Below are 57,671 nucleotides of genomic sequence, written 5' to 3'. Positions count from 1 at the left end.
GCCGAGAATTTAACGTTGTCGCTATTACGGATGAAATTTACGATCGCATTACCTTCGACGAACACCAACACATTCCTCTAGCAACCCTTGATGGAATGTTTGAGCAAACTATAACTATTAGTGGTATGAGTAAAACTTTCTCCGTAACCGGATGGCGGCTTGGCTATGTTTGTGCTCCTTCTAATTTAAGTGCAGCCATTCGGACACTACATGACTTTACAACAATTTGTGCGCCAGCTCCCTTCCAGTACGCTGCAGTAGCTGCATTGGGATTGCCAGAGTCGTTCTTCAAGACTCAAAAAGAAGCATACACTATCCGACGAGATCGGATACTCAAAATTCTCGAAAAATATCAATTTATCATACAGCCACCTCAAGGCGCTTATTACTTAATAACTGATTTTAGCCAATTGGACTTTCATGGAGATGATGAGAAATTTGCCAAATACCTAGTTGAGGAAGTCGGAATAGCCGTTGTACCAGGTTCTAGTTTTTACTCCACACCGGAAGTTGGGCGAAATACAGTCCGCTGGTCCTTCGCAAAAAAAATGGAGACCTTTGATGCAGTCGAACAAAGGTTGCAAACTCTCAAGAAATACTCGTTAAAATGACCAAATAATTAGTAATTGGTCATTTGATTTGTGTGAAGTGCCTGGGCTTCGCGCATAAATCTATTGGCTCAGATTCCCGACTTCTTAAAGTCGGGAATCTTGTTGTTCTTGCTATATTACGTTCAAAAGGTGGTTATTTCTGAACATGAGACGCTTCTTCATCAAATACCACTAAGTCAAACCAAAAAGTTGTGCCAACGCCAACTTCACTCACCAGATGGACTTTACTGTGATGCTTATCTATGATACTCCTGACAATAGATAGCCCTAAACCAGTGCCTTCTAGAGTATGAACTCGGTTTTCTACTCGGAAAAAGCGGTCAAAAATGGCTTCTTGGTCTTCTAGGGCAATGCCTATACCAGTGTCGGAAATTTCTATCCGGACTTTAGGTGCTTGAGTATGAGAGTTGGGCTTTGGTTCGAGTTGATAGGCACGTAGGGCAACTTTCCCACCCGCCTTGGTGAACTTAAGCCCATTACCAACCAAATTAGCCAATACTTGCAGTAACAAATCATAGTGACCAACAACAAGGGGCAAATTCGGGCTAACTTCTTGAATGAGTTCAATGCCTTTGTCCCTAGCATTGAGTTGATAAGTACGCAGTGTCTGCTCGATCGCTTGCGCCAAATCCACCCCGTGTAAGTGATAGCTGCGACCAGATTCCAGCTTTGACAAATCTAAAACATCGTTGACTAAACGGGCTAGTCTATCGGTTTCATGATTGACAGTGACCAAAAACTCCTTTCTTTGTTCAACACCTAAGTCTTCGCCGTAGTCGTGCAAAGTCTCAATGAAGGACTTGATATTAAATAGGGGCGTTCGCAGTTCGTGGGAGACATTACTGATAAATTGACTTTTTGCGTCGTTTAGTTCTACCTCACGGGTGATATCTTGGACAGTGATAGCAATACCTTTGACATTGTCCCTTTGCTGGTCAAGAACTGTTGTTAGGAGAATGCGGATAGTGCGCTTAATAGGTTGGGTGAGCGCTATACGGAATTCAGCACTTTCGCACTCCCCCGCTGCCATTTCATACAAGGGACGAGCGATTTCCATTTGCACTGGTGAAGGCAAATTATGCAAAACGTTTTCGCCTACCACCTCAGCCCCTTCCCAGCCAAAAATTCTCTTTGCCGTGGGGTTGACTAAAATGACCTGCATATGGTTATCAATAAGGACAGCTCCGTCAGCAATAGTAGAAACTAACGTTTCTAGCTTGGCTTTTTCCGCCGTCAGTTCCTCAATATTCTGTTCTTCATAACGCTCTAAGCGCTCTGCCATCTCATTAAAATTGAGAATTAACTCCCCAAGTTCGCCTCCTAGTGGTAAGCCAATTCGCTGCTTGAAATTCCCCGCAGCAATTTCTTTTACCCCCACCAGCAATTCTTTAATTGGCTTGGTAATTGTCAAAGCGTTAATCACCCCTCCCAAAATCACCATGACCCAAATTGAGATAAAAACGGCAATGGTGACATCGCGGGTAAAATTTGTCGAGATTACAGCAGCCGGGTTGGGGTTAATGCCAATTGCCAACACACCTAAGTGTTTACCATCTGCAGTGATTGGAACAAATACATCGGTGACTTCCCCATCTGGCGATCGATGCTGTCGCACCATTGGCTTTTCTGTATCAGCAGCGTAATTATCTGGCAGTTCTATCCGCCGTTCAATGGTCAGGGAAGTTTCCACCTCTGGTTCCCAAAAGGGAATCCCAAAATAGATTTTCCCTGTTTCATCAGCATAAAGCATATAACGCACGCTAGAGGTGCTGCTGTAGAAGCGTTGGGAAAACTGTGCTACCTCGGTGAGATTCTGGTCAGCAATCAGCGGAGCAACGTTAGCTGCAAGCAGCAGCCCGAGGTCACGTCCAAAGCGAGTATCATTCAGACGTGCATCCTGCTGAATTGTATTCACCGCCCAGAAGGTCAAACCACTCATCACCAGAGATACTACCAAAGTGGCGGCTGCTAGAAGTTTGGTCTGGAGAGTAAACTCCGACCACCAATTTACAATTGCTTCTCTGATTGTTTTTAAAAGAGCTAGCATCTTAAAAAGTTATTATGGTGCTGACAATGAGGGTAAGAGGAAAATGTATACTTTACCTATATCTAATATCTATCAGGGGTTGAGTTATTAGAGCGGGGATAGTTCTGTATTCCTCTCAATTAAGGATTGAAACCACCCCAACAACTAAAAATTAACAGCTTCTTTGACAAACAAGTCAGGAGAAGCGGGGAACAAGAGCACACGGGGAGGGGAGGAAAGAACCAAAACCTCCACACCTCCACACCTCTACACCTCCACTCCCCCTCTTACCTGACTCGATAACCAATGTCTCGTCGGTAATACATCCCTTCAAAGTCAATAGATTTGATCCCAGCGTACGCTTGGGCAAACGCTTGGTCAAAATTTTCTCCTACTGCGGTAACATTTAACACGCGACCACCATCTGTGACCAGTTGTTCTTGGCTCAACTTGGTACCAGCGTGAAATACAGTTGTTCCTAGTGCCTCTGCCTGCTCAATACCAGTAATCACCTTGCCTTTCTCGTAAACTTCAGGATAACCACCAGAAGCAGCAACGACTGTAACAGCTGCCCCTTGTTTCCAAGCAATGGGTGGCATTTGAGCCAAACGCTGCTCAACACAAGCCAGAATTAGCTCTTCTAAAGGTGTTTCCAACAGTGGTAACACCACTTGTGTTTCCGGATCGCCAAAGCGACAGTTAAATTCCAAAACTTTAAAGTCACCTTTAGGGGTAATCATCAACCCAGCGTAAAGCACACCTCGGTAGTCAATGCCTTTAGCCCTCAGTGCGGCGATCGCTTTTTCCAAAACTTCTTTTTGAATTTCTGCCATCAACTCTGGCGTAGCAATGGGCGCTGGGGCATAGGCTCCCATACCACCCGTATTTTCTCCCGTATCGCCCTCACCAATCCGCTTATGGTCTTGAGCGCTCAGCAACGGGCGAATTGTTAACCCATCAGTCAACGCTAAAACAGAAACCTCTTGCCCAATCAAACATTCTTCAATAACAACAAATTTCCCAGCACTGCCAAATTGCCCACCAAACATGGCATCAATCGCCGAAAGTGCCTGTTCCACCGTTTCAGCGACGATAACACCTTTACCAGCCGCCAAACCATCGGCTTTGACAACAATAGGTACACCCTGTGCTTTCACATAATATTTGGCTGCTGCTGCCTCCGTAAATACCGCAGCCCGTGCCGTGGGAATTCCTGCTTCCTGCATTAAAGCTTTTGCCCAAGCCTTACTTGCCTCAATCTGCGCGCCTGCTCTGGTTGGACCAAAAACCATCAGACCTTTTGAATTCAGATAGTCTGTTATACCTTTTGCCAATGGTACTTCTGGTCCCACAACTATCAGAGAAATGCCCTGATGCAGGGCAAATTGGCTAATCCCCTCAAAGTCATCTACTGTTAAAGACAGGTTTTGGCAGCGTTCTAGACTTGCTGTACCTCCATTCCCCGGCGCACAGAAAACTTGCTCAATTTGCTTTGATTGCAACAGTTTCCAAGCTAGGGCGTGTTCGCGCCCTCCATTGCCTACAACTAAAACTTTCACTGATATCCTCTTGGCTTTCTTGCAAGCGAGAATGCCTCATGGCTACTCGCCGTACAATTTTTCACCAATTCTGATGATTGTGCAAGTCCCTTACACCCATATACCCCTTTCTTCCCCCTGACACCCCTAATTGTTGACTCTTGAGAATGCAAGTATTCTTTGCAAAATTCATACAGCACTTTGCATTTAAATGGAGTACACCCCTCTCTAACCCTCCCCTTCGCAAGGGGAGGGTGCGCGACAGGGCGGGTGGGGTATCTCTGTACTTCACAAAAAGTGCAATCTGCTGTAAAGGATATTTAATTTAAAACCACAGATGCACACAGATGGACACAGATGAATTATCTGTGTCCATCTGTGTAGCCTACGGCACGGCTTACGCCTACATCTGTGGTTTCATTTTCCTTCTTTATTGACAAACTCTAGTTATTGGCTAACTAGTAGAGCCACGGGGAAGTGTTTTAGGGCTTCACCAATGTGCAAAGTGTCATGAGCATGAACTATTTGCTCAGTCATCGCATTTTTCCATGTTGAAGGCGCTTGTGTGAGTAAGTTCAGGCAAGTGTCATTCCAAATTTCTTGTCCTAGGGGATGTTGTCCTGGCTGAATTAAGCTGGTGAAGAAGCGGGGAGCAATAGTAACAATCGTTTTATTCTCATTGCTTCTTGCAAAAGCAACAATATGTTCTTTAAACTTGCCAGTCACCTCTAAAGGCAAGTAGTTGCCTTCGCGGAAAATTTCTAAATTCTCTGTTCTTGCTTTTAAAGCTTGAACAATTAAAAACAGCTTGATTCTGGCATCTTCTTTGGTTGCTAGTAATTCATCTATCAGCTTGAGAATATCTGTCTTGGCTTGCTCCTTAATTGTTTTGAGATAGGACTGCCGAGTTTCAAAGTCAACCGGACGCCGATTATCGGGATCAACTAGACTGAAATCCCATAGTTCAGTTCCTTGGTAAAAGTCTGGAATTCCAGGAGAGGTAATTTTCAGCAAAGCTTGAGAGAGAGAGTTGAAAATACCGTAGTAAGCAACCCTTTGTTGAAAAGGAATAAATTCTTTGAGGAAAGGATTGTTCTCTGAAAGTTCTAAAACTACTTTGACAAAATCAACGAAGGCATCTTCATAAGTGCTATTTTGTCGTAGCCAAGCCGTGTAAACTTTTGCTTCTCTGATGGCTTTGAGCACATACTCTTTCACGCGCTCAACACAGTCAGCATACTCATGTTCAAAAAATGGAAAAGCCCCTACAAGCGTCTGGTAAAAAAGATATTCATCATTCCTGTCTGGCATGGTAAAACGCTTGACGGTCTTTTTCTTAGAATGATTGATTTCGCTCCAAATACGGACTTGTTTTTGCCATTCCTCAGGAATTTCTGAGAGGACATTTAGCCTTGCTCTGATATCTTCACCTCGCTTGGTATCATGAGTTGAGGTAGCACTCATTGCATGGGGCCAACTAGTTTGCCGTTTTTGATTGAATTCATTGAACTCTGAAACACTAATGCCAAATCGACCAGGTTCGCCTCCAACTTCGTTTAAGGCAATGAAGCGGTTATAAACGTATAAAGCAGTATCTTCAACCCCTTTCGCCATCAATGGTCCGGTGTACTGTTGCACTCTCATGACAAAGTAGAGCCACTGGTCTTTCTCTACTTGAGTGAGAAAATCATCGTATTCCAGCAACATTAATTTTTCAATAAAGTTCAATTCATTGTTCAATAGTGGCGTGTGAGTCTTGGCTGCTTCAATGACTTCTTGAACATAGGAGCGGTCAGTTTCAGATATACCCTCTTGATTGATATAAGTTCGGTAAACAGGAAAGCGGGTGAGAACTTCTGCCAATGCTCGCTTCAAACCGTTTATTGTAAAATCACTACCATACCGATAATTACCTGCTATTGTCTTTAACAGGAAAGCCAAGTTATCAATATCGCCAGCTAAATTTCTATCTATAATTAGGTGCTTTTTCTCAGGGATGAGTTGCTCGTAAGGCATTCTCATTCCTGTAAAATCAGAGTAAATTTGAGTAAATTTATCTTCGTTTTCAGTTTGACAAAAAATTCCATTGAGATAATTTAAGTAATCATAGCCAGAGGTTCCTTGCATTGACCAGTTACTTGGTAATTCTTCTCCTGGCTGCAAAATCTTTTCAACAGTGATGTATGTATCTCCTGTTTTTTCTCTCAGTCTCTCTAAATATTGCGCTGGGTCATACAGCCCATCAATATGGTCAATTCGCAAGCCAGTAAACTTACCTTCGCTGACTAGCTTGCAAATCAAATCGTGAGTATTTTTAAATACCTTGAAATCTTCTACCTTGACTGATATCAATTCGTTAACCGTGAAAAATCTTCTATAATTCATCTCTTCAGCCCCAACTTTCCAGTAACAGAGGCGGAAGAACTGCTCGGAAAGTAAACTCTCTAAAAGATTAAAACTTTCTGGCTTTCCTGGCTCACCATTAAAAAGTTGCAGATTTTCATCAATAAATGTTCTTACATCATCATTATCTGTATAAAGTTCCCAAAGAAGTCCTTTAACAAAAGCCGCTTGGTCTTGCCTTTGTTGAGCCGTTCCCTCTGAAGGAATATTTTTAACCATGTAAAGGATACCAAGCAACCTAACAAAAGTTGGATGCTTTCTCCCTAAACTTTTGGCTAATTTTCCTAAGTTTTGAGTTAAAAACTTAGCATACGATTCTAGTTTGAGAGGTAACTTTAAACTGTAATAGTTAACATTCAGCCCGCTCTCCTCATACTTCAATTGAATTTCCCCGTTTTCTAAGCTAGTTGCAAAGAAATTGCCTAGTAATGGAGCCAAAATAGGTTCATTGCTACTAGCAAAAGCAGAATTCCAGCCAATATCAAAATAATCAATATAGGTTGAATCAGGACCATTTTCCAGGATATTCATTAGATACTGATTTTGGCTATCATAAGCCATATGGTTAGGAACAATATCCTGCACCCAACCCATATTTTGCTGCTGGAACTCCTGGACTAAGGCTTCAAAAGCTTCTTGAGTTCCTAATTCTGGATTTAGTTGAGTAGGGTCAACGACATCATATCCATGGGTACTTCCTGCTCTTGCTTTGAAGATGGGAGAAGCATACAGGTCAGAAATTCCCAAATCCGCTATATAGTTTGTAATTGCTCTGGCTGAGTCAAAACCAAATGCAGAATTGAACTGAATTCGATAAGTTGCTGTTGGAATTCGCATTTTATTTACCAATTATCAATTATCGATTATCAGAGAATAGTGATCACTATTCGCTGATAGGCTGTTCATAAATTACTGTCCACTGCTTTCGTAAAGTGCGAAACTTTGAGAGCGCAGCGTTAGTTCTTGCCCTGAAGTAAGTGTTTCTGGCAAAAGAGAGCCAGAACCTAGCCACTTTTTATCAGCAGAATCTAAAATCTTGTGACCATCGCTCACTGGAAAGACAGGACCGAAATTGACATCACTTTGGTTGAAATTCATTAGGCAAAGTATCTGGTTCCCTTCACTCCACCTGCGCCAAAAGACAATCTTGTTAGCTTCGTCGCTAGCAACTTCTAAACTTTGGCGTTCGCGCTTCATTAAAGCTGGAATTGTGTTTCGCAATTGGATGAGGTGTTGATACAACGACCAGAGAACTTGGTGTTTCCCTTCTTTGCGTTTTTCCCAATTTAACTTGCACCTGAGAAACGTTTCAGAAGATTCTGGATCGGGCGGTTCTCCTTGAGCGTGAAAGGCAGCAAACTCTTGTTTTCGTCCTTGTCTGACTGCTCTAATTAAGTCGGGATCGCTGTGACTGACAAAGTAAATAAAAGGTGCTTCTTCAGCATACTCTTCACCCATAAATAACAGGGGAATGTAAGGGGAGAGTAACAGAGCGCCTGCGGCTAGCTTTAGGGCTTCAAAGGATACAAGATGCGATATCCGCTCACCCAACATTCTATTGCCAACTTGGTCATGATTTTGAATGCAGACAACAAACTGATCCCAGGGGCGATCGCTTGTCGAATTGCCATGAAAGCGTTGGCGATGAGGTGAATACTTCCAGTCATACACAAATGTATCTTGGTAAGCTTTTGCCAGGTGTTCGCACTTGCCAAAATCCCCGTAATACCCGGTCTGTTCCCCTGTGAGCAAGGAATGCAGGGCATGGTGGAAGTCATCGCTCCACTGAGCGTCTATTCCGTATCCCCCTGACTTCACAGGACGAATGACTCGGGGATCATTTAAGTCACTCTCTGCAATCAGATAAAGTTTTCGCCCTTGTTGCTCCCCAAGAGTTGCAACATTTTCTGCCAGTTCTTCTAAAAAGTGTTTAGCACCTAAATCATAGATAGCGTGAACCGCATCTAAGCGTAGTGCATCAATGTGATAGTCCCGCAGCCAATACAGAGCATTTTGAATAAAAAAGTTACGCACATTATGACTGTGGGCATCATCAAAATTCATGGCACTGCCCCAAGGAGTGCGATAAGTCTCTGTAAAATAGGGACCAAAGTGGCTCATGTAATTGCCTTCCGGACCAAAGTGGTTATAAACCACATCCATAACCACAGCAATTCCATGTTGATGACAAGCATCAACCAGTCGCTTCAACCCTTGAGGACCACCATAGGAGTTTTGCACTGCAAAGGGATAAACGCCATCGTAACCCCAGTTGCGATCGCCAGGAAATTGAGCCACTGGCATGATTTCAATTGCGTTTACCCCTAGCTCTTGTAAATCCTTGAGTCGGGGAATCATTGCTTCAAAAGTGCCTTCTGGGGTAAAAGTCCCAACGTGTAGCTCGTAAATGATCATGCTTTCTAAAGGAATGCTAGACCAATTGCTGTCATTCCAGGTGAAGCTGTGATCAATTACCTGCGAAGCACCATGTACATCCAAAGCCTGGAAATGAGAGGCGGGATCAGGTCTGGATTCACCATTATTTAATTGGTAGAAGTAGAGCGTTTCTGCTTGAATGTCATCAGCGCTAAGGTGCCAGTAGCCTCCTTCCTGCTGCTGCATAGGGAGTATGCGCTCCTGTGGCGAGACTATTTTTACTGCCACTGCTTCTGCATTCGGTGCCCAAACCCTAAATTCACAACGACCATCGCCTAAATAATGAGCGCCAATTCTCATACTAAATCCTGAGTGCTGAGTGAGGGAGATGAGGGAGATGAGAGAGTGGAGGGAGTTGAGGGAGTTAAGGGAGTTGAGGTAATTAATTTGTCTTCCCTTGCTTCCCCTACTTTCCCTACTTCCACTGCTACTTAACCAAGACGGCGTAGTACTACCATTGAGCGTGCTACAACTGGCACAGCTTGAGTGCCCGTATAACTTGTGTCCTCTTGTACGAAGCGAGGTTCTTTAGTGTCAATGACAACACACCACTCCCTATGCTGCATTCCCTCTGGTAGGGAAAACTCTATCGTGTCATAGTGAGCGTTAAAGAACAGGAGAAAACTATCATCGCTGATGCGTTCGCCCTTGGAACCAACGCTAGGAAGTTGGCTTCCATCTAAGAACATCGCAACGGACTTAGCATAACCAACGTCCCACTGTTCCTGAGTCATTTCAGTGCCATCAGGGTTGAACCAAGCGATGTCACTAATGCTCTTTCCGTAAATGGGTCTGCCTTGAAACCACTTGCGCCGCCGAAAGACTGGATGCTGTTTGCGGAAGTAGACTAGCTCGCGGCTAAAATTCACTAGGTCTTCATTTGACTTTTCCAACTCCCAATTTAACCAGGAGATTTCATTGTCTTGGCAGTAGGCATTATTGTTGCCTTTTTGAGTCCGCCCAAGTTCATCTCCTCCCACCAACATCGGGATGCCTTGGGACAGAATGAGAGTTGCTAAGAAGTTGCGCCGCTGTCGGTTCCGCAATTCCAGCACTTGGGCGTCGTCTGTTTCACCTTCAGCCCCACAATTCCAAGAGCGGTTGTGGCTTTCCCCATCCCGGCTGTCTTCCCCGTTAGCTTCGTTGTGTTTATCGTTGTAGCTGACAAGGTCGTTCAGGGTGAAGCCATCGTGTGCCGTGATGAAGTTAACACTTGCATTAGGTCGCCTTCCATTCAGAGCATACAAGTCAGGGCTACCAGTCAAACAGTAAGCAAATTGCCCCAAACTTTCATCAATACCACGCCAGAAGTCTCGCACGGTATCGCGATACCTACCATTCCACTCAGACCAGAGAACTGGGAATTGACCCACTTGATAACCACCAGTTCCTAGATCCCAAGGTTCGGCAATCAGCTTCACACCAGCCAGTACTGGGTCTTGGTGAATAATATCAAAGAAAGCTGCCAGACTATTTACCTCATATAGTTCTCGCGCTAAAGCTGAGGCTAAATCAAAGCGGAAACCATCTACGTGCATCTCCAAGACCCAATACCGCAGGCTATCCATAATTAACTTTAGGACTTGCGGTTGGCGCACGTATAGAGAATTCCCGCAACCTGTATAGTCCATGTAGTAACGTTGGTCGTTCTCTACTAGACGGTAGTAAATGGCATTGTCGATGCCTCGCAACGTCAGTGTCGGACCTAAATGATTGCCTTCTCCCGTGTGGTTGTAAACCACATCCAAAATCACCTCAATTCCGGCACGATGCAGCGCCTTGACCATCTCCTTAAACTCATTGACTTGCTCTCCCAAAGTTCCGCTGGAACTGTAGCCAGAGTAGGGAGCAAAATAGTTGACGGAGTCATAGCCCCAATAATTCTTTAACCCCTTGCCAACAAGATGTCCTGGATGGGACAGAAAGTGATGCACGGGCATGAGCTCAACTGCTGTGATCCCAAGCCTTTGGAGATGCTCAATTGCCGCTGAATGCCCCAACCCAGCATAAGTACCGCGCATTTCTTCCGGGATATCTGGATGCAGCTTGGTAAAGCCTTTGACATGGGTTTCATAAATCACGGTTTCATGCCACGGAGTTCGCAGCAGTTCGTCCCCCTCCCAATCAAAAGACTGATCCACCACAACAGACTTTGGCATCAGATGGACGCTATCTAGCTCCGAGAAAGATAAATCTTCTTCTGGAGAGTCCCAAGAGTAGCCAAAAAGTTCTGGACCATTGCCAATGTCGCCATCAATTGCCTTTGTGTATGGGTCAATTAGCAGTTTGTTGGGGTTGAAGCGATGCCCCTCGCTAGGTGCGTAGGGACCATGTACTCTATACCCATACCGTTGCCCTGGTCCCACTCCTGGCAAATATCCGTGCCAAACGAAGTTGCTCACTTCAGTCAAAGTCAGGCGTGTTTCATTATCTTCTTTATCAAATAAACATAGCTCGACACCTGTGGCGTTTTCCGAAAACAAAGCGAAGTTTGTACCTTTACCATCCCAGGTTGCCCCTAAGGGATAAACGTTACCCGGCCAGAGCGCTACGAACATAATAGATGAATCTCGAATAATACTTTAGTTGTACAAAAAACTTTGAAGCGTGACTTCTGCTAATTATTTGCTACAAATGGTTCTTTTTTAGCCTACCTCTAGAAGGATGTTAAGAGATGAAATAGGTAGAAATCTCCAATCTTTAGATATACGTCTTTAGGAATAGCTTTGTTGTAGCATCTTATTATAACTCAAGACGGTGATTGTTAAGTTGCTCCAACTTGAGAGTGTAGTAAATTTCTAGTGAAGGAAGCAGAAATAGACCTTAGGGAGCAATACAGTTCAGATAAGACCAAAACCATGATCAGGATGGGAATGTAGAGACGTTGCCCTTCGGGTATCTCCTCCCCAAAGGCTACGCCAACGCCAGTCGCCTGCGGAGGACTCAGTACTGCAGGAGGGTTTCCCTCCGCAGGTATCTGGCGTTGGAAACCCTCCTGGTAACTTCTCTGCGTAGCGCTGGACTCACATGCAACGTCTCTACATATGTGGAATCTATGGCACATTCGTGCCACGCTTCGCTATCATCAACAATCCTTAACTGAACCATATTGCCTTAGGAGCGCCTCAGAACGCTGATAAAATGAGAGCAAGACTTTTACCAGTCCTGCTTTTTTTATCAATTCAGCGCAAAGACATCTGCTAGTACGCCAGCATCTTCTACCAGCCTCTTGTTTGCTGGAGAATCATAAACTGTTAGTAGTGAAGGTATCCCAGCTATATTTTGAAACAGGGTGATTCCCTCAGTGTGGTCGTCCTTGTTTCCATATGGGATATCAAGTACAAGTTCTGGGTGATTGAGGACATTTTCTTGCAAATTAACGCCATTTTTCAAGCGATAAACTTGCACCGGACCATCTAAATCCATTGTCGGTCCTGCTAACATCAACAAGTCTTCACCATCTAAACACAAATCTCGAATACCCAAACCATTTAAGAAGATAAAATGCTTTTTGTATCGCTTCCCCTCCTCTCCAATTTTCCCCAGTCCTAGCAATCCTGGATTAGAATCTTCTAACTCTATTTCCAGCATCACAGTCCAACCTCGCAACACAGGTCCGCGTAAACCTAGAAAAATTTTGTGTTGATAAACGGCTATTCCTTCCATGTCAAAGCCATTATCTTTACCTGGAATTGCAGCTTTAACAAAAAAGCCTAAATGTGGATCATCTGCCAAAGCTTCCATAAGCAAGTTTCCCTGTTGCGTTACCTCAAGTTTGGCAGCACTCAATTCTATATTAGGATTGTTTGGATGTGGGCAGGATGGAAATAATTCCCCATCAACTAGGGGAATACGCCCTATGATATAACGATTTGGCTCTGATGCAATTTTTGCCAGTCTTTTAATATTTTTCTCGTCAGAATGTTTGGGTTTAGGTCTTTTACGTTTGTAGCTGTGGGAACCCATTAACCACAGGTAATAATCAGTGTATGCCAACCCTTCAATATCAATTTCTTGTTCTTCTGGTGCTGGTAAACTTATAAATTCTGCTACGTGAAATTGTTTATGTTGTGCAAAATTTTTGGCATCTAAAAAAGATAGACGTTCAATAGTTGAGGTCTCATCTGACCCTAACCACAAATGTTTCTCGGGGGTTAGCATCACTGCTGAAAGGTCTTTACGATGTTCTTTAAAGCTATCAGCAAAAGTAAGTAAAACTTGATTGATGAGAGATGAATTATGCATTGTAAATAACACCTTTGAAGATTATATAGCGAGCCTAAAGGAGTTGTGAACTTACTCGTTGAGGCAGGGAACAGCAAAGAGGGATGTACAGGTATACTTCGTTTTTTCACAAATCAAATAGGACTGCTATATTATTTTAATGTTATTAATTTAACTTAAGTGACCGTATTTACCACGGCAATCGAGTTGATGCTACTGAGAGGTTATAATCTACCATTTTAAATAGTAAAAGATGTATCTTTAAACAGAATATAGTTCTTAACAATTAAATAAAATAAAAAATAATACTATAGATGATTTTTTTAACTAATGCTACCATTCAATAACTCAATTCAATTAAGTACTGCTATCTAAGGTGTGTATCAATTAGTATGACATCAACGATCAAACCCAAAGTCAAAACTCTCGGAAATTACGCTTACTCTGCGATTGAAAAACACTTTAAGAAAACCTTAAAGTGGGAAACATCTGTGAAGAAAGATAAAGACCCAGAAGCACTGCATCAAATGCGAGTGGGAATGCGTCGCCTACGCACAGCTATAACTAGGTTTTCCCCAGCTGTAGATGTGCCCAAGCCTGCTAATGATAAAAATATCGGTAAAATTGCGCGTCGTCTTGGTCATCTCCGAGATTTAGATGTGCTGAAAGAAACTTTAGAAAAGCTCAATGAATCACATTTACCTCGCAAAGAACAGGAATCTGTACAAACAGCTTTGGATGCTTTGGGTAAACAACGTGAAGAAGCACTGATAGATGTAAAGTCAACATTTAAAGATGAACGTTACAAGTCTCTCAAACAGACATTAAAAGAGTGGTTGGAGGAACCAACCTATCTACCACTAGCATCTTTGCCAATTCAACAAGTGCTACCAGATTTACTTTTACCTGAGGTTAGTGAATTTTTGATGCATCCGGCTTGGCTTATTGGAACCCAAGTAGAGGGAGCAGAGATTGTTATTTCTAGTAACTGCAAAGCACACAAGGTAGAGCAAGAATTAGCAACCAATGGAGACATTCTTCATAGTTTACGAAAACAAGCTAAACGCTTGCGTTACCAGATGGAGTTATTTACTGATTTATACGGCGAGTCTTATACGGCTTGTCTTGCAGAAGTCAAAAGTATCCAAGAAATTTTGGGAGCAATACAAGATAGCGTAGTTTTAGCCCAGTGGCTTGAAAATGTCTTCAAATCAGAAATCAACTCAGAGTTTCCTAGCCTTGCAACTTTGTTAACTCAAAATCGTTACAAATTATGGCAGGATTGGCAACCCTTACAGCAGCAGTATTTGAAAGCTGAGACAAGACATGAATTTCATTTAACAATACTGCACCCAGTGTGACGCTTTGACTAATAAGCTAACAAGCGGATGGGAACCCAGGCACGACAACACATAAACGCTACTTTGGCATGAAAAACAGTCAGAGGGAAATTGAAGAATCAGGTCAACTGAATGCTGAAGTGTGAAGTCTCACAAACTTCAGCCTTCAGTTGGCAATTAACTAGTTAAACCTTGGACTATTGCATTTGCCATTGTCTCTGAATTATATAAATGTATATCTTTTTGTGAATCGATAAAACAACCTTCTATAAGAATCGCAGGCATCTCTGTATTTTTGAGTACAAATAGGTGTGTACCACTCTTAACGCCGCGATTGAAAAACCCTAGTTTTAGGATTTCATTTAAGACAGAGTTAGCAATTTTTCTTCCGGCTTCGCTAATTGCAAAGACTTCTGTCCCATTTGCCTGACCATTGAAGCAATTGAAATGGATAGAGACAAAAACATCAACATGAGCAGCATTTGCTGTTTCACATCTTTTCGCAAGAGCTTCTCTCACTGTATCAGCCTTTGTTGGTTTGCATGGGACGACTTCATGTCCTAATTTCTTTAATTTAGCTATAACTCTATTGCCTACATCTAAATTTAAATCATCCTCAATTTGTATCCCTTTAGCTCCAGTGTCGGGAGGACAATTATGACCAATATCAATTCCAAATTTCATTTGATGCACCTCAAATAATTTTGATACTTATTTCTAACAACTTATAGTTATAAATGTCAATTTTAGTTAATTATTTTTTCAGCTTTTGTTAAGGTAAGAGTTTTTGGATATTGCCAATACCCAGCCTTGACAGACAGGTTTAGTGGGTAAGTCCTCATTCAATGTTTGGAGAAGTGTTCTATTTTCGGGTAATCGCTCATTTTTAAGGAAAAACTAGGAAAGATCTACCTAATTTCATAGATCAGTGTAAAACACTCTCGTTTGAGAAGTTACGGTTCGATGTGCGAAAACTAGTTACATTATGAGAAAATTAAAAAGTGCGGCGCTTTCATCTCATCCCCACCCCCTGCCAGGAAGTCAAGAGTGTCACAATAAGAGATGTAAAACGTTAAGCAAGCTGCACTCTCAAAGCATGAAACGCATTGTCCTGGTCGCCGGGTTTGAATCGTTTAACGCAGAATTATACAGGAAAGCAGCTTTTTTGGCGACGTCTCGTGTCGCTGAGTTGGATATTCGCGTGTTTAGCGATCGCGACATCACCACCAAACGTGCTGAAGTAGAAGCAGCACTGAAAGATGCTGATGTGTTTTTTGGCAGCTTGCTGTTTGATTATGATCAAGTGTTGTGGTTGCGCGATCGCTTACAGCGCACCGAAGGTGATCGCATCTCGCACATCCCCATCCGCCTCGTGTTCGAGTCAGCATTAGAATTGCTGAGTTTAACCAAGCTGGGCGCTTTTGCCATTGGCGATAAACCCAAAGGGATGCCCAAACCAGTTAAATTCATCTTGGACAAATTCAGCAACGGACGAGAGGAAGATAAACTTGCTGGTTATATTAGCTTTTTAAAGATAGGACCAAAGTTATTGAAATATGTGCCAGTGCAAAAAGTGCAAGACTTACGCAACTGGCTAATTATATATGGTTACTGGAATGCCGGCGGACCAGAAAACGTTGCCGCATTATTCTGGACACTGGCAGAAAAATACTTAGGTTTAAAAGTTGGCGAGATTCCCCCGCCAGTCGAAACCCCCAATATGGGGTTACTACATCCCGACTATCCTGGATATTTTGAATCACCACGGGCATATCTAGAATGGTATCTTGTGGAGCAGGCATCTCGCCTGCATTCGCAAAGCGAGGCGATGCATTCACAAGGCGAGGCGATGCATTCACAAAGCGAGGCGATGCATTCACAAAGCAAGGCGATGCATTCACAAAGCAAGGCGATGCATTCGCACAGTAGTACCCAGCATACAAAACCCGTTGTAGGAATTCTCCTCTACCGCAAGCACGTTATTACCAAACAACCTTACATACCCCAACTCATCCGCCATTTTGAAGAAGCGGGTTTGATACCATTACCCATCTTCATTAACGGTGTAGAAGGTCATGTGGCGGTGCGTGATTGGATGACAACCAACTACGAAACCCAGCAACGACAACTAGGAAATGTAGAAATTGCTTCCCTTTCTCCGGAAGCAGTCAAAATTGATGCCATTGTCTCAACCATCGGCTTTCCCTTGGTGGGTGGTCCTGCGGGTTCAATGGAAGCAGGGCGACAAGTGGAAGTGGCAAAACGCATCCTCAATGCTAAAAATGTACCGTACATTGTCGCCGCACCACTACTTATTCAAGATATTTCCTCTTGGACTCGCCAAGGTATCGGTGGATTGCAAAGTGTGGTTTTATACGCTTTACCTGAGTTAGATGGGGCAATTGATACCGTTCCCTTAGGTGGTTTGGTGGGAGAAAAGATTTATCTGGTTCCCGAACGAGTACAGCGATTAATTGGTAGGGTAAAAAGCTGGATTAACATCAAACAAAAACCAGCATCCGAACGAAAGATTGCAGTTATTCTCTATGGGTTCCCGCCAGGTTACGGTGCTGTGGGAACAGCTGCATTGTTAAATGTACCGCGAAGTCTTCTCAAATTTCTCCATGCGCTTAAAGAGCAAGGTTACACCGTTGGCGATTTGCCGGAAGATGGGGAAGAGTTGATTTGTAAAGTGAAAGAGGCGGATGAGGAGATAGGAACCGCAGATGAACGCAGATGGACGCAGATAGATATCAGCGTGCATCCGCGTTTATCTGCGGTTAATACTCTTAATGTCCGTACTCTGGAAAAATGGTTGGGATATCTGGGCACATCCCGTATTGAGAAACAATGGAAATCTTTGACGGGTACTGGAATTAAGACTTATGGGGATGAGTTTCAGATTGGTGGTGTTCAGTTAGGAAATGTTTGGATAGGCGTGCAACCACCTTTGGGCATACAAGGTGACCCGATGCGGTTAATGTTTGAACGTGATTTAACGCCGCATCCTCAATACGCTGCTTTCTACAAGTGGTTGCAAAATGAGTTTGAAGCTGATGCTGTGGTTCACTTTGGGATGCATGGCACTGTAGAATGGTTGCCTGGTTCTCCTTTGGGAAATACGGGTTATTCTTGGTCTGATATTTTGTTGGGAGATTTGCCGAATCTATATATATATGCGGCAAATAATCCTTCGGAATCCATTTTGGCGAAGCGTCGCGGTTATGGGGTGTTAATTTCTCACAATGTACCGCCTTATGGTCGTGCGGGTTTGTATAAGGAATTGGTGGCGCTGCGGGATTTAATTTCGGAGTATCGAGAAGACCCACAGAAGAATTATGCCCTTAAGGAAGCGATTTGTAAAAAAATTGTGGATACGGGTTTGGATGCTGATTGTCCGTTTGAGGATGCTAAACGTTTGGGGATTGGGTTTACGCCGGAGAATGTCCGGATGTTTAGCGATCGCGCTTTTAATGATTATCTCGTGAAGTTGTACGAGTATTTGCAGGTGTTGGAAAATCGGCTGTTTTCTTCTGGGTTGCATATTTTGGGGAATGTGCCGAATGAGGAGGAGATGGAGTCTTACCTTGAGGCTTATTTTGGAAACGACGAACCGCCAAGACGCCAAGAACGCCAAGAGGAGGAGAGGTTAGTTAGAGATTTGTTGATGCAGACGACTGATGAGTTGAGGAATTTGTTGCGGGGTTTGAATGGGGAGTATATTCCGCCTGCGCCTGGTGGGGATTTGTTGCGGGATGGTGCGGGTGTTTTGCCTACGGGGAGAAATATTCATGCTTTAGATCCTTATCGTATGCCTTCGCCTGCGGCGTATGAACGGGGACGGGAAATTGGTCGAAAGATTATCGCCCAGCATTTGGAAGAATATGGGAAGTATCCGGAGACGGTGGCGGTGATGTTGTGGGGTTTGGATGCGATTAAGACTAAGGGTGAGTCTCTTGGTATTTTGTTGGAGTTGGTGGGTGCGGAACCTGTGAAGGAGGGGACGGGGCGAATTGTCCGGTATGAACTTAAGCCGTTGGCTGAGGTGGGACATCCCCGGATTGATGTGTTGGGGAATTTGTCGGGGATTTTCCGCGATAGTTTTGTGAATATTATCGAGTTGTTGGATGATTTGTTTCAACGGGCAGTTGACGCTGATGAACCCGAAGACCAAAATTTTATTAGGAAACACGCTTTGGCTTTGAAGGCGCAAGGGGTGGAAAATGTGGCGGCGAGGTTGTTTTCTAACCCTGCGGGCGATTTTGGTTCGCTGGTTAATGACCGCGTGGTTGATGGTAATTGGGAATCTGGCGATGAGTTGGGGGATACTTGGCAAGGTCGCAATGTGTTTAGCTATGGTAGGCAAGATAAGGGTCAAGCTAGACCAGATGTGCTGAATAAACTTTTACAAACAAGCGATCGCATTGTCCAAGAAATTGACTCGGTGGAATACGGTTTAACTGACATTCAAGAATATTATGCCAATACTGGTGGGTTGAAAAAAGCAGCGGAAAAACAACGCGGTAAAAAAGTGACAACCAGCTTTGTGGAAAGTTTCTCGAAAGATACAACGCCTCGCAATTTAGATGATTTGCTGCGGATGGAATATCGCACAAAGTTGCTGAATCCTAAATGGGCGGATGCAATGGCAAATCAAGGTTCTGGCGGTGCTTTTGAAATTTCGCAACGGATGACGGCGTTGATTGGTTGGGGTGGTACTGCAGATTTTACTGATGATTGGGTATACGACCAAGCCGCTGATACTTATGCCTTGGATGCAGAGATGGCAGAGAAGTTGCGGAAGGCGAATCCGGAAGCTTTTCGTAATATTGTAGCGAGGATGTTGGAAGCGCATGGGCGAGGTTTTTGGCAAGCTGGTGAGGAGAAGTTGCAGAAGTTACGCGAGTTGTATGAGTTGACGGATGAGGAGATTGAAGGTGTGACGGTTTAATCTGTATGATGCGTTATGCTTGCGGTAACGCACCTCTACCAAACCGATATTCTGCACTTCAAGTAAGTGGTTGTGCAAAATTAATTATACATTTCATTTCGCTCGCCATGACATAAATAATTTTGTGTACCCACTTAGTAACAGCAGCGCAGCTAACGGAGACATAAAAATGACCGTAACTATACCCATTCAAGCCATTAAACTCGCTCCCGGTAGCCAAATCGCCATTCATAACCTGTCCTGGGAAGACTTTGAGAGACTTCTCGAAGACTTAGGAGAAAAACGTAAAACCCGCGTCACATACTACCGAGGAACCCTAGAAATAATGTCCCCGTTAGCACTCCACGAGCGTCCCCATCGCATCATTGCTTACATCATCACCACAATTCTGGAAATCCAAGGACGCAACTGGGAAGATTTCGGCTCGACTACTTTTAAACGTCCAGACATTGCTGGGGTTGAGCCAGATACCTGCTTTTATATCCAAAACGCCAGCCAGGTAAAAGGATGTACCCAAATGGACTTAGCTGTATATCCTCCCCCAGATCTGGCGATAGAATCTGATGTTACTTCAAAAACAACCCTCAACGCTTACATAGCCTTGGGCGTTCCGGAAGTGTGGATTTATAGCACCCGTCAGCTAACCATTTACATTCTTGAAGCTAGCGCCTACGTTGAATCTGCTCTCAGTCCCACCTTTCCCGACTTACCGATAACCGAACTTATTCCCCGACTGGTACAAAAAGCCATTGACGACGGAACCAGTCAAATGCTGCGAGAACTGAAAACCTTGCTACGTGAATAATGAGGCTAAGTTTGACCCTCAAGGTGTGCGCTAGAGTTTGATGGCACATCGGATGCAATAATGAATCATGCTACCAGAAATTTAAGCAAGGTTTAAGAAAGATAGAAAACTCTTACACTGCAATTTTTGAAAAAGCCAATGACTAGTATATTGCCTATACTTACGAGTTACCTGGTACGAATCTCCAAGAGAAAACTTGCAGGAAGCTATGGAGCTATTTATAATGTCTAGTCGGGAACTGGCACAATAACAAAACTTTTTCCTGAAATTGACAGATAAGTTTTTGAAGCAATTGTCGGTAAAGCTTCTGAAATATACTGCCAAATCAATCGATAAGTCTACAGCTTATGTTTCCCATTCAATTTATCTTAATCAAAAAACAACAATAAATCAATATGGCACAACATCCCAACGGAGTTTGGATTTGGAATCTGTCAGATATTCGCAGTGACTATCTGGATAAGCTCGTTGAACGCAAAGTAAAGCGAGTTTATCTCAAAGTTTTTGATGGAAACTATCAAGGTCAACCAACTTTTTGGGATTGGCAATGTTCTCCAGAGATTATTCAAGAATTTGAGTCTCGTGATATCGAGGTTTATGGATGGGGATATCACTACGGCACTCCTGATATTGCAAGACAGGTTGTCAAAGTTAGACAAGCTCTGAATTGTGGGCTAGATGGCTACATTGTTGATGTAGAAAAAGAAGTAGAAGACAAGAGTAATCATACAAATGTAGACAAACTTCTTTCTGCTTTGCGTATTATTGTTAATCAAGGAACTTTCGGATATACAAGTTTTGGAAATCCTCGACTCCATCCTAATGTTCCTTGGCAGATTTTAGATAAGTATTGCGATATAGCTTTACCACAAATTTATTTTGAAAAATTCACTTTCAAGCCTACCACTCCAGAAGAAGTCAAAGATTGTCTGGATGCACATAAAAAATTAGGTTTGAAAAAACCAATTCTGCCAATTTGGAGTTCTGAAAGTGATACAGCAAAACCAGCTTCAGCCGCAGAACTTCAAGATTACCTAAATTATTATCCTGGTTCGTCAATTTGGCGTATTCCTAATGAAGGTGAACGTGGTGAAGCTTGGAATTTGATATATTCTGGATTTCAATTACCAACCCTTAAACGCAATCTTCGTCAAGGAAGAACAGGAGAGGATGTCAAGGCTGTTCAAAAAGTGATGAATGCAAGAGGGTACAATGCAGGAACAGTAGACGCAAATTTTGGTTCTCAAACGCAAGCTGCTGTTAGAGCATTCCAGAAAGAAGCAGGTCTTGCTGTTGATGGGGAGGTTGGTAAACTGACTTGGATAGCCCTTGGTGGAAAGTGTCAACTACCCCTGCCTACCCTTCGGGATTGAGGTAGGGGCTTGCAAGAATCAGCTTGCAACGTAACAGATGACTAGCCCATGATGAGCCGTAACCTGATACGTACCTCCGAGCGTTTCCCTAACTCGGAATAACTACAAACTACCTGATTAGTAGTGCTTGCAGAAAGGACATTTTGGTAACGGTGGGCTAAGGGACTTATAACTTTACTCAAGGATTATCTCCGACGCATTGTCCCCGAAAAAATTAGCCAGCCTTTGTCTGGTTGATCTGTGGGGCAAAACGAGTATTCGTTGTAATAAGGCTGGCTAATTTTTTTACGTGTAAGACCCCCGACCATGCGAGTACCAGTATTAGATATAAATGGGAAATCGCTTATGCCAACAAAACCTAGTCGTGCTAGACGTTGGCTCAAAGAAGGTAAAGCAAAAGTTGTACATAATGACTTGAATCTTTTCTGTATTCAGTTGTTAGTAGAATCGTCAGGAACAAAAACACAGCCTATTGCATTAGGCTTAGATCCTGGCAAAAAGTTTACGGGGGTGGGTGTGCAATCAGCGAAGGTTACTTTGTTTATGGCACATTTAATTTTGCCATTCCCAGATATCACAAAAAAGATGTCAGGACGTTTGATTCTGCGACGTGCCAGACGTGGTAGACGGATAAATCGCAAAGCCCCATTCAACAAAAGAGCACACCGTCAAAAACGTTTTGATAACCGTAAACAGAACAAATTGCCTCCCAGTATTCGAGCTAACAAGGAGTTGGAATTACGAGTTACTAAAGAATTGGTAAAACTGTTCCCTGTCACCCAAATCACCTATGAATATGTCAAAGCCAAGGGCAACAAAGGATTTAGCCCAGTAATGGTTGGTCAAAAAGTGATGTTGCAATGGTTGGAAAAATTTGTACCAACTAATGTACAAGAAGGTTGGCAGACTTCGATACTACGACAACAGTTGGGACTAGCCAAAGACAAGAAGAACAAGGACAAACAAACTCCTGAAACTCACGCTCATGATAGTGTGACACTGGCAGCAAGTAATTTCATGAAATTTGAGAAGTTCCACACCGCAAACACGCGCGGGCACCGCTGGGAGGGATTCGTCAAAGTCACGTCTGCGCCATTTCGTGTTATCGCGCGTCCTAACCTATTTCGCCGTCAACTCCATTTTGAGAACCCAGTTAAAGACGTACTGGGTAACAGAAAACGTAAAGGTGGAACAATCACTCCGTTTGGTTTTCGTTCTGGCGATTTAGTTAAAGCTGAAAAAGCAGGAAAAGTTTATATTGGCTGGATAGGTGGTTATACTCAAACAGCCAAAACCAAGAATGTTTCGGTTTATGACCACAATTGGCACAGACTTGGACAATTCAGCCCATCAAAAGTACAGTTACTCCAACGTAGTTCACGATTATGCGTAGCATCCTAAACCATTGGACGACTCCGTTCCTCCGTCGTCCCGCTATCCCTCCCCAGGCTACTCCACTTCGTTCCGTTGAGCCTGGGGACTCTCGCGATTTTGTTGAGGGATAGTAACTTAGCCCCGTTACTAAACGAGAACACTGATTCAGTCAATTTAGGGCAGAAACCTTAACCCGGCTGGGGCTGGTTCAACAATAGCATTTTGTTCCTAATCCTTTGAAATCGGAGAAAATAACTATATGAGGACACACTTTAAGAATCTTAATCAATGACTGTAAGCATTCAGCAGCTACCAACAACTACCTTTGAAAAACTCTTTTGGACTTGGCAGGGTTACAAAATTCAGTACACTGTTATGGGTACTGGACGTCCCCTAGTACTCGTTCATGGTTTTGGTGCTTCCATTGGACATTGGCGGAAAAATATCCCCGTGTTAGCAGCCGCTGGCTATAAGGTCTTTGCTCTTGACCTTTTGGGTTTTGGTGGTTCCGATAAGCCACCGTTAAACTACACGGTGGACGTGTGGGTGGAACTCCTCAAGGATTTTTGCACAGCACACATTCAAGAAAGAGCTGTGTTTGTAGGTAACTCCATCGGCGCACTTCTGGGTTTAATGGTGGTGGCGGAACATCCGGAAATAGCCGCTGGTGGTATTTTGATTAACTGTGCGGGTGGTTTGAGTCATCGACCGCACGAACTCAACCCACCGCTACGCATTGTCATGGGAGCTTTTAACTCTTTGGTGCGATCGCGCGTTACGGGAGCATTCGTCTTCAACCGCGTCCGTCAAAAAGCCCAAATTCGCCGCACCTTATACCAAGTTTACCGCAATCGGGAAGCTGTTTCCGATGAATTGGTAGAGTTACTTTATGCTCCTTCTTGTGACCCAGGCGCGCAACAAGTTTTCGCTTCTATCCTCACAGCACCTCCTGGTCCTTCTCCAACGGAACTTTTACCTAAGGTGGAACGTCCATTGCTGGTGATTTGGGGTGCAGATGACCCTTGGACACCAATCACTGGGGCAAAAATTTACGAACAGGCGCGGGAGAATGGGAAAGACATCAAAATTGTCCCAATTCCTGGTGCTGGACACTGTCCCCATGATGAGGTTCCGGATGTTGTAAATTACCAAATATTGGACTGGCTGGCATCTCGTTAAAAAATAAGGAACTTTCCCCCTGACTTTTTAAGGGGGGAAGGGCGAGATCTCCTTTCAGCACGTCCTCAAACTTCCGGTTCTACTCCCAACGCACGCAGTTGGGCTGCCAATCGTTCTGCCCGTTGACGTTCGTGTTGTGCTAACTCCAAACCCCATAGTAATAGTTCACCACGTTCATCACTCCAACGCAACCAATAGCCCGTTCGATTTTCTCGGTTTCCCTGCCATATGCCTAAAAACAGGTTCATTTCTGTAATCCAGTAACGGTTGTTCTCATCTGGTGTCTGAAGTTGATACTGTCCTGAATTATCTAGCCGATACACTTCTAACACCCCCGTTTCTGGCTCAAAAATAGCGTAGTTGGGAACTTTTAAAACTTGCTCGTAATAGAACCATTTACCAGGTGGATAAGTTGGTTTACTGGAGTACTCTCCACCTTCACTATCTGAAAGAAACTCCATAACGATGACGGGAAAATTGCCTTGGAGTTGTGGAGTATAACTACGCTTGACCTCTTCTCGTGGCACTCTAATAGAAGGCACAAATCCCCAATCGGGAGCTTTCACCACGATTTTGTTATTTAAAGTGGCACAGATGCCGTAATTACTAATGGTTAAAGCATTAGCTGGCAATTTTCCTGCAAGTGCCAAGCTTTCTGTTAAAGCCGCAGCTAATAGTGGCTGATTAATGTTATCCACTGGCTCGTCATCTAAAACAAAATCATCAGGTAACTTTTCCCAACTAATTTTATAGGTGGCTGCACTGGCTAGCATAGTAAGACTGCCTCATCAATGCCATCGATAAACCTAGCGTAACAGTGAGTCATCGCCTGAGACCACCTATTGCTGCACTTCTCGCCTACAAGTTGTCGCAGGGGTGATTATTCTACAGCAGAAGGGTACAATTACCACTTAAGCAGTACGATTGTTCTACTATGATAGGGGCGACAATGATAATATTAAGACCTGTTTCGCCCCCCTGTCTCTGTTGCCTGTCGATATGTCAAAAACCCAGCTAGCTGCATCCTTAAATGGACATCTTCCTCACTCTAACAACAACCAAAATACAATCCGCATTCGAGGTGCTAGGCAGCATAATCTCAAGAATATAGATTTGGAACTGCCACGCGATCGCCTGATTGTCTTCACTGGTGTTTCTGGTTCTGGCAAATCTTCCCTAGCATTTGACACCATTTTCGCAGAAGGGCAACGCCGCTACGTAGAATCCCTCAGCGCCTATGCACGGCAATTCTTGGGACAGGTGGAAAAACCTGATGTGGAGGCGATAGAAGGTTTAAGCCCGGCGATTTCCATTGACCAAAAGTCTACCTCCCATAATCCCCGTTCCACTGTGGGGACGGTGACGGAGATTTATGACTATCTACGGTTGTTGTTTGGACGGGCGGGTGAACCTCATTGTCCGATATGCGATCGCTGTATTGCCCCGCAAACAATAGACCAAATGTGCGATCGCATTCTGGAACTTCCCGACCGCACTCGGTTTCAAATTCTTGCGCCTGTTGTCCGGGGTAAAAAAGGAACTCACAACAAGCTGTTATCAGGTTTAGCTTCTCAAGGTTTTGTCCGCGTTCGGGTAGATGGCGAGGTGCGAGAACTGTCTGACGCGATTGAGTTAGATAAAAATGTGACTCACACTATTGAAGTGGTGATTGACCGCCTTGTGAAAAAGGCTGGTATTCAGGAGCGTTTGGTCGATTCTCTCGCCACTTGTTTGAAACAATCTAGTGGAATTGCGGTTATTGAAATTCTAAAAGATACAGAAGATCCGGGATTACCTTCCGAGTTGGTATTTTCCGAGAACTTTGCGTGTCCAGAACACGGGGCGGTTATGGAAGAATTATCACCGCGCTTGTTTTCGTTTAATTCTCCTTATGGTGCTTGTCCCCATTGTCACGGGATTGGAAGTTTAAGAAGATTTTCGCCGGAGTTGGTGGTACCAGACCCCAAAGCACCTGTTTATTCTGCGATCGCTCCTTGGTCGGAGAAAGACAATTCTTATTATATAGAGTTATTGTACAAGGTGGGGCAAGAGGTCGGGTTTGAGTTGCAGACGTTGTGGCATCAGTTGACTGAGGAACAGCGGGATTCGATTTTGTATGGAACCGCAGAGGCGCAGAAGTCGCAGAACTCAGGGTTTAAAGGGGTGCTTCCCATGCTGCAAAGACAGTATGAGGGGAGTTCGGAGTTAATTAAGCAAAAGTTAGAACAATATTTGGTTGACCAGCCGTGTCCGGTGTGTGAAGGGAAGCGGTTAAAACCAGAGGCGTTGGCGGTGCAGTTAGGACAGTACCGAATTTTGGATCTGACTGGTGCATCGATTCGGGAGTGTCGAGAGAGGATTGATAAGTTAGAGTTGAGCCAACGTCAGGTGCAAATTGCAGACTTGGTATTGAGAGAAATTAGAGCGCGATTGCAATTTCTCTTGGATGTAGGATTGGATTACCTAACGCTTGACCGTCCAGCGATGACGCTTTCGGGTGGGGAAGCGCAACGAATTCGTTTAGCAACTCAAATTGGTTCTGGGTTGACCGGGGTTTTGTACGTTTTGGATGAACCAAGTATTGGTTTGCATCAACGAGATAATGGACGGTTACTGCAAACTTTAACAAAATTAAGGGATTTGGGAAATACTTTAATTGTGGTAGAGCATGATGAGGAAACCATTCGTGCTGCTGACTACATTGTGGATATTGGTCCTCATGCAGGTATTCATGGGGGAAATATTGTCGCCCAAGGTGATTTACAGGCGTTGCTAGAGTCGCAAGAGTCACTGACGGGTGCTTATTTGTCAGGACGGCGGGTGATTACAACACCAGTCGCACGCAGAGAAGGAAATGGGCGGAGTTTGGTCATGAAAAATGCCCATCGGAATAACCTAAGAAATGTAGATGTAGAAATACCTTTGGGTAAACTTGTCGCTGTCACTGGCGTTTCTGGTTCTGGGAAATCTACCTTAATTAATGAGTTACTTTACCCTGCACTGCAACATCAGCTAACGCGCAAAGTTCCTTTTCCTAAAGAAATAGATGGAATTCAGGGATTGGATGCTGTTGACAAAGCCATTGTCATGGACCAATCACCTATTGGGAGAACACCACGTTCTAACCCAGCGACTTATACAGGGGTTTTTGATGTGATTCGCGACGTTTTTACAGCAACAATTGAAGCAAAAGCAAGGGGTTATAAACCGGGGCAATTTTCCTTCAACGTCAAAGGTGGACGCTGTGAAGCTTGTAGCGGACAGGGTGTCAATGTCATTGAAATGAACTTTTTGCCGGATGTTTATGTACAATGCGAAGTTTGCAAAGGTGCAAGATATAACCGCGAAACTTTGCAGGTGAAGTACAAAGATAAGTCTATTTCTGATGTTCTCAACATGACAGTTGAGGAAGCTTTGGAGTTTTTTACAAACATTCCTAAAGCGGTGAATAAACTGCAAACTTTAGTTGATGTAGGGTTGGGATATATTCAACTTGGACAACCAGCAACAACCTTATCTGGTGGTGAAGCGCAGCGAGTGAAATTAGCAACAGAATTATCACGTCGTGCGACAGGTAAAACACTTTATTTAATAGATGAACCTACAACAGGTTTATCTTTTTATGATGTTCACAAGTTGTTAGATGTGTTGCAACGTTTGGTAGATAAAGGCAATTCAATTTTAGTGATTGAACACAATTTAGATGTGATTCGTTGTGCTGATTGGTTGATAGATTTGGGACCAGATGGTGGTGATAAAGGTGGAGAGGTGATTGCTGTAGGTACGCCAGAGGAAGTGGCGGAGAATTCTCGGTCGTATACTGGGCAATATATTAAGCAGGTTTTGCAGCAGTATCCAGCACAGACAACTCAGAAGATATAAATATACTTACTGAAAAGGCGAATGTAATTCGCTACTACACAAGCAAAGTCCACCTCCGTGGACTAATAGAAAATTACGAGTTTCAGAACCTGCGGAGGCAGGTTTTGTCTGTATAGGCGCGATTTCTAATCGCTAGGATGCTGAATTACTAAAAAAACAAAGTAGTCGTGCATAGAATAAAATAACCCTGATAAAAACGAGGAATAATATGAAGACTATCGAAACAATTGCCACCGTGACAGCAGATGGCAAAATTACAGTACAGTTACCACCAGATATCCCAGCAGGTGAGCATAAAGTGGTAGTGGTGATTGATGAAAAGCTTTTACCCAAGAAAACCGAGACACAGGAAAAACGTCCGCCGCTAGATTTTCCTGTGATTCATGTTGGCTCTTGGCCAGAAAATCTTTCTCTAAGACGTGAAGATATGTATGGTGATGATGGGCGATAATTTTGTCTTTCTTGACACTAATATTCTCGTCTACGCCAGTGTTCCTGAGTCTTCTTTACACTTGGTTGCTATCAACGCAATTCAAACTTATGAACAGCCTGGAACTCAATTGTGGATTAGCCGACAAGTGTTGCGGGAATATCTGGCAACTCTTACTCGTCCACAGCTATATACTGAGCCAATACCAATTTTGACTGTAATTGCAGAAATTCGTTTTTTCCAAAACCGCTTTCGAGTGGCTGAAGATAGTTCTCTGGTGACGGAAAGGCTATTGACACTCATGGAAGAAATAACCATTGGTGGCAAGCAGGTACATGATGCGAATATTGTCGCCACAATGCTAGTTTACGGTATTCCTCAACTGTTAACTCACAACACAGGTGATTTTGCTAGATTTTCTGAGTTGATTACTGTGTTGCCTTTACAATAGTAGGTCATAATAGCATAAGAACTTTCAGTAATTTTCCGAAATTTTTCAAGATACAGTGTAGATAGAATCAAAATCAGTCTCTACTTCAGGGCTAGTTTATGGAACCTGCAACACTGACAGCAGCTGGTATCGCCACTTTAGCATTTAGCAAAGCTATAGAAAAAACCGCAGAAACCCTGACAGCAAGCGTCTTAAATAAATTAAACAATCTGCGCGAGAAAATTTGGCAGAGGTTCAAGGGTAATCAGAAATTAGAACAGACGCTGGCGAAAGCACAGAAAGAAGGCTCAAAGGCAGATGTTGATTTAATCGCTGCTTACTTACAAGTCGCGATGGACACAGACTCGAAATTTGCTCAAGATATTCAACAGCTAGCCCAAGAAATTAACCAAGAAATTAATATAGATAAAATTGAAGGACGCAATGTCCAAAATGTTTACGGTGGCGAAGCTTATCAAAATAATGACAGTAAAGCTCCCATCTTCCAAGGCGTAGATAATAGCCCGATCAACATTCACTACAATACTCCCCCTTCTTGACTGCAGTCGTCCGAACGGGAACGGGCAAAGTTAAATCCCCCTACTGAAATACCACAAAATTTGCCCTTGAGTGGGGCGACGAAGTTCGTCGGACGTGAACAAGAACTTGAACTTCTCCATGAACTCTTGCAGCAAAATCAACGTGTGGCAATAACCGCCATTACTGGTATGGGTGGCGTGGGGAAAACAGAACTGGCGCTGCAATATGCAATAGCACACCGCGAAACTTACCAAGGTGGAATTTGCTGGTTGTTGGCGTTACAAGATGTAGGGTTGCAGATTGTACAATTTGCTCGTATACAACTGCAATTAAACCCACCAGAGGATTTTGATTTACTGGCGCAAGTCGCATATTGCTGGCGAAACTGGCGTGAAGGTGAAGTGCTGTTGGTGTTGGATAACGTCACCGACTACAAACAAGTCAAGCCGTATCTACCAACCTCATCGTCGCGGTTTAAGGTGTTGATGACGACGCGCCAACGCTTAGGTACATCAATAGAGAAATTATCTTTAGATGTATTGCAACCAGAAGCAGCCTTGGAGTTATTACGAACAATCATTGGTGCAGAACGGGTTGATGGAGAAATTTCACAAGCAGAATCTCTGTGTGCGTGGCTGGGATATTTGCCTTTGGGGTTAGAATTAGTCGGGCGGTATCTAGCACGCAAAGAAGATTTATCCCTAGAAGAAATGTTGCGGCGGTTGCAGAAAAAGCGATTAGAAGAACGTTCTCTTTCTCACTCCGAAGACGACATGACAGCACAGCAGGGTGTGCAAGCCGCCTTTGAGTTGAGTTGGCAAGAATTAGACAATACCGATAAGCAACTGACGTGTTTGCTGAGTTTATTTGCCCCTGCACCGATACCTTGGGAGTTGGTGGAACAGTGCTTACCTAATGTAGATGCAGACGAGTTAGAAGAAAGTCGGGATGATAAGCTGCTGAAATTGCATTTGCTACAGCGTCAGGAAACGGGAATTTATCAACTGCATCCACTGCTAAGGGAATTTTTCCAAGCCAAGTTAGAAGATTCATTTGTTTTGTTCTCTTGGGGTAATCTTCAATATGCTTTTGCCACAGCAATGATAGCAGTCGCCCAAGAAATTCCTCAAACCCCCACCCGTGAACAAATTACCGCCATCTCTCCCGCCATACCTCATTTGGCAGAAGTTGCCAATAAGCGTATTCAATATGTTAGCAATGAAGATTTAATTTGGGCTTTTGTCGGTAACGCTTCATTTTACAATGGTCAGGGGTTGTATGATAAGGCAGAACCTTGGTTAGAGCAGTGTTTAGAAGTTACAAAAAAGCGCTTGGGCGAAGAACATCCCTCCGTCGCCTCTAGCCTCAACAACCTGGCTGGACTCTACAATTCCCAAGGACGCTACAGTGAAGCCGAACCGTTGTTCCAGCAAGCTTTAGAACTGAGTAAACGCCTGTTGGGCGAAGAACATCCCCATGTCGCCTCTAGCCTCAACAACCTGGCTGCACTCTACAATTCCCAAGGACGCTACAGTGAAGCCGAACCGTTGTTCCAGCAAGCTTTAGAACTGAGTAAACGCCTGTTGGGCGAAGAACATCCCGATGTCGCCTCTAGCCTCAACAACCTGGCTGGACTCTACAAATCCCAAGGACGCTACAGCGAAGCCGAACCGTTGTACCAGCAAGCTTTAGAACTGAGAAAACGCCTGTTGGGCGAAGAACATCCGGATGTCGCCTCTAGCCTCAACAACCTGGCTGGACTCTACGGTTCCCAAGGACGCTACACTGAAGCCGAACCGTTGTACCAGCAAGCTTTAGAACTGAGAAAACGCCTGTTGGGCGAAGAACATCCCTCCGTCGCCACTAGCCTCAACAACCTGGCTGGACTCTACGAATCCCAAGGACGCTACAGTGAAGCCGAACCGTTGTACCTGCAAGCTTTAGAACTGAGTAAACGCCTGTTGGGCGAAGAACATCCTCGTGTCGCCTCTAGCCTCAACAACCTGGCATTACTCTACAAATCCCAAGGACGCTACAGTGAAGCCGAACCGTTGTACCTGCAAGCATTAGAAATTTGTGAACAACGGTTAGGGGTGAATCATCCTCACACTGTGACTGTTCGTGAAAATTTGGCAAGTCTTCGCGCTCAATTGTCTTCAGAGCAGTAAAATTTAACTTTTCAGCCTCAACGATCAAGCTCTAATCTCGAAGTTCCGAGTTCCAAGCACGAAGTTCCGAGTTCCAAGCACGAAGTTCCGAGTTCCAAGCACGAAGTTCCGAGTTCCAAGCACGGCGTTCCGAGTTCCAAGCACGAAGTTCCGAGTTCCAAGCACGGCGTTCCGAGTTCCAAGCACGGAGTTCCGAGTTCCAAGCACGGAGTTCCGAGTTCCAAGCTCGAAGTTCCGAGTTCCAAGCTCGAAATTCCGAATTTTATAGCGGTTCTTCATTGAGTGCAATACATCAGGAAATAAGAACCACAGATGGACACAGATGGACACAGATAAATTTGTACTTCATTCAATTGAGTTGCGCTATAAGCTCAAATGATAGTGTTACACAGGCGATTTGCTCACCTTATATCATTTCACGTTAATCGCGATACATTTAAATTCTGTAAAGACGCGCCATGGCGCGTCTCTACACTACCGATTTGTATCATCCTTTTCGTAAAATGGTATTAAACCCATCAAGCCACGAGCATGCGATGCTCCTAAAGGGAGCCGCCAAAAGCGATCGCATATTACCGAATGTATTAAAGGCTATTCCATTCTTCTAGTGTAATTTCTCGCTCCAAAATTACCTCTATTTCCCGAACCATCATCCTTAGTTACGGTACAGAATACTCATCATTCGAGGGAATTGTTAGGCGATGTTGCGCGTAAGTCATAAACTGATGCTTAGTTCCAGATAATGGTCCCTCGAAACCTAGCAGTCGCAATTTCTGGACAAAATCCCGACGCTTACAAGGTATCCATCGACTCAAGGGTTGGCTCCTTGTTCAGGTCAATATTATTAATTACTGGTAGAGAATGTCCCAATTTCAACCCAAGCAAAATCCAGTCTTCCAGTGTTGAGCGTAACTCATTCTCACATTCTCGCAACGTTGAACCAAAGGCGATAACTCCTTTACAAGCAGGAATCCTACCTGCAAATGTACTATCTTCCAGTTTGTCGTAAACCGCCTGTGCAGTTGCTTGCTCAACATAATCACTCAGGATAAACCTTACAGCCATTAAATCTCACGCTTTGCTACAAGTTGGTTGTCATTTTTTACTCTATTGAAACACAAAAACATTGAATTAAACAAAATTTGCCGCCACAATCACTGCTATTGGAATTAGAATGTTATCAATTTCTTTTGGACTACATCCTTCAACAATTGCAGCAATAAACGCTAATAGTAAAATCCTAAGAATATTCAATTGACTTGGTATGATAAGCCAAACAAAAAAGACGCTGGCGGCGAAAGCAAAAACAAACATTGAGAGGCTTCCTTCCAGACTTTTGTTGCTGAGAACTTTGTACTTTAATCTGCCATAATAAGTACCAATTATTGGTGCAACACCATCGCCCCAACCAAGAGTTGCCATTGCTACAATTCCAGGAAAAGTTTTATACAAAAATGTGCCGCAAATAGTTCCCACAATGACGAAATAGAGTGGACCTTTAAGGAGTTCTCGTTTATCACCTGTGCGAGTCATAATATTAACAGCCTCATCGTCTGGTTTGGCAAATAACCCTTTTTGGATGAGGAGGAATATCCACACGACAAAAATTGTCACATTCAGGTACTTTGACCAGTGTAAATCGCTGTAAAGAGGCAAAAAGCCGATAATTGACCCAGCACCGATATGCGTAATTTTGCGGCTAATATCTTGTGGTAGCCCAAACTTAGTCACACAGACATTCAACAATGCTACCAGCCCGAATACGTAAACAAACGTCAGCGCTGTTGCTATCAAATTTCCTATAAATGGGCTAATATTCAAGGCGAAAGACAACATATCAAATTTCTCCACCCTTACGGAAGAACTGCTGCAAAATCTCTCCTGGTTTGCGGTCCCAAGTATCAATATGCTCGTAAATTAAACCATCTTTGTTGAGTTTATAAGTCGAGTAGCCATTGAAAAATATCTTAGCTTTCCAAGGAACGCGCAAAACACCGCGAACTGTCCACTTAGCCAAAATTGTGTTCTCGGCTGACTGATTGACATCATGTAAGTCAAAGTAAATTTTGGTAAAAAATAGTTGAGCGTGAAATCGTAAAGTCCAAAAGATAATGCGATAATTCAATTTTCCCTTAAATTTATTAACTGGGTCTTGAAAGTAGATATCCTGCGTGTAGATGTCGTAGGAAATGTCCTTTTCAAAAAGCGTTGGTAAATCTCTTTTGAGAGTTTGGATGACCCTTTCTACCTGCGATTGATATTCCACACATTGCCCCCTAAAGATTCTTCCAAAACCCCAGCAACTGACGCCAAATAAAAGATGCTTTCTTACTCACTCTACCTTGATTTAAATCCGGCAGAGAAGGAAATGCAGCAACTTGGGCATAAGGACCTTGTCGCAACACCTGAGCTAAGGCATTATTATCTTGTCGCAAACCTTCATAAAAAAAGAAGACTTCCCCGGAAATGCCACAAGCGCGGTTATACTCAATAGCTTGCAACAGGTACTCTGGACTTATCCGGTAAGAACCAACTTTCATCAGAATTCCTGGTGCTAACTTCGATAAAGTGGTATTCGTGAATTGCTCTCTGACTAGCTTATTAATAATACCTTTGTAAGTGAGGAAATCACGGCGATAGATTTGTGGATGGATAATATCTACCAGCCCTCGTTGGAACCATGTGGGCGAGTCTTGCAGATATTCCTTGTATGCCCAATCATGAATATTAGGGGCAATTGATATCAGCAGGTTGGAATTAATCGCTTTGATTTCCTGATAGAGGCAGGCAAGAAATTCAGTGAGAATATCAGCACGCCACTGCAACCATCGCCCATCCTTGAAGTTTTTTGGCGGATATTCACCAAACTGCTGGCGGTAGCGTTCCATAGTTCCTTGGTCATACCCACCTTCGCTAGGTAATGCAGGCAAGCGGTCATCACCTTGGATGCCATCTACATCGTAATTTTTTACAACTTCCAATATAAGATTTAACATGAAACTTTGGACTTCTCGGTCAAGGGCATTCAGCCACTCGAAGCCATTTTTCTTCAGCAAATTACCTTCACTGTCACGGGCAGCCCATTTAGGCTTTTTTGCAAGCAGTAGTCCACCATTCAAATTGTAGGAACTGGCGAATCCGTATTCAAACCAAGGCATGACTTTTAGCCCGACTCGCCGCGCCTCAGTCACCACTTCTGCCAAGGGGTCACGCCCAACAAATTGCGGGTTAATTTCTATATTAAAAATTTGCCGCATGAGTTGACTGGGATACATTGTCGTCCCCTTGTTCCAAACAACAGGGAAGACCACATTAAATCCCGTCTCGGCAAGAAAGTCCATTGCTTCTGCAATATTTTGCTGGGAATGGAAGGCTTTGCTATCTGTGGTGGTTAGCCAGACGCCGCGTATTTCTACTCTTGCCATGCGCCTTTTAATGATGTGTTCGGAGTATTCAATAGACTTTCTGTAAAAGTCTGTATTTGGTATTTAGAACCACATATCTACACACATTAACCCTAGTTAATTATCTGTGTCCATCTGTGGTTTTATTTTCATAACAATTGATTTTTATAAGAGATTTCATCTTATTTTTTCAATTTTTCTACCTCCCTATTACTATCCGACTATACCGCGCCTGAATCACCATGTAACCACCATAAGCAACTAAACCCAACGCCACAAGACCCAAAAGCCAAGGACCGTAAGGTTGTTGTGCGAGTGTCTGTAACGCCTCACCTAAACCTCCTGCTTGACTGGCGTCAGACTGAGTTGCTGCTTGAATCAAAAACCAGCCAATAATACAGAAGACTATCCCTCGCGCTACCAAACCAAATCTGGAAATACCAAACCAAATCTGGAAATACCCATTACCAATTTGCGTTGTGAATCGTCCAATTCATTTAAATTTAGTTTTCTGCGAAACTGACTACTAAAAGCTTGATAAAACTCATAGAAACCCAAACCAATAGTAAACGCTGCCACAGCCCCAACTAACCATTGACCAAAGGGTTGAGAGAGTAATCTTGCTGTCCAATCTTGTTGTGTGGAATTACTTTTACCGCCACCATTTGAACCAAGAACAATCTGCACAGCGCTCAAAGCTAAACCAGCGTATATCAAACCATTAATTGCATAACCAGCTCGCTGTGCCAAACCTTTAGCATCTGTGCCTTTATTTTCTGGGTCTTTTATTGCCTGTACAAAACGAAAAATCACGTATCCAATTAATCCAATTGCCACCAAAGCTAGCAAAAACTTTCCAAATGGCTGATTGACAATTGTCTGGAGAGCACCTTCAGTATCAGTCGTTCTACCACCACTGCCAAACGCTGCCTGCGCTGCCAGTAGTCCAACGACAGCATAAACTACTCCTTTAGATATATAACCAAATCTAGCTAGTCGCTCAACCCATAAAGAAGGGCTTTGTGTTGTTAGTTGTTGTGTCATAGTACTTATCTTTAATCATGGTTAAGTATTTAGCAGAAAGTACACATAACATACATCTATCAAAGGAATAATTATGAATTATTGAATAACTGTTTCCTGATCAAGCCAGTATTTGGTATGGACAATTTTTAGATAGTAGTTATGATTAATACTTGTATTTAAAGCCCAACTTTATAACTTGAAGAGTATAACTTATGTCTGTTCTAGAAGGTTCATGGCAGCACGAGTATATCACTGCAAATGGCGTTAGATTGCATTATGTTACTCAGGGAGAAGGCCCTCTCATGCTTATGCTGCATGGATTTCCTGAGTTTTGGTACTCGTGGCGGCATCAAATACCAGAATTTGCCAAAGACTTTAAAGTTGTTGCCTTGGACTTGCGTGGCTACAACGATAGCGAAAAGCCGAAAAATCAATCAGCTTATGTGATGGATGAATTTGTCCGAGATGTGGAGGGAGTTATCAAGGGATTAGGATACGAAAAGTGTGTTTTAGTAGGACATGACTGGGGTGGTGTGATCGCTTGGAATTTTGCTTACTCTCACCCTGAAATGGTAGAGCGTTTAATTGTACTTAACATTCCTCATCCTGCTAAATTTGGCGAAGGCTTACGCACTCCTCAACAGTTGCTACGCAGCTCATATATGTTCTTATTCCAATTACCAGGAATTCCAGAATTTCTCATACAATCCTTGGATTATCAACTCATTGAAACTGCTTTTAAAGGTATGGCAGTTAACAAGAGTGCTATCACTCAAGCGGATATTGAAGCTTACAAAGATGCCGCATCTAAACGTGGCGCCCTCACAGCAATGTTGAACTATTACCGTAATATTTTTCAGCAGAGAATAGTCAATCAAAATTGGGGCGTTTTACAAGTGCCAACCTTGATGATTTGGGGAGAAAAAGATACCGCCCTTGGCAAGGAATTAACATACGGTACACAAGCTTATGTAAAAGATTTTCAAATCAAATATATTCCCACGTGTAGCCATTGGGTGCAGCAAGAGGAGCCTCAATTAGTCAATCAGTACATACGAGAGTTTCTGGGGAGTTAATTTCTTAGTGCGTTTTCGCGACGCCATTAATAAAGCAACATCATTAGACTTCTTGCAAAAGTCAATTATCTTTAAAAAAAACCACAGATGTAGGCCTAAGCATACATCTGTGGTTCCTTAATTCTTTGATGTATTACACCCAATTGAAAACCGCTATACTCCTCACACCACCTGATAAACAAAACTGAGACTCGCCCAATGATTCACATCTAACACGTAGGAGTCGGTCGCTGTACCGTTCATATCGTTGACTGCACTGGCATTATGCAAATCTTGCATCACGGCTTGTGCTACTTCTAGGGGGCTGATCAAGGGCTGTATGCGGTGTTGTTCTCCTTGGGGATGTTTAGCAGCTTCCAAAGCAATCAGGGATTGGGTAAAAGGTGCAGTACTAAAGATGAGTTGGGTTTCACTTAAGGAAGTTGGTCCCTGCACCACCCATTCAAAACCAGTAGTCGTTTGTGGTATCGTCAGAGTTTGCCCTGGGGATATAACCATATCTCTGAGTACTGGTTTGACTTCCGATAGCTCAGGTTCAGTACTCTTGTACCAGGGAAACAGGGCGATCGCAGTCCTACTGCTATTTAATGCCAGCAGCATGAGATAGAGAGGGCGATCGCTAATATTTTCCACTCGATACTGTATCCGACTGCCAACACTCACAGTGGGAATACCACCAAGTTCCGGATTGAATGACTTCTTATTTGAGGTTTCAGCGCTTTGGGTTCGCAGTGTTTCTCGTTGTATCAGCGCCCGAGGCGCGAGGGTGCCAATGTTCTCTAAAGTTACCTTAACTCCTAAACGCGAAGACCCTGCATTCTCTGTGAGTCGCCATAATTTTGCCGCCAGCAAGGTTTGTAGTTTTGGTGCTAACCGCAGCGCGGCTACTTTTACTGCGTCTCCCGCTTCCCCTTCAGTGTTGGGGATGAGTTCGCTACCCAGAGAAAATAAACCGTAGCGACCCAGAGACACCATCGTAGAGTTAGGTGCTGCTAAATCTTTATTCTTTGCTTCTGGTAGTTTCCCAAACACATAATCCGCTGGTTGTTCTCCTGCGACTACGCTTGACACATGGCTAACTGTTGCAAAGGCACTTGTCGCATCGACCCGCTCAATTCTCTCCAGTCCAGTGTCGAGGGCAACTGTTAAACCAATATTCCGGGGTACAACTCGCACAGCTTCTTGAACCAGTTGTCCGGCTTCTAGGGAAGTTGTACCGTCAAGACTGGAAATTTGCGCCTTTGCTGTTAATCCAGCACGCGATCGCAAAACCATCTGTGTATTCGACGCTTCTTTTGTCACGAGAGTCAGGCGGGAATTTACTCCGTAGTATTCAAGTACTTGTGCAGGTAGTCCCCCCAGCCACAGTAGAACTGTTTTACCGTCGTCCTCAGTTCCTGTGACCACTCCCTCTGCACCAACGGTGGTATTTGGGAGCAAAATATCTGCAATGAGCGTACGAGAAAGCTGATTTTTCTTATCTTGCAATAAAGCTGGCTGCTGTTTCTTACTACCCAACTGCTGGACAGAACTTGCCACATGAGAGAGGCAGATTTGAATTGTCGTTGCTGGTGTGGCTTCCCACAAGTATTGCGTCAAGGCATAGGTAAATAACCCAGCACTAAAACCAGACAACTGCTCCTCCCTTGCCAATTGCTTGGGGTCAGAAGTTGCTGACAGTACAATAACTGGCTGTTCGTTCGTGATTTGCTCCTGTAGCTGTTTTTGAAATTCAAGTTCTTCTGCTAACAGGATAGATTCTGCTGCTACTGGGCGGGCGCGAATTCGCAGGCTTGTTGGCAGGGAGTTGGAGGGAGTGTCGTAGCTCGTATCCAAAATTGCTGTTACGCGGTTTGTGGCAAGCGATCGCAACATCAGCAGCAGTGTTTCTTCCAACAGATAGTTGACAAACTTATTTTCTTGTTTATCATCTCTGCCATTAACTGGAATGAGAGCGTTTTGCTCTGTTTCTTGCATTTCCAACTTGACACGACTGCCGTAGCCACTATAGTGAAACACGACGACATCATCAGGTCTTGCTTGCTTGACCAGATGCTCGATAAAAGCTGTCTCTATAGATTCCCTCGTCGCTTTTTCATTAGTTAACGAGATAATATCTGAGGGTTGGAAACCAAAGCGGTGAATCAAAAGTTCCCTTTGCAGTTCTACATCAGTCAAACAACCGATCAGATCTGGACATTCTGGGTACTGATTGATGCCGACCAATAAAGCCAATTTACGCGGTATGGATTGTGCCAAAGCTTCGTTGTAGCGATTTCCCAAGGTCAACCACTCAGTCTCAGCCGCACCTAATACCGTGAGTAGGGAGCCACACTTTTGTAAAAACGTTCGCCGCTTCATAGTTAGCTATCAGCCCTCAGTCCATCAGCTATAGCTTATAGGGCTGAGGCCTGTACTGTAAAGTAAAATTTTATACTGTATTTTTGCCTTGAATGTGCTTTAAATATCGTAAGTATCGACTGGGATTTGCATTGCTCGTGCCAATTCTGCCGCCACCTCTGGACGGGAAAATTGTGGTGGAGGCAACTCACCTCGGCGCAGCATTTCCCGCACTTTTGTTCCCGAAAGATGAATGCGCTCTTCCGGAAGACTAGGACTTGTTTTACTTGTCGCCATTTGCTGGGTGCGAGTGCAGTAAAAGGCGTGTTCAAACATCATCGGCACAATGCCCAGTTCTTCAGGCTTAAATTCATTAAAGATGTGTTGAGCATCATAAGTGCCGTAGTAATTACCTACTCCAGCATGATCCCGTCCGACGATAAAGTGAGTACAACCGTAGTTTTTGCGAATTAAAGCGTGGAAAATTGCCTCCCGAGGACCAGCATAACGCATAGCCGAGGGATTAATTGCTAAAAGGACGCGGTTATGTGGGTAGTATTTCTCCATCAAAATTTCGTAACAGCGCATTCGCACATTTGCGGGGATGTCATCTTCTTTGGTCGCTCCAACCAAGGGGTGCAAAAATAGACCATCCACAATTTCCAAAGCGCACTTTTGAATGTATTCGTGGGCGCGGTGGATGGGGTTGCGAGTTTGGAACCCAACAACAGTTTTCCAGCCCATTTCCTGAAACAAATGCCGAGACTCAACGGGATCAACTTGGTATTTTGGAAATAGAGCATGAGGTTCGCGTTCTAATAACCACACATCACCTGCTAAATGTACAGAACCTTGATTGTAGAGTACCTTTACACCAGGATGGTTTGAATCATTGGTTCGATAAACATGAATAGCTTCACGGGTCTTGTCGTAGTGATATTTTTGTGTAAGTTCCAATACCCCGATAAATTGACCAGCACGATTATCTAAACGAATTAAACCGCCTTCGCTCAAGGGGGCGGCGACTTCCTCATTAACCGAGAGTGTAACCGGAATTGACCAAACAGTCCCATTAGCGAGCCGCATTTCTGTCACAACGCGATTATAATCCTCCTGGTTCATAAAACCAGTCAGTGGACTAAAACCGCCAATTGCAATCATTTCCAAATCTGATACCGCTCGTTCATCAAGTTGAACTCGCGGTAGAAAGTCAGCTTTAGAGAGAAATTCTTGTCTTTGCTCAGGTGTAGCGATGCGATTCACTAATTGCCCTCCGTGAGGGGCTATGCCGTCAGAATGGTAACTCAAGGTAGTCCCTTCTTTGCGATAACTACAATAATTTTTTCAGCTATGTATTAACTTATCACTTTACGTTTCGCTGATTTTTAGAGAAGTTTCTGAAATTCCTGCATGAGAACCTTTATATAAGCAAGATTTTAACGGTAACTTACGATGGATCTGATGATGTGCCTCTGCTGGCACAACTAGAGCACGGTCGTAACCGCAGCTTGGAAAAGCGCCCCCTCCTAAGCAGCAAGAGGGCAATTTGACCCAAGTTTGGTTTCTTGTTCTAAAAATAAACGGACTTAGCAATCGTTTTGTTTAGTGCCGATTTAATCATTTTGTCCCTGTTTTGTCACTTTTTTAGTGTCAATATTTAGAAAAGTTTTTTTTAGTAGAAAATTTTAGAAAATTTTTTAATAGAAAAAAATAGAAAGTTACGTTACATCAGTGATACAATATGCGACTCTTCGGTCACTCCGGGTATTAAGGTATTAACAAATAATTTCAAGGTTCTACTAAATAAACTTTTTAGCAATTGCACTTTTACCATTAATGCTTGTGCGGAGTACCACCAAACACTTTTTTTGAAAAGTAAAGGATTGAGAATATGGTGACTACGTGCGTATTGACCAATCAAGTCTTTACGAATGTTAATGACACAAAGCTGGGATTAGAGTCAACTTTGCAGGATTTACCACTTTGGGAGGTAAGCATTGAGTTATCTCTTCCAGCAAGTAACTTGAGCAAGTTGTTTGAGGAAGAACCTCTGCTGCCAGGAATTATTTTGACCAACAATGGGCTATACGTTGGGATAATTTCGCGGCGCAAGTTTTTTGAGAAAATGAGTCAGAGTTATAGTTTGGATTTATATTCTCAGCGACCTATCGAAATTCTATACAAAATGATCCAGCAAGTGGTATTCACACTTGATGAGAAAACATCCGTTATAGAAGCAACCCGATGGGCATTACAGCGATCGCCCGAATTGATCTATGAGCCGATTTTAGTGGAAACAGCTTCTGGAAGGTATCGGTTAGTCGATTTCCAAGCGTTACTTCTAGCCTACTCGGAAATTCATGTCTTAACACTTGATCAACTACAACGGGTCGAAGAAAAATCCAAAACAACAAGTACAGACTTACATCACCTTCAGCATAAGTATAACCAATTATTAGAGAAAGAAAAGAATGAAAAAGTAGCTGCTTTGGAACAACTCGTGACTGGCATCGTCCAGCAAATCAACAAACCCGTTACCTTTATTGCTGGTAACCTTATCCATGCCAAACGCTATATTCAAGAGCTACTTCAGATAATTAGCCTGTACCGGCAGTTCTATCCTGATCCAGCAGAAGAAGTTCAAACTGCGCTCAATCAAATTGAACTGCACTTTTCAGATGATGAGATCGCCAAACTCCTGACCTCTATGAAGAGCGGATCTCAGCACATCCGACAGATTGTCCGCTCATTGCAACATTTTTCTTACCTTGATGAATCTGAGAAAAAAGCAGTTGATATCCATAAAAGTATTAATAGTGCTCTGTTACTTTTAGAAAATCGCCTTAAACCTTGCACAGACGGTGAAAGCATTACCATCGTTAAGGAATATAAAAGTCTTACCTTGGTGGAGTGCTATGTTGAGCAACTAAAACAGGTTTTCATAAACATCCTCAGTAATGCAATCGATTCCCTTGAGGAGGGAATGAAAAATTGGAACTCAAGGATTGACATAGAACAAGACCTGCTCCCCAAAGATGAACCCCCAAAGATGGTGCTCCGAATCTCCACTGAGATGCCGGCTCCTTTTACTCACGTAGTCATTCGCATTGCAGATAACGGACCTGGCATGATAGAAAAAGTGAGGCAGCGAATATTTGAGCCTTTCTTCAGCACTAAACCTGTTGGTAAAGGAACTGGATTGGGACTATTCATCAGCTATCAAATTGTTGTTGAAAAACACCGTGGTCAATTGGACTGCATCTCTGCTCCTGGACAAGGGACTGAGTTCATCATTAAAATTCCAGTTCAAATCTAATTTAGGTTGAAGGCTCAATAATGCCACCACCCAACACTTTCTCACCGTCGTACCAGACAGCGGCTTGTCCGGGAGTAATGCTGAATTGAGGTTCATCAAACACTACCCGGACACGGGAATTTTCTAAGGGAATGATTGTCACAGGTACAGGAGTTGAACGGTAGCGGATTTGCACTTCAGCTCGAATTGGGGTTGATGGTTCGGCAATCGAAACCCAATTTACCCGTCCTACGGTACATTCGGGCTGGGTTACTTTAGTGCGATCGCCAACAATGACCCTGTTGTTCATAGCATCCAACGCAATCACATATAATGGTTCAGCAGCAGCGATGCCTATACCCTTACGTTGCCCAATCGTGTAATGATGGACACCATCGTGTTGTCCCAAGACTTTACCCGTGGTATCAACGATATCCCCTTTTTTGGGCGCAAGATATTTATCAAGAAACGCTCGCATTGAGCCGTTACTTTCCACCAAGCACAAGTCTTGACTTTCAGGCTTATCTGCTGTTTGCAAGCCGTGTTCTCCCGCAAGGCGACGAGTTTCGGTTTTGTGCAGTTCTCCTAGTGGAAATACGCTTCCTGCCAGTAAATCTTGCGACAAATCATAAAGAAAGTAGGACTGGTCTTTATTGCGGTCAACTGCTCGCAGCAATTGATAACGTCCAGTCGCTTCATCGAATACAATGCGGGCATAATGACCAGTGGCAATGCGATCGCATCCGAGATTTTCGCGAGCATACCCTAACATGGGACCAAATTTCACAGTTTTATTACACTGCGAGCAAGGCAAAGGTGTGATCCCACTACTGTAACCAGTCACCAAGTAATCAATGATATTGGTCTGAAACACTTCCCGAATATCAACAACGTGATGGGGAATGCCCAGCTGTTCGCAAACTTTAGCCGCGTCGATCATACCTTCAGAGCAGCATTGACCTTTCCCTTTCATCAGCCAAAGGGTCAAACCAATAACTTCATAGCCTTGATGGTGCAAAATAGCTGCTGCGGTGGAACTGTCAACACCACCAGAAAGACCAACTACGACTTTGTTCATATGCGTAAACGTTGCGCTTGCTTGTGACGGCTCCCGACGAGTACAGGTTTGCACTTTAGTCAGGTTTTTAAGTAATTTACCGACTCCATGCCGTTCCAGAGCGGTATTTCCAGCGTACCAAATTTGGCAGGTCTTCGCCCACACAAGTGTGTTTTCCCTCGGTGATAACATTAATACCTGGCATTCATGCTGCCTGCAACCAAATGCTAGCGATTATGGATTTCTGCAATGAATACGTCGCATTTCACCACAAACTTTTAGACGGCAGTTTCCAGGACGTTCTTAAGTACGATAAAGATAAAGTAGGAAAAAATGATTCAGCATTTATTGCTCCCAACTCAGGACTTTAGGACTTAGAACTGATGCAGGACAGGCAAGAACAAATTTCACAACTGGTAGTCACCTCACAGCAGATGCGCGATATCGAAGGGCGCATTTTTGCAGGGGGAATGCCTGTAGCAGCTTTGATGGAAAAAGTAGCAGGACTCATTACCCGTCGTATTCAGGATATCTACCCAATTTCCTTGTTTGGGCAAGTTGGGGAAGAAATTACTTCCTCATCTCCCTCATTTCCTTCCCTCAAAAAAGAGAGATTTCGCGTAGGAATTCTCGTAGGTCCTGGTCATAATGGCGGTGATGCTTTGGTCGTTGCCCGTGAGTTACACTTTCGTGGCTATGAAGTTTTAATATATTGCCCTTTCTCTAAACTCAAGGAATTAACTTCGCAGCATTTGCAGTATGCCAAGAGTTTGGGTTTACCATGTTATGACGCAATTGAGCCACTGCAAGATTGTGATTTGTTGGTTGATGGGTTGTTTGGGTTTGGCTTAGAAAGAACGCTCACAGACCCAGTGGCTACTGCTATCAATCAGCTTAATGAATGGAAGAAACCAATTGTTAGTATTGATTTGCCTTCAGGGTTGCACACAGATACGGGCGAGGTTTTGGGAACTGCGGTACGTGCTACGCACACGTTTTGCTTAGGTTTGTGGAAGCTTGGTTTGCTGCAAGACCGCGCTCTTGATTATGTTGGTAAAGCCGAGTTAATCGATTTTGATATTCCCTTGGCTGATACACAAGCTGTATTGCGGAATTCATTTAGCATTAAACGGATCACAAAAACAACTGCGCTCTCCACTCTGCCTCTATCCCGTCCGCCAGTTACCCACAAATACAAGGAAGGACATTTACTGCTGATTTGTGGTTCGCGTCGATATTCGGGAGGGGCAATTTTAACCGGGTTGGGAACACGAGCAACTGGTGTGGGAATGCTCTCAATTGCTGTGCCAGAATCTCTCAAACCAATAATGGTAGCACAGTTGCCTGAGGCTTTGATTATTGGTTGTCCAGAAACTGAATCCGGGGCGATCGCCCAATTGCAACTACCCGAAAAAACAGATCTGAGTTCATTTAATGCGATCGCCTGCGGTCCCGGGTTGACACGAGATGCTAGCCCGATTTTACAAGAAGTATTAGATAGCACTAGCCCTCTGGTTCTTGATGCTGATGGTTTAAATATCCTGGCTGAAATGGGAACCATATTAACGTTACAAAAGCGACAAGCTCCTACCGTACTTACTCCCCATACTGGTGAATTCAAGCGGTTGTTTCCTGATACTCCTGATGCCAACCAGGACAGGGTGAAAGCAACAAGGGAAGCGGCGGCGCAAAGTGGTGCAGTGGTGTTATTAAAAGGCGCAAGGACTGCGATCGCCAACTCCCAAGGTACAGTCTGGATTAATCCCGAAAGTACGCCAGCTTTGGCGCGTGGTGGTAGTGGGGATGTATTAACTGGGCTGATCGGCGGATTGTTAGCGCAAGCTTGTTCTAAAAAGATTCCTGTAGACGTAATTGTGGCAACTGCTGCTTGGTGGCATTCTCAAGCGGCAATTTTAGCAGCACAAGAGCGGACAGAGTTAGGAGTGGATGCGTATACCCTGACACAATATTTGATACCTGTTTTGGCATCTGCCTCCAAACGACTTCTTAATTGAGAGGGGAGCAAAGGCTTGCATTCTTGACACATCAATAAAAATGTGCTTTTGCCAAGCCCCTTTCCCACCATCCTCAATGCTTTACTGGTATAAATTCATGGCATGCGCCTTCTCTAGGCAAAGCTTCAATTTCTCTGCCAACACCTGTACATTAGGTTCTTCAAGCAGGGAAAGGTGAGAGCCAGGAATATGATAGACATCTATTCCTCCAACGACTAGCTCGCCCCAACCAAATAACGCATCATACTGTACTCCGACAGCATCGTGCCGATTCTTATCGTCAGTCCGCAAGAGGGTCATTCGACCTGGATACCCTTGGAAGCTATATTGGTTGAGAGCTTGGACATTAGCGCCTAGGATGTCTAAATGCTTGTCACCCTCAGGTAATGCCTCCGATTTTTCCAAGAAACGTTTGTATTTGTCTCGGATCTGGTATGTGCCCCACTCACTCCAACCCACAAGCTTTTGCTGAAGGTAGGTAGGGCCTTTTTGGATAAAATTCTTGATGTGCTCAAAAACGCGCATGAGGAAAGGCAATCGCTTCTCAGTACCCGGACGACAGGTATCAAGCATAACGAGAAGACCCACTTTCTCTCCTTGTCTGGAAAGCCGCTGTGCTATCTCGTAGGCAACTATACCCCCAAAGGAGTAACCTCCTATATAATAAGGACCTCGGGGTTGAATAGACTGCATTGCCTCAATGTAAAGCGCTGCCATGTCTTCAACCTGGGTTAAGAAAGACTGTTCACCATCTAGTCCTTGTTGTTGTAGCCCATAAACTGGTTGATCCCGTCCTAGATGCATTGCTAAAGCCCGGTAACAGAGGATTTCTCCACCTAGAGGGTGAACTAAGAATAAAGGTGGCTGAGAACCTTTGGGTTGGATTTCTACCAAGGATGACCAAGGCGCTTTTGATGTGTCTTCCTCCGCCCCTAGCAAGGCCTGATGACCAGTTGCTTTTTCTTCTCTAGAACGGAGCATCATGGCAAGGGCTTCGACTGTACCTGACTGGAAAAGGGTGGCTAGAGGCAGTTTTTTGCCGAATTTCTGCTCAACTTGTGCGAATAGGTGTACAGCTAGCAAGGAATGTCCTCCAAGGTCAAAGAAGTTATCCTTGACGCCAATGGATTGGACGTGTAAAACTTCTTCCCAAATCTCTGCTAACTGGCGTTCTAACTCATTGCGAGGAGCAACAAAGGTGGCGTCTGGATCTTGCTTTGCTAAGTCAGGTGCTGGAAGAGTGTTGCGGTTGACTTTGCCGGTAGGAGTCAGGGGGAAGCTCTCCAACAACACGAAGGCTGAAGGAATCATGTACTCAGGTAGCTTTTCTTTCAGAAAGCGACGCAAATCACTGATGATGGGTGCTGGCTCTTGATTGGGAACAACATAAGCTACTAAGCGTTTATCGCCCCTGACGTCTTCACGGGCAATGACTACAGTCTGGAGTACAGATGGGTGTTGGCTCAGGACAGCCTCTATCTCTCCCAATTCTATGCGGAAACCCCGTATTTGTACTTGGTAGTCGCTGCGTCCAATAAACTCAATGTTACCATCTTGCAGATAACGTGCTAAGTCCCCAGTCTTGTACAGGCGCGCGCCTTCTTCCTGGCTAAAGGGGTTGGGGATAAATTTTTCAGCAGTCAACTCTGGGCGGTTAAGGTAGCCTCGCGCCGGTCCTCCACCGCCAATGTGCAGTTCTCCAACCACACCAATGGGGACTGGTTGCAAATGAGCGTCAAGCAGATAAATTTGCGTGTTGGCGATTGGGCGACCAAGAGGGACAATTTTTCCCCGCTCATCCTGTTGGGCAGGAATGGGATAGACTGCAACAGTCCCAGAGGTTTCTGTTTGACCATACATATTGATTAATTGTGCACCATGCTGGAAACCAAACGTCCACTGAGGGGGAATATCAGACAGCAGTGGTTCGCCGGTAGTCACAATCAAGCGCAATTTATTGTCTAATAGGGCTTGTCTGGTTCCAGGTTCTAAGCCAGATAGTGTGTGAATGGAGTTGCGCCAGTAGGAGGGGATGGTATCAACAACCGTGACATCGTATTTTTTAATTCCGGCAAACAGTGCTCTCGGGTCTTTTCTTTGTTCGGAAGTCGCAATTTTGACAGTAGCGCCACCAGCCAAAGGAACCATTAACTGCCTAACAGAAGATGAGAAAGCAATCGATGCTGTGTGCATATACACATCTTCTGCTGTGATACCGAGTGCTCGTCCCATTGCTTGCGCGTAGTGACACAAATTAGCGTGTGTAACTTGGACTGCCTTGGGCTTTCCGGTTGAGCCAGAGGTATAAATCACATAGGCTAAGTTGGCAGTTGTTGCCGTTTGGTTTAAGTTTTCTTCTGAGTGCTGGGTAATTGAATGCCAATCTGTATCAAGGCAAACGACTTGCGCTGTATGTTCGGGTAGTTCCGTTATCAGGCACTCCTGAGTCAAAAACACCCTTGGTTGAGAGTTTTGCAACATGAACGCCAAGCGCTCTTTGGGATACGTTGGGTCTAAAGGCACATAAGCTCCACCTGCTTTGAGAATCCCCAACAGTCCCACGACCATCTCTAGGGAGCGTTCCACAAAGATGCCCACTAGTACCTCTGGACCAACTCCCAAAGTCCTCAGGTAGTGCGCCAATTGATTAGCGCGAGTATTCAACTGCCGATAAGTCAGTTGTTGCTCTTCATACATCAACACCGTAGTGTCCGGGGTGCGCTCTACCAGTTGTTCAAACAACTCATAGATACACTTATCCCGGGGATAGTCGGCATGAGTATCGTTCCACTCATACAGTAACTGGTGACGCTCGGCTGCTGTTAGCAGTGGCAATTCGCTAATGTGCTGCTCTGGGTTAGCAACAATTCCCTCCAGCAAGGTCTGGAAATGCCCACTCATTCGGCGTATAGTGCAAGCATCAAACAGATCAGTATTGTATTCCCACAACCCCTGCAGTCCTTGTTCTGTTTCCGTAATTGACAGTGTCAAATCAAACCTGGTGGTAACATGAGCCCAGTCGAAAGGAGTTAAAGTCAGTCCTGGTAACTCGAATTTTTGTCTCGTTGTATTCTCTAAGACAAACATCACCTGGAACAGGGGATGATACGAGAGCGATCGCTCTGGTTGCAGTTCTTCTATTAGCTTGTCAATGGGTAAATCTTGGTAGGCGTAGGCAGACATTGTCACCGCTCGTACCCTTTGCAACAATTCCCAAAAAGTGGGGTTGCCTGCCATATCGGTACGTAGTACCTGGGTATTGACAAAAAATCCAATGAGCTTCTGTAGCTCCGGCAAATTTCGACCCGCTATTGGAGAACCCACCAGGATGTCTTGTTGTCCTGTATAACGGTACAGCAGGGTCTGGAACGCTGCCAGCAAGGTCATGAAGAGTGTCACACCCTCTTGATGTGACAGTGTAGACAGCGCTTGCGATAAACTTTGGGGTATTAGAAAAGATTCCTTTGCACCCTGGTACGTCTGAACTGGGGGTCTTGGTCTATCTGTAGGCAATTCCAGTACAGGGGTAGCACCCACCAGTTGCTGTTTCCAATAGTTGAGTTGGTTTTCAAGCGCCTCTCCAGATAGCCATTGGCGTTGCCAAACGGCAAAATCGATATACTGGATAGGCTGTTCAACAAGAGGATTAAGTTCTTTGTTGAAGAACGCTTCGTAGAGGGTTGCCAACTGCTCCAATAAAATGCTCATCGACCCGCTATCAGCAGCGATGTGGTGCATAACCAACAGCAGGATGTGCTCTTGTGGCGACAGTTGTAGCAAGCTCCCGCGTAGCATCAAATCTGATGTTAAGTTGAAGGGGCGTTGCGCCTCATCTTGTAGTTGTTGTTGTACACGGGTCGTACGTTGGGCTTGCGGACAATCTTTCAGGTCAATCACCTTCAATTCGACTGACCGAGGCTTGCTAATTACCTGCACCGGGTTGCCATCCTGTGCAATCAAGTTGGTTCGCAATGCTTCGTGGTGGGCGACAATGGCATCTAGAGAGTGTTGCAGCACAGCCACATTCAGATCACCTTGCAATTGCAAAGTCTTAGTAATGTGATAGGCTGAATTATTAGTCTCTAACTGTGCCAAAAACCACAATCGCTGCTGGGCAAAAGACAGGGTAGGTGATTCTTGGTTAATTCTTTTGGGAATGGTTTGTTGTGTTTTGACATCAGAACTTTTGTTTTTAATGTTTTTAAGTTCTAGCTCTGGTAATGCCGTTTTGGTTGGTGAGACGGTAATCTTTTTGGTTATATCATCCATATTTTGTAATCCTTCATTGATATTACTTAGTCAATGGACATGAACGTAGCCACTTATCTATAAAGATTTTCCTGTTTTCAATACCCCAATGTTCCCAGTGATAAAACTTCCGCCTTGTTCAGGTAACAGGAGAATGGTTTCCTGTCTTTCTCTAGGCGTCTTGGTTTAGCTGACCATAAGTTTTGAATTTCTTACCACATAACTTTAGTTTAATCTAGTGCTTGTCTACAAAAATACTTTTAAGATGAAGATGTTTTAAAGCCTTGAGGTTTTTGAAAACTATCTAATGCTCCATATCGTCGGCTAAACTATGAGTCATTTTCCAAATTCAGCAAGCGTCGGTATTAAAAAAAAGAAGAGGAATATAGCTACAGTGGTATCTTTGCAAGCACTTGCTAGAGATTTGTCTGGAAGAATAGAATTTTATTACAACATGAACTTATTGTAAAGAATCACTGGTTCAATCCTCAACCATTAGACTATATTTTAATTTTATTTGGCAGCTACACTGACTCTAGATGCTGTAAATTTTGCTCTAGTTTTAAAACCTGTATAGCAGTTTTATCTGATTTGTTAGATTCGCGCGTAGGGTGGTCAGCATTGCCCACTTTACTCAATCAGCTATATGTTCACGTTGGCGAGTGCGTGCCTCAGGCATACGCGAGTGCGGTGTACGTAGGGCTTATGATTTAGGATTGCTATAACAAGGATAATAACCTTTGATAAATAATCTTTATCTAATTTAAATTTAAAAAATATTTTTTAGATAATTTCTAAATATAAAATCTTACAATTTTTAAATCAAAAAAAATCCTATGCTAGAGGATTTTTTATAAAATCTTTATCGGAGCTTTAAAAATTTGCTTTCTAAAATTGGCGTAAAATGCCTTTACGCAATTTCGGAAGTATCATAAGCTGTTACGCGTTGAATTTGCATACTTACTCGTGAGGGTTGTCAAGAGCGGAGCCACACCTACACTCCGCCTCTAGTCAAGTTTTCCCTAATTCTATTTTTTCCCTTTAAACAAGCCTTCTAATACTTAAGTAATATCTTAAAATTAAAAACTTATGAAAGTAAGTGTTTTGAGGTGTGTACCCCTATGATTGATACACCTGATGATTTTTCGTTTCTTAAAGGGTTACATTATCTACTCAAGCTGGAGCAAAAGCCCTTGAGGGAATTGGCACAAGCTGAGGGGTGGTCAAGCAGGTTCCCTGTCTGTACCAGACACCCTCAACCTCGAAAGCCTCGAATTGGGTTGTGAGAATTGCCCACGTTTGCTCGTTGAGTCCACCACAGTAAGTCCAAGTGAATCGACTTTCGTTGCTTAGTCGTCGTTCAAGTTCTGCCAAATCTCCAGGAAGCCAAAATCTGGTCATCACCCTTTGAGTAGCAATCTCAGGGGAAGTCTGTAACATATCAGACATTGCCTGGTTAATAATGATTTGCTTGTTGTTATCTTGTCTTACGATACTTACCGGACGCTCATTTTCAGCAGCAGTAACCATTCGACGCAACAATTCTACTGGTAAATCCAACTGACTACAAAAGACTGTACCTCCTGCAGGCAAGAGGCGTTGGGCAGTTTCGACGGGTGTAGACGGTTTCTGAGATGCCATCCACCCGTAAAACTCAATTGGTTGCTTGCAGCGTTTCCACCCTATCCCCACCTTACCCTTGATTTTTGCTGCGGTTTCGCTCAAAGCATATCCGTAGCTTTGAGCAAGGTAGATGGCATCTTGCTTTGTAGGGGCAAGGATAGAAACCCCCTCGTGAGACAGTTTACAGTTCCAACCCGGTTGGTTCAGGATTCTAATAATACTCACACTCATCTTTTACACTTTCAAAGTTGATACGTAAGCCATTAAAACTTCATTGCCAAATCATTTAGTATATATATTGAGGAGTTACGCACTGTACAAATTAACCAAAATATGTAATGTCAAATTTGGTTGTTTCAGACGCTGTTGCACAACTCTCAGAAAGCTCGCTAATCAAGCTCTGTTAGGTATCTAATTGTGAACAAGGGCTGAAATAACCGAGATACATTTAGTACATTTGTACGATTCGTAAGTCTTAATATATATGCTGATGAAGCGAAAGTGTAGTAAATAAATGTGAGGAAAATCTGAAGTATCTGAAAGTAGTCAAATTGTCTACTCAAGTTGGAGAAAAAGAACCAGGCGGAATTGGCATCAGCTGAGGGCTTGACAAGCAGGTTCCCTGTCTGTACCAAACGCCCTCAACCTCGAAAGCCTCAAATTCAGTTGTGAGAATTGCCCAGGTTTGCTCGTTGAGTCTGCCACAATAAGTCCAAATGAATCGACTCTCGTTGCTTAGTCGTTGTTCCAGTTCTGCCAAATCTCCAGGAAGCCAAAATCTGGTCATCACCCTTTGAGTGGCAATTTCAGGGGAAGTCTGTAACATCTCAGACCCTAGTTTGTTAACAATAATTTGCTTGTGGTTATCAAGTCTTACAATACTTACTGGACGCTCATTTTCAGCAACTGCAACCATTCGGCGCAACAATTCCACTGGTAAATCCAACTGACTACAAAAAACGGCACCTCTTGCAGGCAAGAGGCGCTCAGCAGTTTCGGCGGGTGTACATGGTTTCTGAGATGCCATCCACCCGTAAAACTCGATTGGTTGCTTGCAGTGTTTCCACCCTATCCGCACCTTACCCTTGATTTTTGCTGCGGTTTCGGTCAAAGCATATCCGTAGCTTTGAGCAAGGTAGGTAGCATCTTGCTTTGTAGGAGCAAGGATAGAAACCCCCTCGTAGGACAGTTTATAGTTCCAGCCCGGTTGATTCAGGACTTTAAGAACACTCGCACTCATCTTTTACACTTTCAGAATCGTTATGTAAGCAGTTAAAAGTTTGCTGCCAAACCATTTTTTGTTCTTCCTCAGGGATGCCCAAAGTAGACGTGATGATGGCGAAGTCCCCAGGTGTGGGCAATACTTCTCCATTGGCAAGCGCTTGCAAGTTTTTTACACCAGAGTGCTTCAGCTTTGTCACGTTAGCTCGAACCAAATCGGCAATTGTTGTCAGGGGACTTGCTTGTTCAGGTGTTGCGGAGTTGCCGGCTGTTCTTTTGGCTAGCCACTCACGCAGCATGCCTTCTAGTGCGCTGCTTTGGGATACCCCCTCACGAGCGCAGACGCTTTTGAATTCTCGTGCCAACTCTACCGGAACATAGCCGCTGACCTGCTTGTAATCAGCAGAACGCCTTTTGTCGGTCATTTTGGAGACTGTTAATATCATGTTTGCCTTCCATTTTCTCTCATGGCACTCAAAATTATCAGATATTTTGATCTTGTCAATTTTAAATGAGTTCTTGACATAAAAAAATGACAAGTGCTACTATCGAGAAATTGGACATAATAGGCGGCTTATTGCAGGGTAATAAGCCAGATTGAAGAAAAGTAGTAGATGGTCCTGGTTAAGATATCCTGGTTGAAAAAAGTAGATGGCCCTGATAGCTAGCTTCTCGGGTTGATGGCTAGCTTATTAGTTGAGTTGCCTTAATTCGAGGGGTGAAAAACACCCCTCAGTTTTTTAGTATAAGGTTAAAAACGCTTAACAAATTTGTCCATCACCAAAATAGGTAAAAAAGTCTACCTTTAGGTAGAAAGGTCGATCTTATTGAGATTTTCGTTGTTATTTAAAGAACTCAGAACTCAGTTATCAGAATTCTGAGTTCTGGGAGCTGCATTCTGTGTCCTGAGTTCTCAATTTAGCTGCTAGGAGTTGACTGCTGCAAATTTGCCGGGATTTTTTCTGGTACAGTCCAGAAGTAAACTGTTCTGCCGTCTACTTGCTCGACTTTGTTAGGTTTCCACTCACCCATATCAAAAGCGTGCGACACGATACGGGTTCCTGGTTTAAGTTTCAATAGCTGCGGACGCAACTTGACATTGAGTTCGGGTAGCAGGTAAAGGCTAATAACTGTTGCTTCGCTAAAATCACTCTTGAAGAGGTCTTGTTGGCGAAACTGCACTTTGTTAGTCACCCCCGCTTTTTGAGCATTTGCGTTAGCCTCTTTGATGCGTTGAGGGTCAATATCTATACCAACAGCCTTCTTGACACCATACTTCTGTACTGCGGTAATGGGAATCCGCCCATCCCCACTGCCTAGGTCATACAGAACATCATTTTTGCCAACCTTTGCGACACTCAACATTCTATCGACGACTTCCGGAGGTGTTGGTACGTACACGACATCGGGTGTCCGTTCCGCAGGTTGGGTTGTAGGCATAGACTGCTGCACTTCCACAGTGGCAGGAGACGCTTCACCTTGTTGTGGAGAACTCGCTTGCTGAGTCGGAGTGCAACCAGCCAGCATCAGGCTACTTACACTCACTGTTGTAAACAAAACCTTTAACATTGCCTGTAATTTCATGACATCTTTCTCCATGAATTAAGGGTTTGTGGAAGTGGTTCGTTGACGGTTAAATAGGAGTAGAGGAATACCTGTCAAAAGAACAATGACCCCAGTCATACCTCCGATACCTGCATAAGTTAGGCTGGAGTATAGCAGGTAGCCACAAGTTGCACAAAACAGCAATGGTGTCCAGGGATAAAGAGGCACGCGAAAAGGACGAGGTACATTTGGCTCGCGGGAGCGCAGTACTAGTAATGCTACCCCAGATAGTAGAAAAAAGAACCAGAATACGGGAGCGGTATAGTCTACCATCGTTTCAAAACCCTTGCGAGTTAAAGCACCAAGTACCACCAGCGCTAAGGAAATTGCTCCCTGAACCACTAAAGCATTGGTTGGGGTTCCAGTACTCTCTTGCCAGCGTCCTAGGAAGGCAAACTTCCGAAAGTCTCGCCCTAGAGCGTAGTTAGTACGGGCACCTGTAAAAATAGTGGCATTGACTGCACCCAAGGCAGAAACCGCAATTAAGAGGCTGACAAATCTTGCTCCGTTTTCTCCTACAGCGCGACGCATCAAGTCGGCTGTTGGTGCTTCCGAGGAAGCCAAACCAGCAAGTCCCAAGCCATAAATGAATGCCAGGTTAATCAACAGAAAAATCACTGTGATGATGGTAATACTTCCCAACAACACACGTACCATATTGCGTTTGCCATCACGTACTTCTGCTGATATGTAGGCAGCTTCATTCCAGCCGCCATAGGTCAGCAATACAAAAATCATTGCTTGACCAAATGCGGTGTTTTGAGGAGCTGCAGTGGATGTATTGGGCGGTGCTTGTGCAACAAAGGCAATACTGACAATAACTATCAACAGTAACCCCAGCACTTTTGCTGCCGTGAGCCAGTTTTGAGTCCACTTCCCTTGCTGTACGCCCAGAATGTTTAAACCTGTCAGGCAAACAACCACACCTGTAGCGTAAATGGCTGAAGAGTATTCTCCTATAGGCAGCAACTGAGAAGCATAATCTCCAAACACGAACGCTGGTAGGGCAATGGAACCAGTTTGAATAACGGTCATCCGCGCCCAAGCAAACAAGAAAGCAGGATTTTTGCCAAAGGCACGCATGAGATAGTGGTAAGTTCCCCCAGCATCAGGATAAGCAGTCGTCAACTCCGCATAGCACAGAGCGCCGACCAAGGACATCCCTCCACCTAGTAACCACGCTAGCAGTGCAACCCCTGAACTCTGCGTGTTTACTGCTACTAGCGCTGGTGTCTTAAATATACCTACGCCAACGACCATACCTACAATTAAGGCAACTGCGTCAATTGTTGAAAGCGTAGGCTTCGGCACTGTCACTTTTGTTGCCATATGGTAAATCACCTGAAAATTTTTGGTAATCAGCCAGGAGGAAACAACCTAAAGCGTAAGCTGCTATGGAAATACTTTCAATCTGCTTTAGGTATACTCTTGTTTTCCAGATGTCTTTTGGCGTTGAATTTAAACACATATATTTTGTCTTTTGTCAATGCCATAAATTTCCCTTTGTTTGAAGAGCATTCATCGCTTAAGACCTTAATGATGACCTGCACCGTCGTAATCTTTAGCTTAGTTAGCGAATGTGACATAAAAATGTCACCTCCAGTTAGACACTGTTCTAATAGACCCATCCAAAAATTTGTAACCAAGTATACACAAGGGTTTGAGACTTGTCCTTGCATCCTTCGTTTAAAACATAGCAATCAGGGTTTCATACGGTTGCTGATAGTTTAGAGCAGAAAAATTCACAACCAAAGCCCCAAGGATGCGAATCAAGTAAGGTACAGATTTATGTGCGTCCGTCTGCGTTTATCTGCGGTTAATTCTTTCTTTTTATACTTCACCTAGGCCGGAAACGCTATATTACAGGCTATTGATTAATTGTTTGATCCTCGTCATTCGCCAAATTGTCAGCAGATTTCTCTGTTCGTTGCTCATCAGAAACAATCACAAACTCAGTCTCTCTATGAGATTTATCACCCCATTGATCCAAAACATCTTTAATCAACACTTCCTGCACCCAAATCTTAGCGACAACAGTCAGGGGTAGTGCCAGAAACAAGCCTAAAAAGCCAAAGAAGGTAACAAAAAACAGCTGGGAGATTAACGTGACAGCTGGTAGCAGCGACACTTGATGCGCCATGACGATAGGTGTGATGAAATTGCTCTCAATCTGCTGAATGACAAAGTAGAGAAGCAACACAGCGACAGATTTCCAGGGAGCATCCAAAAGAGCGATCGCCATTGCTGGAATCACACTCATTGTAGGACCAAGGTTGGGAATCAAGTTTAAAAATCCCGCCAAAACCCCCAAAGCCAGCGCTGAACGTACGCGCAAAATTGATAAGCCAATTAAACTCATCAGTCCCACGACACTCATAGCAATGAAAGCGCCAGTTATCCATCCCTCCAAAGAGACCTCGCATTTATCCAAAATGCCATCTACTCGCTGTCGATAGAACGAGGGAAACAGCCGCACAAATACCTTTCGGTAAGCTAAGGGGTCGGAGAGGAACATCCCTGTCAACACTAGCACCAACAAAGTCTTGAGGACAACTTCTAAAGAACCCGAGACAAAGGCGAATGAGCTTCCTACTGCACGATTGATAAAAGGCTGTGCTTGTTGAATCAAGCTATTCACGTTAGGTATATAAGGAGTGAGCTGGTCGGGAATGCGAGTTCTAAGTTGGTCAAGCCAATCATTAAACCGCTCTAAACCTTGGGGAACTTGTTTTGTGAGTGCTTGAAATTCAACCGCAAAAGGCGGAACAACTAGCCAGAAGAAACCTACAATTAAGGCTATGAAGATGGTCACTGACAAGAAGACAGCGATTCCACGCTTCACTCCTGAGCGCTGGAACCTTCGAGCCAGTCGGTTTAAGGTAGTCGCTAAGACAACTGCGGCAAATATCAGCAACAGGACTTCCCGAATCTGCCACAGGATGTACAAAGAAAGAACTATAGCGATTAAACCAATCCATTGACCTAGATTCACTAACTGACTCCTGGCGCGTGACACACTGCGATTTCTTCTTGATGCAGTTAGGTTAGCTG

At 43.9% G+C, this 57,671-nt stretch carries 40 protein-coding genes and 1 pseudogene (1 of these 41 only partly in view); 16 read left to right on the top strand and 25 right to left on the bottom strand.

The annotated features are described in order from the left end of the window. Positions 1–611 carry the 3' portion of a pyridoxal phosphate-dependent aminotransferase gene (locus MAS10914_RS0121720; RefSeq protein ID WP_017318053.1) on the top strand. 562 nt of this gene lie to the left of the window's left edge, so the window shows 611 of its 1,173 coding nt (coding positions 563–1,173); the start codon falls outside the window, past its left edge; its stop codon occupies positions 609–611. Between the two features lie 133 nt (positions 612–744). Here the strand turns inward: MAS10914_RS0121720 and nblS are convergent, their stop codons facing one another. The 6 genes from nblS to MAS10914_RS0121690 form a co-directional block, all read right to left on the bottom strand. After that, a complete protein-coding gene (gene nblS, locus MAS10914_RS0121715; RefSeq protein ID WP_017318052.1) occupies positions 745–2,658 on the bottom strand; it encodes a two-component system sensor histidine kinase NblS in 1,914 nt (637 codons plus the stop codon). Positions 2,659–2,924: 266 nt separating this feature from the next. Further along, positions 2,925–4,196 carry a phosphoribosylamine--glycine ligase gene (purD, locus tag MAS10914_RS0121710; protein ID WP_017318051.1) on the bottom strand — a complete coding sequence of 424 codons (1,272 nt, stop codon included), beginning with the start codon at positions 4,194–4,196 and terminating at the stop codon, positions 2,925–2,927. Between the two features lie 426 nt (positions 4,197–4,622). After that, positions 4,623–7,415 (bottom strand): malto-oligosyltrehalose synthase, encoded by a 2,793-nt coding sequence (treY, locus tag MAS10914_RS0121705; RefSeq protein ID WP_017318050.1) that lies wholly within the window; start codon positions 7,413–7,415, stop codon positions 4,623–4,625. Positions 7,416–7,487: 72 nt separating this feature from the next. Continuing rightward, positions 7,488–9,314 carry a malto-oligosyltrehalose trehalohydrolase gene (gene treZ, locus MAS10914_RS0121700; RefSeq protein WP_017318049.1) on the bottom strand — a complete coding sequence of 609 codons (1,827 nt, stop codon included), beginning with the start codon at positions 9,312–9,314 and terminating at the stop codon, positions 7,488–7,490. Positions 9,315–9,445: 131 nt separating this feature from the next. Further along, positions 9,446–11,572, bottom strand: coding sequence for a glycogen debranching protein GlgX (gene glgX / locus MAS10914_RS0121695; RefSeq protein WP_017318048.1), 2,127 nt, complete (start codon positions 11,570–11,572; stop codon positions 9,446–9,448). Positions 11,573–12,191: 619 nt separating this feature from the next. Continuing rightward, entirely contained in the window at positions 12,192–13,259 is a 1,068-nt protein-coding gene (locus tag MAS10914_RS0121690) for a DUF3616 domain-containing protein (RefSeq protein WP_017318047.1), read from the bottom strand. A gap of 371 nt (positions 13,260–13,630) precedes the next feature. Between MAS10914_RS0121690 and MAS10914_RS0121685 the strand changes: the two genes are divergently transcribed. Continuing rightward, entirely contained in the window at positions 13,631–14,599 is a 969-nt protein-coding gene (locus MAS10914_RS0121685) for a CHAD domain-containing protein (RefSeq protein WP_017318046.1), read from the top strand. A 162-nt stretch (positions 14,600–14,761) separates the two neighbouring features. On the opposite strand, the pseudogene MAS10914_RS0121680 reads toward MAS10914_RS0121685, so the two are convergent. Further along, positions 14,762–15,262 (bottom strand): annotated as a pseudogene (locus MAS10914_RS0121680) (N-acetylmuramoyl-L-alanine amidase); the annotation flags it as partial. A 412-nt stretch (positions 15,263–15,674) separates the two neighbouring features. Between MAS10914_RS0121680 and bchH the strand changes: the two are divergent. The 5 genes from bchH to MAS10914_RS0121655 all read left to right on the top strand — a co-directional run bounded on the left by bchH (position 15,675) and on the right by MAS10914_RS0121655 (position 24,260). Continuing rightward, positions 15,675–19,529 carry a magnesium chelatase subunit H gene (gene bchH / locus MAS10914_RS0121675; RefSeq protein WP_017318044.1) on the top strand — a complete coding sequence of 1,285 codons (3,855 nt, stop codon included), beginning with the start codon at positions 15,675–15,677 and terminating at the stop codon, positions 19,527–19,529. A gap of 169 nt (positions 19,530–19,698) precedes the next feature. Continuing rightward, positions 19,699–20,334, top strand: a complete 636-nt coding sequence (locus tag MAS10914_RS0121670) for a Uma2 family endonuclease (protein WP_017318043.1) — start codon at positions 19,699–19,701, stop codon at positions 20,332–20,334. 395 nt (positions 20,335–20,729) lie between these two features. Then, positions 20,730–21,707: a peptidoglycan-binding domain-containing protein gene (locus tag MAS10914_RS30765; RefSeq protein ID WP_017318042.1), complete on the top strand. Its 978-nt coding sequence runs from the start codon at positions 20,730–20,732 to the stop codon at positions 21,705–21,707. Positions 21,708–22,013: 306 nt separating this feature from the next. Beyond that, the gene (locus MAS10914_RS0121660) at positions 22,014–23,108 is read left to right on the top strand and encodes an RRXRR domain-containing protein (protein ID WP_017318041.1); all 1,095 of its coding nucleotides are present in this window, start codon (positions 22,014–22,016) and stop codon (positions 23,106–23,108) included. Positions 23,109–23,369: 261 nt separating this feature from the next. Next, on the top strand, positions 23,370–24,260 hold the full coding sequence (locus MAS10914_RS0121655; RefSeq protein ID WP_017318040.1) for an alpha/beta fold hydrolase: 891 nt from the start codon (positions 23,370–23,372) through the stop codon (positions 24,258–24,260). A gap of 65 nt (positions 24,261–24,325) precedes the next feature. Here MAS10914_RS0121655 and MAS10914_RS0121650 read toward each other — a convergent pair whose 3' ends face one another. Beyond that, on the bottom strand, positions 24,326–25,033 hold the full coding sequence (locus tag MAS10914_RS0121650) for a Uma2 family endonuclease (protein ID WP_017318039.1): 708 nt from the start codon (positions 25,031–25,033) through the stop codon (positions 24,326–24,328). Between the two features lie 226 nt (positions 25,034–25,259). Between MAS10914_RS0121650 and uvrA the strand changes: the two genes are divergently transcribed. From uvrA to MAS10914_RS30760, 5 genes are all read left to right on the top strand, one after another. After that, positions 25,260–28,142 (top strand): excinuclease ABC subunit UvrA, encoded by a 2,883-nt coding sequence (gene uvrA / locus MAS10914_RS0121645; protein ID WP_017318038.1) that lies wholly within the window; start codon positions 25,260–25,262, stop codon positions 28,140–28,142. 208 nt (positions 28,143–28,350) lie between these two features. Then, complete coding sequence (locus MAS10914_RS0121640; protein WP_017318037.1) at positions 28,351–28,593, top strand: hypothetical protein; 243 nt, start codon at positions 28,351–28,353, stop codon at positions 28,591–28,593. Further along, positions 28,574–29,023, top strand: a complete 450-nt coding sequence (locus MAS10914_RS0121635) for a type II toxin-antitoxin system VapC family toxin (RefSeq protein ID WP_033366361.1) — start codon at positions 28,574–28,576, stop codon at positions 29,021–29,023. Before MAS10914_RS0121640 ends, MAS10914_RS0121635 begins: the two co-directional genes overlap by 20 nt. Before the next feature lie 98 nt (positions 29,024–29,121). Beyond that, positions 29,122–29,562, top strand: a complete 441-nt coding sequence (locus MAS10914_RS0121630) for a hypothetical protein (RefSeq protein WP_017318035.1) — start codon at positions 29,122–29,124, stop codon at positions 29,560–29,562. Positions 29,563–29,622: 60 nt separating this feature from the next. After that, positions 29,623–31,710: a tetratricopeptide repeat protein gene (locus MAS10914_RS30760; RefSeq protein ID WP_017318034.1), complete on the top strand. Its 2,088-nt coding sequence runs from the start codon at positions 29,623–29,625 to the stop codon at positions 31,708–31,710. A gap of 24 nt (positions 31,711–31,734) precedes the next feature. On the opposite strand, the gene MAS10914_RS36685 is transcribed toward MAS10914_RS30760, so the two are convergent. Further along, positions 31,735–31,989: a hypothetical protein gene (locus MAS10914_RS36685; protein ID WP_408605877.1), complete on the bottom strand. Its 255-nt coding sequence runs from the start codon at positions 31,987–31,989 to the stop codon at positions 31,735–31,737. A gap of 179 nt (positions 31,990–32,168) precedes the next feature. Here MAS10914_RS36685 and MAS10914_RS35795 point away from each other — a divergent pair, with 179 nt between their 5' ends. Then, on the top strand, positions 32,169–32,318 hold the full coding sequence (locus tag MAS10914_RS35795; RefSeq protein ID WP_156818210.1) for a hypothetical protein: 150 nt from the start codon (positions 32,169–32,171) through the stop codon (positions 32,316–32,318). A gap of 184 nt (positions 32,319–32,502) precedes the next feature. Here MAS10914_RS35795 and MAS10914_RS0121620 read toward each other — a convergent pair whose 3' ends face one another. From MAS10914_RS0121620 to MAS10914_RS31705, 6 genes are all read right to left on the bottom strand, one after another. Further along, positions 32,503–32,775 carry a hypothetical protein gene (locus MAS10914_RS0121620; RefSeq protein WP_017318033.1) on the bottom strand — a complete coding sequence of 91 codons (273 nt, stop codon included), beginning with the start codon at positions 32,773–32,775 and terminating at the stop codon, positions 32,503–32,505. 66 nt (positions 32,776–32,841) lie between these two features. Further along, complete coding sequence (locus MAS10914_RS0121615; protein ID WP_017318032.1) at positions 32,842–33,546, bottom strand: diacylglycerol/polyprenol kinase family protein; 705 nt, start codon at positions 33,544–33,546, stop codon at positions 32,842–32,844. Position 33,547: 1 nt separating this feature from the next. Beyond that, positions 33,548–33,976 carry a DUF2358 domain-containing protein gene (locus tag MAS10914_RS0121610; protein ID WP_017318031.1) on the bottom strand — a complete coding sequence of 143 codons (429 nt, stop codon included), beginning with the start codon at positions 33,974–33,976 and terminating at the stop codon, positions 33,548–33,550. A 10-nt stretch (positions 33,977–33,986) separates the two neighbouring features. After that, positions 33,987–35,135 carry a glycoside hydrolase family 10 protein gene (locus MAS10914_RS0121605; RefSeq protein WP_017318030.1) on the bottom strand — a complete coding sequence of 383 codons (1,149 nt, stop codon included), beginning with the start codon at positions 35,133–35,135 and terminating at the stop codon, positions 33,987–33,989. 178 nt (positions 35,136–35,313) lie between these two features. After that, positions 35,314–35,538, bottom strand: coding sequence for a DUF1206 domain-containing protein (locus tag MAS10914_RS35790; RefSeq protein ID WP_232224209.1), 225 nt, complete (start codon positions 35,536–35,538; stop codon positions 35,314–35,316). After that, entirely contained in the window at positions 35,532–36,158 is a 627-nt protein-coding gene (locus MAS10914_RS31705; RefSeq protein ID WP_232224208.1) for a DUF1206 domain-containing protein, read from the bottom strand. The genes MAS10914_RS35790 and MAS10914_RS31705 overlap by 7 nt, the downstream gene beginning before the upstream one ends. 194 nt (positions 36,159–36,352) lie before the next feature. Here MAS10914_RS31705 and MAS10914_RS0121595 point away from each other — a divergent pair, with 194 nt between their 5' ends. Beyond that, complete coding sequence (locus tag MAS10914_RS0121595; protein WP_017318029.1) at positions 36,353–37,216, top strand: alpha/beta fold hydrolase; 864 nt, start codon at positions 36,353–36,355, stop codon at positions 37,214–37,216. A 162-nt stretch (positions 37,217–37,378) separates the two neighbouring features. On the opposite strand, the gene MAS10914_RS0121590 is transcribed toward MAS10914_RS0121595, so the two are convergent. Both MAS10914_RS0121590 and sat read right to left on the bottom strand, forming a co-directional pair. Further along, positions 37,379–39,577 (bottom strand): caspase family protein, encoded by a 2,199-nt coding sequence (locus MAS10914_RS0121590; protein WP_017318028.1) that lies wholly within the window; start codon positions 39,575–39,577, stop codon positions 37,379–37,381. 99 nt (positions 39,578–39,676) lie between these two features. Next, the gene (gene sat / locus MAS10914_RS0121585; protein ID WP_017318027.1) at positions 39,677–40,864 is read right to left on the bottom strand and encodes a sulfate adenylyltransferase; all 1,188 of its coding nucleotides are present in this window, start codon (positions 40,862–40,864) and stop codon (positions 39,677–39,679) included. A 583-nt stretch (positions 40,865–41,447) separates the two neighbouring features. Between sat and MAS10914_RS0121580 the strand changes: the two genes are divergently transcribed. Next, complete coding sequence (locus MAS10914_RS0121580; protein ID WP_017318026.1) at positions 41,448–42,872, top strand: sensor histidine kinase; 1,425 nt, start codon at positions 41,448–41,450, stop codon at positions 42,870–42,872. A gap of 1 nt (position 42,873) precedes the next feature. Here the strand turns inward: MAS10914_RS0121580 and mnmA are convergent, their stop codons facing one another. Next, positions 42,874–43,929 (bottom strand): tRNA 2-thiouridine(34) synthase MnmA, encoded by a 1,056-nt coding sequence (mnmA, locus tag MAS10914_RS0121575; protein ID WP_026082725.1) that lies wholly within the window; start codon positions 43,927–43,929, stop codon positions 42,874–42,876. Between the two features lie 362 nt (positions 43,930–44,291). Here mnmA and MAS10914_RS0121565 point away from each other — a divergent pair, with 362 nt between their 5' ends. Then, positions 44,292–45,923, top strand: coding sequence for a bifunctional ADP-dependent NAD(P)H-hydrate dehydratase/NAD(P)H-hydrate epimerase (locus MAS10914_RS0121565; RefSeq protein ID WP_017318023.1), 1,632 nt, complete (start codon positions 44,292–44,294; stop codon positions 45,921–45,923). 81 nt (positions 45,924–46,004) lie between these two features. On the opposite strand, the gene MAS10914_RS0121560 is transcribed toward MAS10914_RS0121565, so the two are convergent. The 7 genes from MAS10914_RS0121560 to MAS10914_RS0121525 form a co-directional block, all read right to left on the bottom strand. Next, entirely contained in the window at positions 46,005–50,192 is a 4,188-nt protein-coding gene (locus MAS10914_RS0121560; protein WP_017318022.1) for a non-ribosomal peptide synthetase, read from the bottom strand. A gap of 1,152 nt (positions 50,193–51,344) precedes the next feature. Further along, entirely contained in the window at positions 51,345–52,025 is a 681-nt protein-coding gene (locus MAS10914_RS0121555) for a PAS domain-containing protein (RefSeq protein WP_017318021.1), read from the bottom strand. Between the two features lie 328 nt (positions 52,026–52,353). Continuing rightward, on the bottom strand, positions 52,354–53,034 hold the full coding sequence (locus tag MAS10914_RS0121550) for a hypothetical protein (protein ID WP_017318020.1): 681 nt from the start codon (positions 53,032–53,034) through the stop codon (positions 52,354–52,356). Continuing rightward, positions 53,015–53,440, bottom strand: coding sequence for a ribbon-helix-helix domain-containing protein (locus MAS10914_RS0121545; RefSeq protein WP_026082724.1), 426 nt, complete (start codon positions 53,438–53,440; stop codon positions 53,015–53,017). The genes MAS10914_RS0121550 and MAS10914_RS0121545 overlap by 20 nt, the downstream gene beginning before the upstream one ends. Before the next feature lie 493 nt (positions 53,441–53,933). Further along, the gene (locus MAS10914_RS0121540; RefSeq protein ID WP_017318018.1) at positions 53,934–54,599 is read right to left on the bottom strand and encodes an SAM-dependent methyltransferase; all 666 of its coding nucleotides are present in this window, start codon (positions 54,597–54,599) and stop codon (positions 53,934–53,936) included. A gap of 18 nt (positions 54,600–54,617) precedes the next feature. Continuing rightward, positions 54,618–55,949, bottom strand: a complete 1,332-nt coding sequence (locus MAS10914_RS0121535) for an APC family permease (protein ID WP_017318017.1) — start codon at positions 55,947–55,949, stop codon at positions 54,618–54,620. Between the two features lie 538 nt (positions 55,950–56,487). After that, positions 56,488–57,612 (bottom strand): AI-2E family transporter, encoded by a 1,125-nt coding sequence (locus tag MAS10914_RS0121525; RefSeq protein WP_017318015.1) that lies wholly within the window; start codon positions 57,610–57,612, stop codon positions 56,488–56,490. Between the last annotated feature and the right edge of the window lie 59 nt (positions 57,613–57,671).

Source organism: Mastigocladopsis repens PCC 10914 (genome assembly GCF_000315565.1).
GTDB lineage: Bacteria > Cyanobacteriota > Cyanobacteriia > Cyanobacteriales > Nostocaceae > Mastigocladopsis > Mastigocladopsis repens.
This window is presented reverse-complemented; position numbering and strand designations above follow the sequence as displayed.

What these genes read in the sequence shown, in the direction of transcription:
- MAS10914_RS0121640 (WP_017318037.1), top strand. Translation starts at nt 28,351, where the DNA reads ATGAAGACTATCGAAACAATTGCCACCGTGACAGCAGATGGCAAAATT.
- MAS10914_RS0121650 (WP_017318039.1), bottom strand. Translation starts at nt 25,033, where the DNA reads ATGCTAGCCAGTGCAGCCACCTATAAAATTAGTTGGGAAAAGTTACCT.
- MAS10914_RS0121540 (WP_017318018.1), bottom strand. Translation starts at nt 54,599, where the DNA reads ATGAAATTACAGGCAATGTTAAAGGTTTTGTTTACAACAGTGAGTGTA.
- glgX (WP_017318048.1), bottom strand. Translation starts at nt 11,572, where the DNA reads ATGTTCGTAGCGCTCTGGCCGGGTAACGTTTATCCCTTAGGGGCAACC.
- MAS10914_RS35795 (WP_156818210.1), top strand. Translation starts at nt 32,169, where the DNA reads ATGGCGCGTCTCTACACTACCGATTTGTATCATCCTTTTCGTAAAATG.
- MAS10914_RS0121630 (WP_017318035.1), top strand. Translation starts at nt 29,122, where the DNA reads ATGGAACCTGCAACACTGACAGCAGCTGGTATCGCCACTTTAGCATTT.
- MAS10914_RS30765 (WP_017318042.1), top strand. Translation starts at nt 20,730, where the DNA reads ATGGCACAACATCCCAACGGAGTTTGGATTTGGAATCTGTCAGATATT.
- MAS10914_RS0121595 (WP_017318029.1), top strand. Translation starts at nt 36,353, where the DNA reads ATGTCTGTTCTAGAAGGTTCATGGCAGCACGAGTATATCACTGCAAAT.
- nblS (WP_017318052.1), bottom strand. Translation starts at nt 2,658, where the DNA reads ATGCTAGCTCTTTTAAAAACAATCAGAGAAGCAATTGTAAATTGGTGG.
- treY (WP_017318050.1), bottom strand. Translation starts at nt 7,415, where the DNA reads ATGCGAATTCCAACAGCAACTTATCGAATTCAGTTCAATTCTGCATTT.
- mnmA (WP_026082725.1), bottom strand. Translation starts at nt 43,929, where the DNA reads ATGAACAAAGTCGTAGTTGGTCTTTCTGGTGGTGTTGACAGTTCCACC.
- MAS10914_RS36685 (WP_408605877.1), bottom strand. Translation starts at nt 31,989, where the DNA reads ATGAAGAACCGCTATAAAATTCGGAATTTCGAGCTTGGAACTCGGAAC.
- MAS10914_RS0121635 (WP_033366361.1), top strand. Translation starts at nt 28,574, where the DNA reads ATGGTGATGATGGGCGATAATTTTGTCTTTCTTGACACTAATATTCTC.
- bchH (WP_017318044.1), top strand. Translation starts at nt 15,675, where the DNA reads ATGAAACGCATTGTCCTGGTCGCCGGGTTTGAATCGTTTAACGCAGAA.
- MAS10914_RS0121550 (WP_017318020.1), bottom strand. Translation starts at nt 53,034, where the DNA reads ATGAGTGCGAGTGTTCTTAAAGTCCTGAATCAACCGGGCTGGAACTAT.
- MAS10914_RS0121685 (WP_017318046.1), top strand. Translation starts at nt 13,631, where the DNA reads ATGACATCAACGATCAAACCCAAAGTCAAAACTCTCGGAAATTACGCT.
- MAS10914_RS0121590 (WP_017318028.1), bottom strand. Translation starts at nt 39,577, where the DNA reads ATGAAGCGGCGAACGTTTTTACAAAAGTGTGGCTCCCTACTCACGGTA.
- MAS10914_RS0121560 (WP_017318022.1), bottom strand. Translation starts at nt 50,192, where the DNA reads ATGGATGATATAACCAAAAAGATTACCGTCTCACCAACCAAAACGGCA.
- treZ (WP_017318049.1), bottom strand. Translation starts at nt 9,314, where the DNA reads ATGAGAATTGGCGCTCATTATTTAGGCGATGGTCGTTGTGAATTTAGG.
- MAS10914_RS0121615 (WP_017318032.1), bottom strand. Translation starts at nt 33,546, where the DNA reads ATGTTGTCTTTCGCCTTGAATATTAGCCCATTTATAGGAAATTTGATA.
- MAS10914_RS0121545 (WP_026082724.1), bottom strand. Translation starts at nt 53,440, where the DNA reads ATGACCGACAAAAGGCGTTCTGCTGATTACAAGCAGGTCAGCGGCTAT.
- MAS10914_RS0121565 (WP_017318023.1), top strand. Translation starts at nt 44,292, where the DNA reads ATGCAGGACAGGCAAGAACAAATTTCACAACTGGTAGTCACCTCACAG.
- MAS10914_RS0121660 (WP_017318041.1), top strand. Translation starts at nt 22,014, where the DNA reads ATGCGAGTACCAGTATTAGATATAAATGGGAAATCGCTTATGCCAACA.
- MAS10914_RS0121670 (WP_017318043.1), top strand. Translation starts at nt 19,699, where the DNA reads ATGACCGTAACTATACCCATTCAAGCCATTAAACTCGCTCCCGGTAGC.
- MAS10914_RS0121580 (WP_017318026.1), top strand. Translation starts at nt 41,448, where the DNA reads ATGGTGACTACGTGCGTATTGACCAATCAAGTCTTTACGAATGTTAAT.
- MAS10914_RS0121605 (WP_017318030.1), bottom strand. Translation starts at nt 35,135, where the DNA reads ATGGCAAGAGTAGAAATACGCGGCGTCTGGCTAACCACCACAGATAGC.
- MAS10914_RS0121555 (WP_017318021.1), bottom strand. Translation starts at nt 52,025, where the DNA reads ATGAGTGTGAGTATTATTAGAATCCTGAACCAACCGGGTTGGAACTGT.
- uvrA (WP_017318038.1), top strand. Translation starts at nt 25,260, where the DNA reads ATGTCAAAAACCCAGCTAGCTGCATCCTTAAATGGACATCTTCCTCAC.
- MAS10914_RS0121620 (WP_017318033.1), bottom strand. Translation starts at nt 32,775, where the DNA reads ATGGCTGTAAGGTTTATCCTGAGTGATTATGTTGAGCAAGCAACTGCA.
- MAS10914_RS31705 (WP_232224208.1), bottom strand. Translation starts at nt 36,158, where the DNA reads ATGACACAACAACTAACAACACAAAGCCCTTCTTTATGGGTTGAGCGA.
- MAS10914_RS0121690 (WP_017318047.1), bottom strand. Translation starts at nt 13,259, where the DNA reads ATGCATAATTCATCTCTCATCAATCAAGTTTTACTTACTTTTGCTGAT.
- MAS10914_RS0121535 (WP_017318017.1), bottom strand. Translation starts at nt 55,949, where the DNA reads ATGGCAACAAAAGTGACAGTGCCGAAGCCTACGCTTTCAACAATTGAC.
- MAS10914_RS0121655 (WP_017318040.1), top strand. Translation starts at nt 23,370, where the DNA reads ATGACTGTAAGCATTCAGCAGCTACCAACAACTACCTTTGAAAAACTC.